At 72.4% G+C, this 43,571-nt stretch carries 32 protein-coding genes, 1 tRNA gene and 1 other RNA gene; 8 read left to right on the top strand and 26 right to left on the bottom strand.

The genetic code is table 11. From position 1 onward, the window contains the following. Positions 1–35: 35 nt before the first annotated feature. The 5 genes from ABD106_RS11845 to ffs form a co-directional block, all read right to left on the bottom strand. The gene (locus tag ABD106_RS11845) at positions 36–1,112 is read right to left on the bottom strand and encodes an aspartate-semialdehyde dehydrogenase (protein ID WP_343920590.1); all 1,077 of its coding nucleotides are present in this window, start codon (positions 1,110–1,112) and stop codon (positions 36–38) included. After that, positions 1,109–2,383, bottom strand: a complete 1,275-nt coding sequence (locus tag ABD106_RS11840; RefSeq protein WP_343920588.1) for an aspartate kinase — start codon at positions 2,381–2,383, stop codon at positions 1,109–1,111. The genes ABD106_RS11845 and ABD106_RS11840 overlap by 4 nt, the downstream gene beginning before the upstream one ends. Positions 2,384–2,450: 67 nt before the next feature. Continuing rightward, entirely contained in the window at positions 2,451–3,050 is a 600-nt protein-coding gene (recR, locus tag ABD106_RS11835; RefSeq protein WP_343920586.1) for a recombination mediator RecR, read from the bottom strand. Between the two features lie 4 nt (positions 3,051–3,054). Beyond that, the gene (locus ABD106_RS11830; protein WP_343920584.1) at positions 3,055–5,382 is read right to left on the bottom strand and encodes a DNA polymerase III subunit gamma and tau; all 2,328 of its coding nucleotides are present in this window, start codon (positions 5,380–5,382) and stop codon (positions 3,055–3,057) included. 147 nt (positions 5,383–5,529) lie between these two features. Continuing rightward, an RNA gene (gene ffs, locus ABD106_RS11825) (signal recognition particle sRNA small type) lies at positions 5,530–5,626 on the bottom strand. 58 nt (positions 5,627–5,684) lie between these two features. Between ffs and ABD106_RS11820 the strand changes: the two genes are divergently transcribed. Next, positions 5,685–6,482 carry a cytochrome b5 domain-containing protein gene (locus ABD106_RS11820; RefSeq protein WP_343920582.1) on the top strand — a complete coding sequence of 266 codons (798 nt, stop codon included), beginning with the start codon at positions 5,685–5,687 and terminating at the stop codon, positions 6,480–6,482. A gap of 3 nt (positions 6,483–6,485) precedes the next feature. On the opposite strand, the gene ABD106_RS11815 is transcribed toward ABD106_RS11820, so the two are convergent. Further along, the gene (locus tag ABD106_RS11815; protein WP_343920580.1) at positions 6,486–7,673 is read right to left on the bottom strand and encodes an acetate/propionate family kinase; all 1,188 of its coding nucleotides are present in this window, start codon (positions 7,671–7,673) and stop codon (positions 6,486–6,488) included. Further along, on the bottom strand, positions 7,670–9,781 hold the full coding sequence (gene pta, locus ABD106_RS11810; protein ID WP_343920578.1) for a phosphate acetyltransferase: 2,112 nt from the start codon (positions 9,779–9,781) through the stop codon (positions 7,670–7,672). The genes ABD106_RS11815 and pta overlap by 4 nt, the downstream gene beginning before the upstream one ends. A gap of 142 nt (positions 9,782–9,923) precedes the next feature. On the opposite strand from pta, the gene ABD106_RS11805 reads away from it, so the two are divergent. The 5 genes from ABD106_RS11805 (at position 9,924) to ABD106_RS11785 (ending at position 17,154) form a co-directional block, all read left to right on the top strand. Beyond that, positions 9,924–13,859, top strand: a complete 3,936-nt coding sequence (locus tag ABD106_RS11805; protein ID WP_343920576.1) for a cell wall-binding repeat-containing protein — start codon at positions 9,924–9,926, stop codon at positions 13,857–13,859. 92 nt (positions 13,860–13,951) lie between these two features. After that, a tRNA-Ser gene (locus ABD106_RS11800) sits at positions 13,952–14,039 on the top strand. A gap of 312 nt (positions 14,040–14,351) precedes the next feature. Then, positions 14,352–14,711 (top strand): response regulator transcription factor, encoded by a 360-nt coding sequence (locus ABD106_RS11795; protein WP_343920574.1) that lies wholly within the window; start codon positions 14,352–14,354, stop codon positions 14,709–14,711. After that, positions 14,708–15,676 (top strand): HEAT repeat domain-containing protein, encoded by a 969-nt coding sequence (locus ABD106_RS11790; RefSeq protein ID WP_343920572.1) that lies wholly within the window; start codon positions 14,708–14,710, stop codon positions 15,674–15,676. The genes ABD106_RS11795 and ABD106_RS11790 overlap by 4 nt, the downstream gene beginning before the upstream one ends. Then, positions 15,673–17,154 (top strand): glycosyltransferase family 2 protein, encoded by a 1,482-nt coding sequence (locus ABD106_RS11785; protein WP_343920570.1) that lies wholly within the window; start codon positions 15,673–15,675, stop codon positions 17,152–17,154. The genes ABD106_RS11790 and ABD106_RS11785 overlap by 4 nt, the downstream gene beginning before the upstream one ends. On the opposite strand, the gene ABD106_RS11780 is transcribed toward ABD106_RS11785, so the two are convergent. From ABD106_RS11780 to ABD106_RS11710, 15 genes are all read right to left on the bottom strand, one after another. Further along, positions 17,119–18,744, bottom strand: coding sequence for a sensor histidine kinase (locus tag ABD106_RS11780; protein ID WP_343920568.1), 1,626 nt, complete (start codon positions 18,742–18,744; stop codon positions 17,119–17,121). The genes ABD106_RS11785 and ABD106_RS11780 overlap by 36 nt on opposite strands. A gap of 17 nt (positions 18,745–18,761) precedes the next feature. After that, positions 18,762–20,609 carry a helicase HerA-like domain-containing protein gene (locus ABD106_RS11775; protein ID WP_343920566.1) on the bottom strand — a complete coding sequence of 616 codons (1,848 nt, stop codon included), beginning with the start codon at positions 20,607–20,609 and terminating at the stop codon, positions 18,762–18,764. Between the two features lie 64 nt (positions 20,610–20,673). Beyond that, on the bottom strand, positions 20,674–21,894 hold the full coding sequence (locus tag ABD106_RS11770) for a multidrug effflux MFS transporter (protein ID WP_343920564.1): 1,221 nt from the start codon (positions 21,892–21,894) through the stop codon (positions 20,674–20,676). After that, positions 21,891–23,108, bottom strand: coding sequence for an amidohydrolase (locus tag ABD106_RS11765; RefSeq protein WP_343920562.1), 1,218 nt, complete (start codon positions 23,106–23,108; stop codon positions 21,891–21,893). Before ABD106_RS11765 ends, ABD106_RS11770 begins: the two co-directional genes overlap by 4 nt. 108 nt (positions 23,109–23,216) lie before the next feature. Further along, entirely contained in the window at positions 23,217–24,842 is a 1,626-nt protein-coding gene (locus ABD106_RS11760; RefSeq protein WP_343920560.1) for a hypothetical protein, read from the bottom strand. Between the two features lie 180 nt (positions 24,843–25,022). Next, entirely contained in the window at positions 25,023–25,460 is a 438-nt protein-coding gene (locus tag ABD106_RS11755; protein WP_343920558.1) for an SRPBCC family protein, read from the bottom strand. Next, positions 25,457–25,801 (bottom strand): ArsR/SmtB family transcription factor, encoded by a 345-nt coding sequence (locus ABD106_RS11750; protein WP_343920556.1) that lies wholly within the window; start codon positions 25,799–25,801, stop codon positions 25,457–25,459. The genes ABD106_RS11755 and ABD106_RS11750 overlap by 4 nt, the downstream gene beginning before the upstream one ends. 83 nt (positions 25,802–25,884) lie before the next feature. Further along, positions 25,885–27,150: a multiple monosaccharide ABC transporter permease gene (gene mmsB / locus ABD106_RS11745; RefSeq protein ID WP_343920554.1), complete on the bottom strand. Its 1,266-nt coding sequence runs from the start codon at positions 27,148–27,150 to the stop codon at positions 25,885–25,887. Further along, positions 27,134–28,660 (bottom strand): multiple monosaccharide ABC transporter ATP-binding protein, encoded by a 1,527-nt coding sequence (gene mmsA, locus ABD106_RS11740; protein ID WP_343921072.1) that lies wholly within the window; start codon positions 28,658–28,660, stop codon positions 27,134–27,136. Before mmsA ends, mmsB begins: the two co-directional genes overlap by 17 nt. 90 nt (positions 28,661–28,750) lie before the next feature. Continuing rightward, positions 28,751–29,878 carry a multiple monosaccharide ABC transporter substrate-binding protein gene (gene chvE / locus ABD106_RS11735; RefSeq protein ID WP_343920552.1) on the bottom strand — a complete coding sequence of 376 codons (1,128 nt, stop codon included), beginning with the start codon at positions 29,876–29,878 and terminating at the stop codon, positions 28,751–28,753. Between the two features lie 73 nt (positions 29,879–29,951). Further along, the gene (araA, locus tag ABD106_RS11730) at positions 29,952–31,472 is read right to left on the bottom strand and encodes an L-arabinose isomerase (protein ID WP_343920550.1); all 1,521 of its coding nucleotides are present in this window, start codon (positions 31,470–31,472) and stop codon (positions 29,952–29,954) included. Beyond that, positions 31,469–32,164 (bottom strand): L-ribulose-5-phosphate 4-epimerase, encoded by a 696-nt coding sequence (locus tag ABD106_RS11725; protein ID WP_343920548.1) that lies wholly within the window; start codon positions 32,162–32,164, stop codon positions 31,469–31,471. Before ABD106_RS11725 ends, araA begins: the two co-directional genes overlap by 4 nt. A 120-nt stretch (positions 32,165–32,284) precedes the next feature. After that, on the bottom strand, positions 32,285–33,292 hold the full coding sequence (locus ABD106_RS11720) for a LacI family DNA-binding transcriptional regulator (protein WP_343920546.1): 1,008 nt from the start codon (positions 33,290–33,292) through the stop codon (positions 32,285–32,287). An 85-nt stretch (positions 33,293–33,377) separates the two neighbouring features. After that, a complete protein-coding gene (locus tag ABD106_RS11715; RefSeq protein ID WP_343920544.1) occupies positions 33,378–33,833 on the bottom strand; it encodes an SRPBCC family protein in 456 nt (151 codons plus the stop codon). Between the two features lie 40 nt (positions 33,834–33,873). Then, positions 33,874–35,043, bottom strand: a complete 1,170-nt coding sequence (locus ABD106_RS11710; protein ID WP_343920542.1) for an ROK family protein — start codon at positions 35,041–35,043, stop codon at positions 33,874–33,876. Positions 35,044–35,213: 170 nt separating this feature from the next. On the opposite strand from ABD106_RS11710, the gene xylA reads away from it, so the two are divergent. Both xylA and ABD106_RS11700 read left to right on the top strand, forming a co-directional pair. Further along, on the top strand, positions 35,214–36,404 hold the full coding sequence (gene xylA / locus ABD106_RS11705) for a xylose isomerase (protein ID WP_343920540.1): 1,191 nt from the start codon (positions 35,214–35,216) through the stop codon (positions 36,402–36,404). Positions 36,405–36,411: 7 nt separating this feature from the next. Further along, positions 36,412–37,851 (top strand): FGGY family carbohydrate kinase, encoded by a 1,440-nt coding sequence (locus tag ABD106_RS11700; protein WP_343920538.1) that lies wholly within the window; start codon positions 36,412–36,414, stop codon positions 37,849–37,851. Here the strand turns inward: ABD106_RS11700 and ABD106_RS11695 are convergent. The 4 genes from ABD106_RS11695 to ABD106_RS11680 all read right to left on the bottom strand — a co-directional run. Further along, a complete protein-coding gene (locus ABD106_RS11695; protein ID WP_343920536.1) occupies positions 37,794–39,353 on the bottom strand; it encodes a glycoside hydrolase family 43 protein in 1,560 nt (519 codons plus the stop codon). The two genes, ABD106_RS11700 and ABD106_RS11695, sit on opposite strands and share 58 nt — an antisense overlap. A gap of 3 nt (positions 39,354–39,356) precedes the next feature. Continuing rightward, complete coding sequence (locus ABD106_RS11690; RefSeq protein WP_343920534.1) at positions 39,357–41,762, bottom strand: beta-xylosidase/alpha-l-arabinosidase; 2,406 nt, start codon at positions 41,760–41,762, stop codon at positions 39,357–39,359. Further along, entirely contained in the window at positions 41,759–42,634 is an 876-nt protein-coding gene (locus ABD106_RS11685; protein WP_425545756.1) for a carbohydrate ABC transporter permease, read from the bottom strand. The genes ABD106_RS11690 and ABD106_RS11685 overlap by 4 nt, the downstream gene beginning before the upstream one ends. After that, a partial coding sequence (locus ABD106_RS11680) for a carbohydrate ABC transporter permease (RefSeq protein ID WP_343920532.1) occupies positions 42,628–43,571 on the bottom strand: 944 nt, incomplete at its 5' end. The genes ABD106_RS11680 and ABD106_RS11685, both read right to left, overlap by 7 nt.

Genomic DNA, 43,571 nt, shown 5'->3' with positions numbered 1-43,571 from the left:
GGTCCCGCCCTCTGCTGTCTGCGTCCTGTGCGTCGTCAGCCGAGCCGCTGCGCGACGAGCTCGGCAAGCTGCACGGCGTTGAGCGCCGCGCCCTTGCGCAGGTTGTCGTTCGAGACGAACAGCACGAGGCCCCTGCCCGGCTCGGCCGACTGGTCTGCGCGGATGCGTCCCACGAGCGACGCGTCGCTGCCTGCGGCCTGGAGCGGGGTGGGCACGTCGACGAGCTCGACGCCCGGCGCGCTCGCGAGCAGCTCGCGGGCCTGCTCGGGCGAGAGGTCGCGCTCGAACTCCGCGTGGATCGCGAGCGAGTGCCCCGTGAACACCGGCACGCGCACGCACGTGCCGGCGACGCGCAGCTCGGGGCGCTCGAGGATCTTGCGCGACTCGTTGCGCAGCTTCTGCTCCTCGTCGGTCTCGGCCGAGCCGTCGTCGACGATCGAGCCGGCGAGCGGGAGCACGTTGTGCGCGATGGGCGCGGTGTAGACGCCCGGCGTGCCGAGGTCGACGGCCGCGCCGTCGAGCGCGAGCCGCTCCGGCTGCTGGTCGGCGGCGGCCGCGAGCTGGTTGCGCAGCTCCTCGACGCCCGCGAGGCCCGAGCCCGAGACCGCCTGGTAGGTGGAGACGACGAGGCGCTCGAGACCGGCCTCGAGGTCGAGCGGCTTCAGCACCGGCATGGCAGCCATGGTCGTGCAGTTGGGGTTCGCGATGATGCCCTTGACGGCGCCGGCGATCGCGTGCGGGTTGACCTCGGAGACGACGAGCGGCACGTCGGGGTCCATCCGCCAGGCGGACGAGTTGTCGATGACGATGACGCCGGCGTCGGCGAAGCGGGGTGCGAGCCGGCGCGAGGTGGCGCCGCCCGCCGAGAAGATGGCGACGTCGAGGCCGTTCGGGTCTGCCGCGTCGGCATCCTCGACCACGATCTCGCGGCCCTGGAACTCGATCGTCGACCCGGCGGAGCGCGCGGATGCGAACAGTCGCAGCTCGTCGATCGGCAGTCCGCGGTCGGCGAGCAGCCGCAGCACGACGCCGCCGACCTGGCCGGTCGCGCCGACGACCCCGAGGCGCAGGGCGCGAGCCGCTCCGGGCTCCTCCGTCAGCCGGCGGATCATCGGCCGGTCCCGCCGTGCACGACGGCCTCCTGGTCGCCGTCAAGCTCGAACGCGGAGTGCACGACCTGCACCGCGTCGATGAGCTGGTCGGCGCGCGTGACGACCGAGATGCGGATCTCGGAGGTCGAGATCATCTCGATGTTGATGCCCGCATCCGACAGCGCCCGGAACAGTCGCGCCGAGACGCCCGCGTTCGTGCGCATACCGGCGCCGACGAGGGCGAGCTTGCCGATCTGGTCGTCGTGCTGGAGCGACTCGAACCCGACCGCGGCGCGCTGCGACTCGAGCGCCTGCAGCACGCCGCCCGCCTCCTGCTTCGGCAGCGTGAACGAGATGTCGGTGCGGCCCGTCGCCGCCTCCGACACGTTCTGCACGATCATGTCGACGTTCGCGCCCGCCTCGGCGACGATGGTGAAGATGCGCGCCGCGGTGCCCGGCACGTCGGGCACGCCGACGACGGTGACCTTGGCCTCCGACAGGTCGTGCGCGACGCCGACGATCATCGGCTCTTCCATGGTGGAGCCCGCTCTCTCTGGGTCGTAGACGATGGTGCCGTCGTCGTTCGTGAACGACGAGCGGACGTGGAGGGTCACGCCGTGCCTGCGGGCGTACTCGACGCTGCGGTTGTGCAGCACCTTCGCCCCGGCGGCGGCGAGCTCGAGCATCTCCTCGCTCGTGATCCGGGCGATGCGGCGAGCCTTGGGAACGACGCGCGGATCGGCGGAGAAGACGCCGTCCACGTCGGTGTAGATCTCGCACACGTCGGCCTCGAGCGCGGCGGCGAGCGCGACGGCGGAGGTGTCGGAACCGCCGCGGCCGAGGGTCGTGATGTCGCCGGTCACCTTGTTGAACCCGGCGAAGCCCTGCACGATCGCGATCTGGCCGTGGTCGAGCGCCTGCCGCACGCGGCCCGGCGTGACCGAGACGATGCGGGCCGCGCCGTGCTTGTCGTCGGTGAGCATGCCGGCCTGGCTGCCCGTGAACGACACCGCGTCGGCACCCTGCGACTTGATCGCCATCGCGAGCAGCGCCATCGAGATGCGCTCGCCGGCAGTGAGCAGCATGTCGAGCTCGCGGCCGACGGCGGGCAGTCCAGGGACGACCTGGTGCGCGAGGTCGAGCAGCTCGTCGGTCGTGTCGCCCATGGCCGAGACGACCACGACGACGTCGTCGCCGCGCTTGCGCGTCTCGACGATGCGCTTGGCGACGCGCTTGATGCTCTCGGCGTCGGCCACGCTCGACCCGCCGAACTTCTGCACGATGAGGCTCACGCCGCTCCTTGGAGTCCTGGAACTCTCAATCCTAGGCTCAGGCACGTGCCCGTCCCCGCCGCTGGGCCTACCGCTCGACGGTCCTGCGCCCCTCGAAGGCCCGGCCGAGGGTCATCTCGTCGGCGAACTCGAGGTCGCCGCCCACGGGCAGCCCGCTCGCGAGCCTTGAGACGCGCACGCCGAGCGGCAGCAGCGAGCGGATGAGGTAGGTCGCGGTGGCCTCGCCCTCGACGTTGGGATCGGTGGCGATGATGACCTCCTCAACCGTCGGGTCCTGCAGCCGGGTCATGAGCTGCGCGACGCGCAGCTGGTCGGGGCCGACGCCCTGCATGGGGTTCAGCGCTCCGCCGAGCACGTGGTAGAGCCCGCGGTACTCGCGCGTGCGCTCGATCGCGACGACGTCCTTCGCCTCCTCGACGACGCAGATGGCGGTCGGCACGCGGCGCGGGTCGCGGCAGATCGCGCACCGCTCCTGCTCGCCGATGTTGCCGCAGACCACGCAGAAGCGGACGCGCTCGCGCACCGTCTGCAGGATCGTCGCCAGCCGGTCGACGTCGAAGCTCTCGGTCTGGATGATGTGGAAGGCGATGCGCTGCGCCGACTTCGGACCGACGCCGGGCAGCCTGCCCAGCTCGTCGATCAGGTCCTGGACGATGCCGTCGTACACGCGCTCAGCGCTCCCCTCGCACCCGCGGGCGCTCCTCGATCAGCTCGGCTCCGAGCTCCTCCCGCACGACGGATTCGCCGTACCGGGCGGCCTGCGACGCCGACAGCGGCGGCTCGGGCGCGACCGGCTCGCGCGCCGCGGCGACGCGCGTCGGCGACGGGACAGCCGGCTGCGCAGACGGCTCGGGCGCGAGCGGCACGCCCTCGGGCGCATCCGGCGCCGAGACGAACGAGAACGGGTCGGGCTCGGGCTGGTCGGGCAGCGGCTGCTCGGGCAGGTCCTCGGGCGGCGCCTCGTCGTCGGTGGGGATGACGGCGACGGCCCAGCCCGTGACGGGCGCGGCGGCGGCCTTGGGGTCGGCCTTCGGTGCGGCCGTCGGCGACGCGCTCGTGGAGCCAGGCACAGCGGTCGCGCCGGAGGCGGGCGCGGTCTTCGCCGCCGCGGCTCTCCGCTCCGGCGCACGCTCGCTCGTCGTCGGCGTCGTCGCGCGGGCCTGCGGGGGCGCGGACGCCTGGGCGGGCGGGGCGGCCTGCGTCGACGAGGTCGACTGGGCGGGCGGGTCCGACGGTGCCGGCGCGGCGGCCGCCGGCGCCTGCTCGCGAGCGCCGCGAGCGGACGGCTCCGCCTTCGCGACGTACTTCACCTCGATGCCGAGCAGCGACTTGATGGCCGTGCGCAGCAGGTCGGCGATGCTCGGCTTGCCGGGCTGCGACTCGCGGAAGCGCTGCACGTCGGCGTCCGACTGGAAGCCCAGCACGAGCACGTCGCCGGGACGCAGCTCCTTCGGCGTGATCGTGGCCGCGACCATCCACGCGGTGCGATGGTGCTCGGCGAGCTGCTGCAGCACCTCGTCCCACGAGTCGCGCAGCTGCGCGAACGCGACGGGCTCGGACGGCGCGACGGGCGGCATCGGGGCGACGGCGGCCGGTCGGGGCTCCGCGGACCCGCTCGACCGAGCCGGACCCGGTGCACCGGGTCCGTTCCGGTCGACGGGGTCCGGATCGACGCGGGCGCGAGCGGCGGGCGTCGCGGATGCGGCGGCCGGGGCCGGCGCGGAGGTCGCGGGAGCCGGCGCAGCCGCTGCGCGATCGGCCGCGGCGGGAGCGGGCGCTGATGCGGGAGCCGGAGCCGCCGATGCGGGAGCCGCTGCCGCCGGGGCCGCCGCCGCGGGCGCACCGCCGTCGAGCCGCTGCTCGAGCCGCTCGACGCGCGCGAGCGTGCCGACCTCGGGGTCGCCGGTCTCGGGCACGAGCAGCCGAGCGGCCATGAGCTCGAGGTGCAGGCGAGGGCTCGTCGCACCCGCCATGTCGGTGAGCGCCTTCGCGACGATGTCGGCGGCACGGGAGAGCTCGGCGCTGCCGAACCCGGCCGCCTGCTCGACGAGGGTGGCGAGCTCGTCCTCGGGCACGCCGTGGAGGATCGCCGCCGGGTCGCTCGCGGCATGCGCGACGATGAGGTCGCGCAGGCGCTCGAGCAGGTCCTCGACGAAGCGGCGCGGGTCCTGGCCCGACTGCACGACGCGGTCGATCGACGAGAAGAGCCCCGGCGCATCCGCCGCGGACAGCGACACGATGATCTCGTCGAGCAGCTCGCCGTGCGTGAAGCCCAGCAGCGCGACGGCGTGCCCGTAGGTGACCTGCGCCTCGGAGCCGGCGATGAGCTGGTCGAGCAGGCTCAGCGTGTCGCGCGCGGAGCCGCCGCCGGCGCGCACGACGAGCGGCAGCACACCCGGCTCGACCTCGACGCCCTCCTGGGCGCACAGCTGCTGCACGTACTCGAGCATGGGTGCGGGCGCGATGAGGCGGAACGGGTAGTGGTGGGTGCGCGAGCGGATCGTGCCGATGACCTTCTCGGGCTCGGTCGTCGCGAAGATGAACTTGATGTGCTCCGGCGGCTCCTCGACGATCTTCAGCAGCGCGTTGAAGCCGCCGGAGGTCACCATGTGCGCCTCGTCGATGATGAAGACCTTGTAGCGGTCGCGGCTCGGCGCGAAGGTCGCGCGCTCGCGCAAGTCGCGGGCGTCGTCGACGCCACCGTGGCTCGCCGCGTCGATCTCGACGACGTCGAGCGAGCCGCCGCCGTCGCGACCGAGCTCGACGCACGAGTCGCACACGCCGCACGGGTCGGGCGTCGGACCCTGGGCGCAGTTGAGGCAGCGGGCGAGGATGCGCGCGCTCGTCGTCTTGCCGCAGCCGCGCGGCCCCGAGAACAGGTAGGCATGGTTGACCCGGTCGGCGCGCAGCGCGGTGCGGAGCGGATCGGTGACGTGCGACTGCCCGATGAGCTCGGTGAACGACTCCGGCCGATACCGGCGGTAGAGGGCAGCGACCATGCGCCCAGGCTACTTCCCGCCGCTGACGTGCGCCGACGCGTGCCCACATGCCGTGGCCGTCCCGGCACCGGACATGAAGGACTCCCCGCGCACCCGCGACGCATCGCGTCGCGGCGCAAGCCCATGGCGACCATCCGCAGGCCGGACATGAAGGACTCCCCGCGCACCCGCCAGAGCCCGGTTGCCCTTGCTTCGTCTCCGACCTGGGGGATTTGGCCTGGATGGCGCCACGCGGGGAGCCACAGCCATCGTACCGAATGCGAGAGGCGCGATGCGCCCCGCGCCGGCACTAGCGTTGGCGCATGCTCACGATCGCCGCATCCGGCAGCCCGTTCGATGCGGCCTTCGGTCTCCCGCTGCATCCCCTCGCCGTGCACGTGCCCGTCGTGCTGCTGCCGCTCGGCGCGCTCGCTGTGCTGCTGCTGCTGCTCGTGCCCCGCTGGCGCACCGCCCTCGCATGGCCCGCCGTCGCGGTGCTCGGCATCGCCGCGGTCGGCTCGCTCGTGGCGAAGCTCTCGGGCGAGGCGCTCGCCGAGCGGGTGGGCGACCCCGGCCAGCACGAGGAGCTCGGCAACTGGCTCGTCGCGATCGCGTGGGTGCTGTTCGCGAGCACGCTCGCGTGGTGGCTGTGGCAGCGGAGGCGCCGCACGCAGCGCCGCGCGACGGGCGTCGTCGGCCTCCTCGCGGGCGTGGTGCTCGCGACCGTGGCGGTCATCGCGCTCATCGTGGCGGTGCTGACCGGCCACTCGGGCGCGACCTCGGTGTGGGGCGGGCTCGTCGGCGACGGCGGCGCCACCGCGGCACCGACGCAGTCGCAGTCGCAGTCGGAGCCGGGCGACGATGACGACGACGAGCAGGGCAGCTCGGAGATCTCGATCGCCGACGTCGCCGAGCACGACGACTCCGCCTCGTGCTGGGCCGCCATCGAGGGCACGGTCTACGACCTCACCGACTGGATCACGGAGCACCCGGGCGGCCCCGAGCGCATCCTCGGCATCTGCGGCACGGATGCGTCCGACGAGTTCGGCGGGCAGCACGCCGGGCAGGCCGACCCGACCGAGCAGCTGAGCGAGTTCGCGATCGGCGCGCTCGCCGAGTAGCCCTCAGCCGACGAGGTCGGCGACCTGACGAGCGATCTCGAGCTCCTCGTTCGTCGGCACCACCCAGACCTCGATGGCCGAGCCGTCGGCCGAGATGCGTCGCTCCCCGCGACCGGCGTTGCGCTCGGGATCGAGCACGATGCCGAGCCCCTCGAGGCCCGCGAGCGCCACCTCGCGCACGCGCGCAGCGTTCTCGCCGATGCCGGCCGTGAACGCGATCGCGTCGGTGCGGCCGAGGTGCGCGAGGTAGGCGCCGACCGTGCCGCGCAACCGGTGCCCGACGATCTCGAGCGCCTCCACGGCCCGCTCGATCCCGGCATCCGCGGCTTGCAGCACGTCGCGCATGTCGCCGGTGCCGGTGAGGCCCAGCAGCCCCGAGCGCTTGTTGAGCAGCGTGTCGATCTCGTCGACCGAGAGGCCTGCCATGCGGTGCAGGTGGAAGATGACGCCGGGGTCGATGTCGCCGGAGCGCGAGCCCATGACGAGCCCCGCGAGCGGCGTCATGCCCATCGACGTCTCGATGCTGCGGCCGCCGCGCACCGCGGTGGCCGAGGCGCCGTTGCCGAGGTGCAGCACGATCGAGTTGACCTCGTCGAGCGGCCGGCCCAGCAGCTCCGCGAGGCGGCGGGAGACGAACTGGTGGCTCGTGCCGTGGAAGCCGTACTTGCGGATGCGGTGCTCGGCGGCGACGCGAGCGTCGATCGCGTAGCGGTGCGCCGCGGGCGGGATCGTCAGGTGGAACGCCGTGTCGAACACCGCGACGTGCGGGTAGCCGGGGAAGGTGGCGCGGGCCGAGCGGATGCCCTGGAGGTTCGCGGGGTTGTGGAGCGGGGCGAGCGGCGCGAGGTCCTCGATCTGCTGCTGCACGTCCTCGTCGATGCGCACCGCCCGGTCGAAGCGCGCGCCGCCCTGCACGACCCGATGGCCGACGCCGAGCAGCTGCGCGCCGTCGAGCGACGGCCCGTGCCGGTCGAACTGCTGCAGCAGCCACCCGAAGGCGTGCTCGTGGTCGGAGATCATGCGGCGCTCGACGACCGTCTCGATGCCGGGCGCCTCGTGCTTCGCCTCCCCCGTCGTCTCACCGATCCGCTCGATCAGGCCGCCCGCGAGGGCGCGCCCCGAGTCGACGTCGACGAGCTGGTACTTGAGGCTCGAGGAGCCGGCGTTGATGACGAAGACCGAGCGGGTCACGCGAGTGCCCCCGGGTGCGCGGCCTGAGCCTGCGCCTGGATCGCCGTGATCGCGACCGTGTTGACGATGTCGCTCACGAGCGCTCCGCGGGAGAGGTCGTTGACGGGCTTGTTCAGGCCCTGGAGCACGGGCCCGATCGCGAGCGCACCCGCGGAGCGCTGCACCGCCTTGTAGGTGTTGTTGCCCGTGTTGAGGTCGGGGAAGACGAACACCGTCGCCCGCCCCGCGACCTGGGAGTCCGGCATCTTCTTCTGCGCGACCGTCGCATCCGCCGCGGCGTCGTACTGCAGCGGGCCCTCGACGAGCAGCTCCGGGGCGCGCTCGCGCACGAGCGCGGTCGCCGCCCGCACGCGGTCGACCTCGGCCCCGGTGCCCGACTCGCCGGTCGAGTACGAGAGCATCGCGACGCGCGGCTCGATGCCGAAGTCGCGCGCCGTCTGCGCCGACGAGATGGCGATGTCGGCGAGCTCCTCGACGGTCGGCTCGGGGATGACGGCGCAGTCGCCGTAGACGAGCACGCGGTCGGCGAGCGCCATGAGGAACACGCTCGACACGACCGAGACGCCCGGCTTGGTCTTGATCGTCTCGAACGACGGCTTGATGGTGTGCGCCGTCGTGTGGGCGGCGCCAGAGACCATGCCATCGGCATCGCCGAGGTGCACCATGAGCGTGCCGAAGTACGAGACGTCGAGCAGCCGCTCCATGGCCTGCTCGATCGTGACGCCCTTGTGGGCTCGGAGGCGCTGGTACTCGGCCGCGTACCGCGGTCGGAGCTCGGCGTCGTCGGTCGCGACGATCCGCGCGTCGGCGATGTCGAGGCCGAGCGCCGCCGCGCGCTGGCGGATCGCGGCCTCGTCGCCGAGGATCGTGAGCTCCGCGATCCCGCGCGCGAGCACCGTGGAAGCGGCCTGGAGGATGCGGTCGTCGTCGCCCTCGGGCAGCACGATGTGCCGCACGTCCGAGCGCGCACGCTCGATGAGGCTGTGCTCGAAGATGAGCGGCGTCACGACGTCGCTCGTGGCGACCTCGAGGCGCTCGAGCAGGGCGTCCGAGTCGACGTGCTCGTCGAAGAGCGCGAGCGCGGCGTCGCGCTTGCGCTGCGTGCCGTCGATGAGCGAGCCGCGGGTGGTGGCGATGCGCCGCGCGGTCTCGTAGGTGCCGTGCGGGCTGCGGCCGATCGGCAGGTCGAGGGCGAGCCCGTCGAGCAGCCGCTGCACAGCGGGGTGCAGCTCGAAGCCGCCGTTCAGCACGATGCCGGCGATCGATGGGAACGTGTCGGACTGCTGCGAGAGCAGCGTGCCCACCACCACGTCGGAGCGGTCGCCGGGCATCACGAGGATGCCGCCCTCGATGAGCCGCTCGAGCACGTGCTCCATCGACATGCCTGCGACGACGGTGCCGAGCGACTCGCGCTGCAGCAGCTCGGGGTCGCCCTGCACGAGCTCGGCCTCGGTCGCGCGGAAGAGCGTCCCGACGCTCGGCGCGCTCAGCAGCGCATCCTCGGGGATCGACCAGACCGGCACGTCGGCGGGCACCGCTCCCGCGATCGCGGCAGGGATGCCGTCGATCGCGCCGGGGTCGGCGCGATTCACGATCACGCCGGCGATGGATGCGTGCGCCGCGGCGAGCTCGGCGGTCGTGACCTCGGCGAGCTGCCGCAGCTCGTCGGCGGTGCGCGGCACGTCGGTCTCGGGGTCGCGACCGCCCAGCACGAGCAGCACCGAGGCGCCGAGGTTCGCGGCGACCCGCGCGTTGAACCCGAGCTCGGTCGGGCTCCCGACGTCGGTGTAGTCGGAGCCGACGATGACGATCGCGTCGAAGCGCTCGTCGATGCGGTGATACCGATCGACGATCGTCGACAGCGCCGCCTCGGCGTCGTCGTGGACTGCGGCGTACGTCGTGCCGATCGCCTCGTCGTACGGCAGGTCGACCGCCGGGTGCGCGAGCAGCAGCTCGAGCACTCGGTCGCGCTCCTGCGACGACCTCGCGATGGGCCGGAAGACGCCCACCTTGCCGACGCGGCGGCTGAGCGCCTCGACGAGCCCGAGGGCGACGATCGACTTGCCTGCATGGCCTTCGGGGGACGCGATCACGATGCGGGTCGGCACGCGCCCAGGCTAGCGCCGAGTCGTTAGGTCACGAAACGGTAACGCTTCCCGTACCCCGTTCCATCGGCCACAGCGCCGCCATAGATTCAGACGCATCCGCCCCCAACCATTGGGGGCTTCGTCCTGAACGAAGGATCACCCTGTGAGCACACCCATCACGAAGCGTGTGCGCCTTCGCAGCGGCATCGCACTCACCACCGCCCTCGCGCTCAGCGCGGGGGCGTCGGTGCTTGGTGCAGCCGCGGCGAGCGCCGCGCCAGTACCACCATCGATCGATACGAGCGGCTTCGACAACGGCCGCTACATCGTCGTCCTCGACGAGGACCCGATGGCCACCTACCGCGGCCACCTGCCGAACCTCGCGCGCACCGCGCCTGTGGGGACGAACGACATCGATGTCAACTCCGCCGCAGCGAACGCGTACGCCGCGCACCTCGAGACGCAGCAGTCCGAGGTCGCAGCCGAGATCGGCGCAGAGATCGAGTCGAGCCTGACCGTCGCGCTGAACGGCTTCATCGCCGACCTCACGGCGGAGCAGGCGATCGAGCTGACGCGCGACTCGCGCGTCGCGCACGTCTTCCCGGACGAGATCCGGCAGATCCAGGCGAGCCCCGCGAACGAGTTCCTCGACCTCGAGGGCCTCTGGGCGCAGGTCGGCGGCGTCGACGAGGCAGGCCAGGGCGTCGTCGTCGGCGTGCTCGACACGGGCATCGCGCCCGAGAACCCGCTCTTCGCGGGCGACCCGCTCGGCACGACCCCCGGCGCGGAGCCGTACCTCGCGGGCGGCGAGATCGTCTACACGAAGGGCGACGGCAACACCTTCACCGGTGTCTGCGAAGAGGGCGTCCAGTTCACCGCGGCCGACTGCAGCACCAAGATCGTCGGTGCCCGCTACTACGTCGACGGCTTCACCGCGGCCCGCATCGGCGGCACCGACGTCGGCGAGTACCTCTCGCCGCGCGACGGCGACGGCCACGGCTCGCACACCGCGTCCACCGCAGCAGGCAACGCCGAGGTGCCCGTCACCTCCGCAGCCGGCGCCGACCTCGGCACCATGTCGGGCGTCGCGCCCGAGGCGCGCATCGCCGCATACAAGGTGTGCTGGACCGGACCCGACCCCTCGGTGACGACGGACGACGGCTGCTCCTCGAGCGACCTCGTCAACGCCATCAACCAGGCCACGATCGACGGCGTCGACGTGATCAACTACTCGATCGGTGGCGGCGCAGCGACGACGGTCTGGACGGCGGAGGACATCGCGTTCCTCGGCGCCGCCTCGGCCGGCGTCTTCGTCTCCGCATCGGCGGGCAACTCCGGCCCTGGCGCATCGACGCTCGACCACGCAGCGCCCTGGTACACCACGGTGGCCGCGGCGAGCGTGCCGAACTACGAGGCGACGGTCCTGCTCGACAACGGCGACCGCCTCCCCGGCGGCTCGGTCACGGTGCCGCTCGGCGAGGGCGCCGAGGTCATCTCGGGCCCGTTCGTCTACGCAGGCGACATCCCGGCAGCCGGACGGACCGCGGCTGACGCAGCGCTGTGCCTCCCCGGCTCGCTCGCTCCCGTCGTGGAGACCATCGTGCTCTGCGACCGCGGCAGCAACGCGCGCGCCGAGAAGTCGGAAGTCGTCCAGGCAGCTGGCGGCATCGGCATGGTGCTCGGCAACCCGACGCCGAACTCGATCGACCTCGACGACCACGTGATCCCGACGATCCACATCGACGCCGAGCACTACCCCGCCGCACTCGCCGCTGCCCGCACGCCGGGCGCGACGGTGACGTTCGAGCAGGGCAACACCTCGGGCGAGGAGACGATCGCGCCGGTCGTGGCCGGCTTCTCGTCGCGCGGTCCGGTGCAGGCTGAGGGCAGCGACATCCTCAAGCCCGACATCGCGGCTCCCGGCGTCGGCGTCATCGCCGCGAGCGCCAACCCCGAGGGCGGAGACCCGACCTACGCGCTGCTCTCGGGCACGTCGATGGCCGCGCCGCACGTCGCGGGTCTCGCCGCGATCTACCTCGGCGAGCGCCCGATGGCGTCGCCGGCGGAGATCAAGTCCGCGCTCATGACGACGGCGACCGACACCTTCAACCTCGACGGATCCGTCTCGACGGACCCGTGGGCGCAGGGTGCAGGCTTCGTCAACACGCAGTCGATGCTCGACGCGGGCCTCATCTACCAGAACGGCATGCCCGACTGGCTCGGCTACCTGCGTGGCCTCGGCCACCCGGTTCCCGACGGCTGGGGCGAGGGCAGCGCGATCGATGCCAGCGACGTGAACATCGCGTCGATCGGCATCGGCTCGCTCGCCGGCACCCAGACGGTCACGCGCACGGTCACCGCACTCGAGCCCGGCGTGTACACGCCGACGGTCGAGGGCGTCGAGGGCGTCGACGTCGAGGTCTCCCCCTTCACGATGACGTTCACCGAGGCCGGCCAGACGGCCGACTACACGGTGACCTTCACCACCGCGGGCGCTGCCCTCGGCGAGTGGTCGACGGGCTTCCTCACCTGGTCCAGCACCGAGCACGACGTCCGGTCACCCATCGCGGTGCAGCCGGTCGCCGTCGCGGCTCCGGAGTGGGTCGAGGGCATGGGCACGGTCGGCGAGACGCCCATCACGGGCATCTCGGGCCTCGACGGCGAGATCGCGCTCGAGGCGAACGGCCTCGCGCCGTTCTCCGAGCTGGGCGCCGACGGCGGAGACGCCGGCGAGTCCTTCGCGTTCCAGTTCACGATCCCGGCTGGCGAGCTCGTGCACTACTTCTCGCTCGACGCAGCGGACGACACGGCCGATCTCGATCTGTTCGTGTACCGACTCAACGCGCAGAACCAGCTCGTCGAGGAGTGGGTCGCCGGCACCGGTGCCGCTGACGAGCAGCTGCTGCTCGAGGCACCGCAGGCCGCGAACTACGTCGCGTTCGTCGACGTGTACTCGACCGGTGAGGCCGGGGCTCCCTCGACCTTCACCCTCGACCACGTCGGTGTCAGCGAGGGCCAGCAGGAGGGCAACTTCCGCACGGAGCCGACGTCGGTGACGGGCAGCATCGCTGAGCCCTTCACGTACACGGCGAAGTGGAACGGCCTCGACACGAACGCCGAGTACCTCGGCGTCGTGGGCTACGGCGGCACGGACGTGCGCACCATCGTGCACGTGACGACCGGCGACGCCACGATGCCGGTGCCCGAGCGACTCGCAGGCGACGACCGCTACGAGACCGCGGTCGACGTGTCGCAGCAGGGCTACCCGGACGGCGCTGACGTCGTCTACGTGGCCAGCGGCGAGAACTTCCCCGACGGCCTTGCGGCAGCTCCTGCTGCGGCGCACGAGGGCGGCCCGCTGCTCCTCACGTCGCGCGCAGCGCTGAACGACGTGGTCATGGAGGAGATCGAGCGGCTCGCCCCCGAGCGCATCGTCATCGTGGGTGGAGAGCCCACGCTGACGGCTGCGGTCGAGGACGCGCTCGAGCCCCTCGCCACGACCGTCGACCGAGTCGCGGGTGCAGACCGGTACGAGACCAGCCGTCTCATCGCCGCCTACGCCTTCGACGCATCCGAGTCGGCCTTCATGGCGACCGGTCGCGCGTTCCCTGACGCCCTGACGGCCGGCTCTGCTGCCGGCTCGATCGGTGCTCCGGTGATCCTCGTCGACGGCACGGCTGCCGGCCTGGATGCGGCGACCGTGGCCGAGCTCGACCGGCTCGGTGCGCAGAACGCGTACCTGATGGGCGACCAGGCGTCGATGTCGAACGGCATCGAGCTCCAGCTCGACAACGCCGGCGTCAACGTGACGCGCTTCGGCGGCTCGGACCGGTTCGACACCGCGGTGCTCGTCAACCGGGCCATGTTCGGTGCTCCGGTGCCGGCGATGTACATCGCCAGCGGCCTGAAGTTCCCGGACGCCATGGCCGCTTCGGCGCTCGCGGCGGCGCAGGGTGCACCGCTCTACCTGACCCGCGCGACGTGCATGGACTCGTCGGTGGTCACGGAGAGCCTGCGTCTCGGCCAGCCCCCGGTGTACCTGCTCGGTGACGAGCAGACGCTGTCGGCTGAGGTCGCGGCGTACGCGATCTGCCCGTAGTGCAGCACTGACGTGAGGGGGCGGGGACGCAGCGTCCCCGCCCCCTTCCGTCACCCGGTAGGATCGCAGGGTTGGCCTTTCGAGGCCGGCCAGGAGGATTCGCCTAGTGGCCTATGGCGCACGCTTGGAAAGCGTGTTGGGTGCAAGCCCTCGGGGGTTCGAATCCCCCATCCTCCGCCAATGTGATGAGCCGCGAGACGAGTCACGAAGCGAGAGCCCTCGGCCATCGGCCGGGGGCTCTGCTCGTGCAGCGCGCGTGCCCACGCGCGGCCCCTCCCCGCTCCGCGGACCCCGGTTCGGCAGCCGGCCCCGAGATCGCGGGCCGCGTGTCGAGCGCGGGTCCGCTTCGAGCAGCACGCCGTTCGGCGAGCCGGGGGACGTCCATGCGGCCCGGTGTAGCGTTAGGGCACCGGTCCGCTGACTCGTCACGTTGGAGCTCCCCATGCGCCCAAGCAGTCCTCGGCCGCTCGACGGGTGCGCCGGAGCGCGTCCGTGAGCGGTCGCATCCTCGTCGTCGACGACGACCGCGACATCCGCGATCTCGTCGCGATCAAGCTCACGGCAGCGGGGCTCGACGTCGAGACCCGCGCCGACGGCTCGCAGGCGCTCGAGGCCGCGGCCGAGGGCGGCTGGTCGGTCATCGTGCTCGACGTCATGATGCCCGGCATGTCGGGCATCGACGTGCTGCGCGCCATGCGCGCGCGCGGGGACCGGACACCGGTGATCCTGCTGACCGCACGCGGCCAGGAGAAGGACATCGAGGCGGGATTCGCGGCCGGTGCCGATCACTACGTGACCAAGCCGTTCAGCCCCAGGGCGCTGCTGGCTCGTGTGACCGCAGCGCTGGGATGATTCCGACGCTGACGCCCGCGCTGCTGCAGGTGATGCTGCTCGTCGCGGTAGCCGCCGTGGTGGGCATGCTCATCGCGCTCGTCGCGCAGCGAGCGGTGCGGCACCGCCGCGCGCGCCGCCGCCAGGAGCTGGACCGCCGCCTCCGCCCGCTCGTGCTCGAGGCGACCGTGGCGGATGACGACGAGATCGACGGGCTGCTCGCCGACGTGCGCACGCTCAGCCGGGACGAGCGCACGCACGTCGGCCGCAGTGCCTTCCTGATGCTGCGCGGCATCACCGGCGAGGCCGCGGATCGACTGCGCGCGGTCGCGGACGCGAGCGGCCTCGTGCCGATCGTGCTGCGGTCCGCACGGCACCGCGACGCCGTCGCCCGCGCCGATGCGGCGGAGGCGCTCGGGCTGCTCCAGCCTGCCGGCGCGCTCGAGCTGCTGCTCGAGCTCGCCGACGACCCGTCCCCCGAGGTGCGGACGGTCGCGATCCGTGCCCTCGGCGCGTTCGACGACGCAGCCTCGACGGATCGCGTCATCGCGGCGCTCGCGCAGGACAGCGGCATCCCCACGTCGGTGGCGGCGTCGTCGCTGCTGCAGCAGGGCGGGGCGGTCGGCGACCGCGTGCGGCATGCGCTCGACGACGACGACCCCGGCGTGCGCCGAGGCGCCGCGCGCGTCGCCGGCCTGCTCCAGACGCCCGGCTCTGGGGAGGCGCTCGTGCGGCTCGTCGACGACGAGCACGAGTCGGTGCGGCTCGCGGCGATGCGCTCGCTCGAGCGGATGCCCGTGCGCGACGCCGTGCCGGCGCTGCGCGCCGCAGCGCTCGACGGCGGGACGGTCGGCGAGGCCGCGGCGCGCGTGCTCGTCGCCATGCCGGGCAGCTGGACGGCAGACGCGCTCGCGCACATCGCGGAGGCCGCGGAGCGCGGCGTGCGGCGCGCTGCCGGCATCCCTCGCGCGGAGACGCTCGCATGACCTGGCTGCACGACGTCATCGAGGCGATCTTCACCGCGGTCGCGTGGCCCGCTGCCGTCTACTTCGTGCTCGCGAACACGTCGATGCTGCTCCTCGTGCTGCTCGCCGCCCGGCACTTCGCGCGCTACCTGAGCCGCAGCGAGCACCGCGGCGAGGACGCGATGGCGGCGTCGCCGCTGAGCCTGGGCGTCAGCGTCATCGTGCCGGCGTACAACGAGGCTGCCGTCATCCTGACGAGCGTGCGGTCGGTGCTCGACCTGCGCTACCCGGATCACGAGGTGATCGTCGTCAACGACGGCAGCTCGGACGACACGATGGACAAGCTGAAGGCGTCGTTCGGCCTCGTGCCGGACCTACGCGACCTCCCCGGCCGCATCCCTGCTCGCGGTGCGCTGCGCGGCGTCTGGCGGTCGCCCGACCCGGCCGTGCCGCTGCTCGTGGTCGACAAGGAGAACTCCGGCCGCTCCGACTCGGTGAACCTCGGCCTCGACCTCGCGAGCAAGGAGCTCGTGGTGATGGTGGATGCCGACTCGATCCTCGAGCCGGACGCGCTGCTCTCGGTCTCGAAGCCGTTCGCCGACGACCCGGAGCGCGTCGTGGCGACCGGCGGCGTGGTCCGCATCGTGAACAACAGCCGCGTGCAGGGCGGCCGCATCGTCGACATCCGGATGCCGAAGGAGCTCATCACCCGCATCCAGGTCGTCGAGTACCTGCGTGCGTTCCTGCTGGGCCGCACGGCATGGTCGGACCTGAACGCGCTCATCCTCATCTCCGGGGCGTTCGGCATGTTCCGCCGTGACGTGCTCATCGACGTCGGCGGGCTCGACCCCGACTCGATCGGCGAGGACTTCGAGCTCGTCATGCGCATCCAGCGGTGGATCCGCAGCGGTCACCGCGACGCGCGCGTCGAGTTCGTCGCGGAACCGGTCAGCTGGACGGAGGCGCCCTCGACGCTCAAGGTGCTCGCGCGGCAGCGCCGACGCTGGCACCGCGGGCTGTGGGAGGTGCTGTGGAAGTACCGCTCCATGCTCCTCAACCCGCGCTACGGCCGAGTCGGCATGCTCGCGCTCCCCTACTACTGGCTGTTCGAGCTCTTCGCGCCGCTCATCGAGCTCGTCGGCATCGTCCTCGTCGTGGTCGGGCTGCTCGTCGGTGCCGTCGACCCCGCGATGGCCCTGCTGCTGACGCTCGTCGCCTACGGCTACGGCACGATCGTCACGCTCGCGGCCGTCGTCGTGGAGGAGGCGAGCTTCCACCGCTACGAGCGCTGGCGCGACATGGCCGCGACCCTCTGGGCAGTCGTCGCCGAGAGCCTCGGCTACCGCCAGCTGACGGCGATCTGGCGCATGCAGGGCTGGTGGGCGGGGCTCACGAACACGCAGCAGGTGTGGGGCGAGATGACCCGCACGGGCTTCGTGGGCGCAGCCGACGAGCCGGTGGTGTCAGGGAGCGAGCGGCACGCGGACGGTCGCGACTGACCCCTCGCCGACGACGCTGTCGAAGGCGATGGAGCCGCCGTGCGCCTGCACGATCATGCGGCAGATCCAGAGGCCCAGCCCCGCGCCCTGCACGCCGGATGCGCGCGCCGCCGACGACCGGTAGAAGCGCTCGAAGACGCGCGCCGACTCCTCGGCCGCCACGCCCGGCCCGTCGTCGGCGACCTGCAGCCGCGCATCCTCACCGTCGACGTCGACCCGCACCTCGACGAAGCCGGCGTCGCTCGTGTACTTGATGCCGTTGGAGATGAGGTTCTCGAGCACCTGGCTCATGCGACGCGCGTCGGCGACGATGGGCGCGGCGGGACCGTCGACGAGCCGCAGCTCGACGCCACGACGGACGGCGCGATGCGCGAGGGTCGCGACGGCATCCCGCGCGACGTCCCGCAGGTCGACCTCGGCGGGCTGCAGGTGCAGCTCGCCGCGGCTCATCTCGCCGACGATGAGCAGGTCCTCGACGAGCGTGCGCAGCCGGTCGCTGTTGCGGCGCACGACGTTGAGCCAGCCGTGCACCTCGGCGGGCATCTCCTCGTCGAGCGCGAGCTCGAGGTAGCCGGAGATCGACGTGAGCGGGGTGCGCAGCTCGTGGGAGATGAGGGCGACGAAGTCGTCGCGGTCGTCGAGCATCCGCATGTACGTCGTCACGTCGTCGATCGACGTGATCGAGCCGCGGAACTCGCCGGCGACCATGAGCGGTCGCGACGAGACGGTGACCGCGAACATGTCGTGACCCGGTCGCGCGATCCAGAACGCGAGGTTGTCGAAGGACTCGCCGCGCGCGGCTCGCGCGAACGGCGTCTCCTCGTTCGGCATCGGCTGGCGCGACTCGAGGTCGAGGTAGGTCGCGCCCCCGAGCGCGTCGCGGATGCGCGCGCCAGCGAGCGCCGGATGCTCGCTGAGGGTCGGGTTGACCCGCACGATGGCGCCGGACGGGTCGAGGAGCATGAGCCCGATGCGGGCGGTCTCGAAGATCGCGTCGAGCAGCGCCCCGTCGGCGGCGAGCTGTTGGGCGAGCGCCGTCTTCTCGCGCTCGCGCTCCAGGAGGATGACCTGCTGACGGTCGAACCTGCCGGTGTAGGTGTCGGCGAAGAACGCGGCAGCGATGAGCGCGAGCGGCACGAGCACCGCACCGACCGCGTTCGCGGCCATGGTCGTCCCCGTCGTATCGGCGATCTTCAGCGCCATCTGGACGCCCGCGGCGGTGCCGCCGACCGCCGCGATGACGACGCCCCGCCGGCGCCCGACGAAGCCGAGCCAGAACGCCGGCACGACCGCGAGCATGGCGACGATGCGCGGCACGTCCGTCTCGCCGAGGATGAGCATGATGACGAGGAGGTCCATCGCCGGCACGAGCACCGGCAGCCAGTTCGCCTCGTAGAGCGGGCCCTGCCCGAGCAGCGCCAGCCCGGTCGCCGCCGCGACGACCACGACGCTCGCCCACAGCCACGGGCCGTCCCAGACCGCCGGGGCGACGATCGTCAGCACGAGGAGCACGAGCGCGAGCACCCCGAGCGAGAGGAGCTGGCCACCGAGGGTCTCGGTCAGGGCGCGGCGCGGTCGCTCCTGCGCCACGGAGCTCTCGGTGACGGTCACCGGCGCCGGTTGCCGAAGACGCCGCGCACGATCTCGCGGATGATCGACTGGCCCGTGCGCGATCCGATGAAGTCGGTCACGACGCTGCCGCCCGAGCGCTCGCGGCTCGACCGCCCGCTCGGGCGGTCGCGCGCGGCCTCCTTCTCGAGCCGCGCGGCCTCCTGCTCGAGCCGTGCGGCCTCCTGCTCTGCCGCCTTGCGGGCCGCCTCGTCCTGCTCGGCGCGCTCGGCGACCGCGAGCCTCGCCTGCAGCAGCTCGTAGGCGGATTCGCGGTCGACGGCCGTGCCGTAGGTCGCGAGCAGCGGCGACGACGAGACGCTCTGGCGCATCGCCGGCTCGGGCGTCGGGTCCATCGAGCCCTGGGGCGCGCGCAGCCGCGTCCAGGCGACGGGCGTGGGCGCGCCGCGCTCGTCCATGACGGTGACGATCGCCTCACCGATGCCGAGGCTCGTCAGCACCTGCTCGAGGTCGTAGCCGCTCCTCGGATACGTCCGCACGGTCTGCCGCAGCGCGGTCGCGTCGTCGGGAGTGTGCGCGCGCAGCTGGTGCTGCACCCGCGAGCCGAGCTGGGCGAGCACGTCCGACGGGACATCCTTGGGCGTCTGGGTGACGAAGAAGATGCCGACGCCCTTCGAGCGGATGAGCCGCACGGTCTGGGTGATGGCGGTCAGGAAGTCCTTCGACGCGTCCTTGAAGAGCAAGTGGGCCTCGTCGAAGAAGAACACGAGCTTCGGCTTGTCGATGTCCCCGACCTCTGGCAGGTCCTCGAACAGATCGGCGAGGAGCCACATGAGGAACGTCGAGAACAGCGCGGGCTGGCTCGCGACCTCGGGCACCTCGAGCAGGCTGATGACGCCGCGGCCGTCCTGGGTCGTGCGCATGAGCTCGCGCGTGTCGATCTCGGGCTCGCCGAAGAAGACGTCGGCGCCCTGCTCCGCGAACGCCGTGATCTCGCGCAGGATGACGCCGGCCGTCTGCGTCGAGATGCCGCCGAGCCGCTTGAGCTCGGCCTTGCCCTCGCCGGTGAGCCACAGCAGCAGCTCGCGCAGGTCCTTGAGGTCGACGAGCGGCAGCCGCTGCTCGTCGGCGTACGCGAAGACGATGCCGAGGCTCGACTCCTGGGTGTCGTTCAGGCCGAGCACCTTGGCGAGCAGCGTCGGGCCGAACGAGAGCACGGTGGCGCGCACCGGCACGCCGATCCCCTTGCCGCCGAGCGCGAAGTACTCGACCGGGAACGCCCGGCCCTCCCACGCCTGGCCGATGCCGGCGGTGCGCGCGAGCAGCCGGTCGTCCGACTCCCCAGCCGTCGCGACGCCCGACAGGTCGCCCTTGATGTCGGCGGCGAAGACCGGGACGCCCGCAGCGGAGAGCTGCTCGGCGAGCACCTGCAGGGTCTTCGTCTTGCCGGTGCCGGTCGCGCCGGCGATGAGGCCGTGGCGATTGACCATCGCGAGCGGGATGCGCACGGGCGTGTCGGGATCGGCTTCGCCGTTCACGAGCGCGCCCATCTCGAGCGCAGGCCCGTCGAAGGCGTAGCCGGCGCGCACGGCGTCGACCTCGTCGATGCCGAGCGGACCGTCGGTCGCGGCAGGCTCGATCGACTCGCCGGGCTCAGCCGGCTGCTCAGGGTCGGCCGGCACCGAGTCGGCCATCGGGGCCTCGTCGTACGACTCGGCGACGGGCGGCGCGCCCTCGGGCGTCGCGTCATCGGCCGGGGAGGGCGGGAGGTCGGCCCTCGCTCGCGCGTCCTTCGCCTGCAGCTGCGCGAGTCGCGCCTCCGCAGCCGCCTGCGCCTGCCTGGCCGCCTCGAGTTCCGCCTGCACCTGCGCCAGCTCGTCGGTCATGTCGCCATCCTAGGTCGGGGCCGGGCGCAGCGATGACGCGCGCTCGACCCACCTGGCGCATCCGTCACTCGATCGGCGGCACGTGCTTGGGGCGCACGACGAGCCAGAGCGAGCAGGTCGCGAGCACGCCGCACAGCAGCATGACCGTGCCCATCGGGATGGCGTTCTCGATGCGGAAGAGGCCGACGATCGGGCTCACGAGCCCTGCGATCGACATGTTGAGCGCGCCGAGCAGCGAGGCCGCGGTGCCGGCCTCCTCGCCGTGGTTGGCGAGCGCGAGCGACTGCACGCACGGCATCGAGAGGCCGAACGCGAAGGCGAACAGCGCGAGCGGCGGCACGAGCCCCGCGACGCCGAGGCCAGCGAGGTCGAGCGCGATGATGCCCGTGGCGCCCACGATGAGGAGCGAGGTCGAGACGGCGAGCACCCACTGCGCGCCCCACCGGTTCGCGGCTCGGCCCGCCGTCTGCGTGCCGGCGAGCACCGCGACGGAGCAGATCGCGAAGATGAGCCCGAACTCCCCCGGGGTGAAGCCGTAGACCTCCTGCAGCAGGAGCGAAGCGGTCGAGAGGTACGCGAACATGCCGCCGAAGATGCTCGCGCCGATCACGGCGACGCCGACGAAGACGCGGTCGCTCAGCACCGAGCGGTAGCGCTGCCGCAGCGTCGAGTGGCCGGGCGAGTGGCGCAGGTGCGGCGGCAGCGTCTCTCGCAGGAAGAGCAGCTGCAGCACGATCACGAGCACGGCGTAGCCGGCGAGCACCCAGAACAGGCCGCGCCAGTGGAGCACGCCGAGCAGCCAGGATCCGAGCACGGGCGCCGCGATCGGCGCGATGCCGATGACGAGCGCGAGGCGGGAGAGCGCGGTGACGAGCCTCGAGCCGCTGAAGAGGTCGCGCACCATCGCCATCGCGACGACCGTGCCGGCCGCGGCGCCGAAGCCCTGCAGGATGCGCAGGAGCAGGAGCGAGGCGATGTCGGGCGCGACCGCCACGCCGACGCTCGCGATCACGTGCACCGTCGTGGCGATGAGCAGCGGCCTGCGGCGACCGATGCGGTCGGAGAGCGGCCCGACGACGAGCTGGCCGAGCGCGAACCCGATCGTGGTGGCCGACAGGGTGAGCTGCACGACCGCATCCGTCGTCGCGAACTCGTCCTTGACCGCCGGGAACGCGGGCAGGTAGAGGTCGATCGTGAACGGCCCGAGCCCGGCCAGCAGGCCGAGCACGAGCAGGGTCGTGAACCGACGGCTGGGGCTCAGCGCGTCGCCGGGGTGCGCCGTCACTCGGCGGAGAGCCGCAGCGGCACCTCGTCGCGCGACGCGACGCGCTCCTCGCCGGTCGCGACGTCGTGCTCGAACACGACCTGGCCGTCGATGAGCACGGTGCGCGGGCGCGCCATGGGGTCCATCCAGTCGCCGCCCCACACGACGATGTCGGCGCGCTTGCCGACCTCGAGCGAGCCGACCTCGGCCGCGACGCCGAGCGCCCTCGCGGGGTTGATCGTGATCGCGCGCAGCGCCGTCTCGCGGTCGAGCCCCTCCCGGACGGCGAAGGATGCCTGGTGCACGAGGAACGAGATCGGGATCACCGGGTGGTCGGTGATGATCGAGATCTCGACGCCGGCCTGCGCGAGCTTGCCGGGGTTCGCGATCGAGCGCTTGCGCAGCTCCATCTTCGACTTCGTCGTGAACAGCGGGCCGATGAGCACGGGCACGCCGCGCTCGGCGAGGAGGTCGGCGACGACGTGCGCCTCGGTGCCGTGGTCGATGATGAGCTCGTAGCCGAACTCGGCCTGGAGCCGCAGCGCCGTGACGATGTCGTCGGCGCGGTGCGCGTGCTGGCGCCACGGGATCTCGCGCCGGAGCACCTTCACGAGCGCCTCCATCGTGAGGTCGACGTCGTGCGTGCGGTCGTTCTCGGGGTCGGCGAGGCGGCGCTGGTAGTTCTGCGCCGCGACGAACGCGTCGCGCAGGATCTTCGCCGTGCCCATGCGCGTCGAGGGCGTCACCTTCTTGTCGCCGTAGACGCGCTTCGGGTTCTCGCCCAGGGCGCTCTTGAGGCCGGCGGGCTCGCGCAGCACCATGTGGTCGACGATGCGGCCGTGCGTGTGGAGGGTCGTCGCCTGGCCGCCGATCGGGTTGCCGGAGCCGGGGTTGACGTTCACCGTGGTGACGCCGCCCGCGAGGGCGAGGTCGAAGCCCTCGTCGAAGGGGTCGATCGCGTCGATCGTGCGCACCCCCGCGGTGTTGGGGTTCGTCATCTCGTTCGTGTCGTTCGCCGCCTGGCCGTCGCCCTCGGGGTGCACGCCGAGGTGCACGTGCGCGTCGACGAGGCCGGGCGTCACCTGCGCCCCCGCGACGTCGAGCACCTCGGCGCCGTCGGGGACCGCGACGTCGGCGCCGAGCTCGGCGATCCTCCCGTCGCGCACGACGATGGTGCCCTCGAACTCCTCGCCCTCGACGGGCACGACGTGGGCGTTGACGATGGCGAGCAGCATGCGGTTCCTCTTCGTGTCAGATGTCTCCGTCAGGGTACATCCTTAGCCCGACGAACGACCTGTGCTCGTGCCGACCGTCGCCCTGCGATCCGGCATGCGCCCGCAGGGTCAGCTGTGCGCCCCGACCACGGCGATGAGCTGGCGCGCCTGCGCGACGATCGCGTCGCGCCACGCCTCGAACGTCGCATCCGTCACGGCGAACTCGGTGTCGAAGCGCTGCATGTCGGGGGTGTGGATGTGCCCGGCCGGGATGTCGAGCCCGGCTCGATCGCGCAGCAGCGCGTTGCGGTAGGCCGACTCGTTCGAGAGGTAGGCGCCGCCTCCGCCGCTGCGGGAGCAGGAGTCCTGGGGCGGGGGCGTCGGCTCGACGGCGGGCGGGTACGCATCCTCGCGCTGGAAGGCGTCCTCGAGGCCATCGGCTTCGCAATCGGGGAAGTACGTGTAGTTCGTGTTCCAGAGCACGCCGAACGCGACCGACGCGTCCTGCCAGTCGTCGCCCGGCGGACGGGGCACGTCCGAACCCGTGCGCGCCGCGATCATCTGCTCGATCGGGAGCGTCGACGCGGTCCACTGCGGCGGATCGGTCAGTGTGTCGCCGCCGCCCCAGCGCTCCGGCACCTGGATGCTGCAGCCGTGGTTGTCCGTCGCGAGCTGCGGGGCGCCCGTCAGCCCGGCAGGCGGGCACGGCGCGAAGCCGTCGTTGCCGGCGACATCGCCGTGGTAGCGGGCGTTCCACTGCTCGAGCGCGAACCGCGAGCCGCCCGCCTGGCTGATCGTGATGGACGCGTCCACGCGGCCGTCGCCCGCCTCCATGAGCGGCCCCACGGCGTCCTCGAGGTAGCCGCGCTCGAACTCCGGGTAGTTCACCGGCAGCGTGTAGGCCTCGTAGCGCACCGCGGTGCCGTCGGGAGCCGTCGTCGTCGTGCCGTCGATCGCCAGCGCGATCGCGCCGGACGGGTTGCCGTGGCGGATGTGGTTGCCGACGGTGCCCGACGCGCGGCCCGTGGCGCCGCCGTCGAGCGTGAACGGGTCGAACCCGCTCACGAGCACTCGCGTCACCTCGTCGCCCGCGGGCAGGTCGATGTCGCGCATGCCGCGCGCCGCCCGGTCGAAGGCGTCGACGAGCATCGCCCGCTCCTCGGTCGCGAGCGCGAAGCCCGGGCGCCACTGGTGCAGCACCGACATGGCCTCGAGCCGCGTCCAGTACAGCGGGCGGTCGTCGCTCGCCGGCAGCTCCCCGGTGCCGTGCTCCGCGGCGTCGCGCGTCGATTGCGCTCGGGCGACGGCGTCCTGCCACAGCTCGGTGCCGAGGCGCTCGACGGCGGCGGTCGCTTCGGCGAGTGACGCCTGCTCGCAGAGCTCGTCGGCGAGGGCTGCGGTGAACCCGTCGAAGCCGGCACCCGCGACCATCGCACGCGCGAACGTGCGGTCCGCGGGCTGCGATGGGTCGGCCTCGTCCGGCAGCACGGCCGTGAGGCGCTCCTCCTCGACGGTGACGGGCAGCGAGGCGTCGACGCAGCCCTCGGGCGCGAGGCCGGCGACGATCGCGCTGAGCTCGTCGGATGCCGGGCGCAGCGCGGTGGTCGACCGCTCCTCTGGGGTCGCTGCAGCGGGCGAGCATCCCACCAGCAGCGCCGCGCCGAGCGTGAGCGCGAGCCCGGCGGCGACGGGCGCCGCGCGACGTGGTCGCGCGACCGGTCGAGGCTGTCGAGCAGCGGCGGAGGTGGGATGCATGCGGGATTCCTTCCGAGCGGCGCGGGGCGGCATCGATGGCCGAGGACGTCTCGGACGAGGGCGCTGCGCTCCGCGTCGACCGCGGCCGCACCGGCCGGCCCCGATCGGCGACCCGTGCGCCGGCGATGGCGGGCGGCGAGCGGATCCCCGTCGCGTCCGATGTGTCGTCAGGCTACATGCTCAGTCGGACGGACGACCTGTGCGCCGAGCGACGATCGGCAGCTCGCCGAGCGTCTCGCGCCAGCCGATCTCGTAGTCCGGCGCCCCCGTCGCATCCGTCTCGTGCACCACCGTCACGAGCGTGCCGTCGCCGTCGTCGGCGAATCGCACGGTCACGGTGTCGACCGCGTCGCCCTCGACGCCGTCGTCGATCCACTGCCACGAGAGGACCAGCAGCTCGAGCGGCTCGAGCGCGAGGTACTCCCCCGTGACGCCGAAGCCGGCGTCTCGGCTCTCGAACCGATAGCGTCCGCCGACCCGGGCATCCGCCGCGATGGTCGTGCCGGGGATGCGGTGCCACCACCACCGCGCGATCGCGTCGGGATCCGTCCACGCGGTCCACGCCTCGGCGCGCGACGCCGCCACCGCTTGCGACAGCTCGATCCGCGTCTCGGTCATGGCTCCTCCTCGGTTCGGCGCTGCGGCGCTCCGTCGACGTGCGCCGCGAAGTCGACGAGTCGTGCTCGCCACATCGCGCGCATCCCGGTCGCCCAGTCGGCGAGCAGGTCGAGCCCGCCCGGCTCGAGCGACACGATCGCGTGGCGGCCGACGCGGCGCTTCCGCGCGAGCCCGGCCGCCTCGAGCACGCGCACGTGCTTGTCGATCGCCGGCAGCGTGACCTCGATGACCGCGGCGAGCTCGCTCATGCTCGCAGGCCCCTCGGCGAGCCGCCCGACGAGCAGGCGACGCGGGGCCGACGCGATCGCGTGCGCGACGCCGTCGACCGTGGACTTCACCATGTGGTGAACCATACGCGCGCTCGCGGCGCCCCGCAACGGCAGACGGCCCCGAGCATCGCCCGGGGCCGTCCAGTCGTCGCTCGTCAGCCGAGGGAGCGCGCGCGCCGCTTGTTGTAGACGTCGAACGCGACGGCCAGCAGCAGGACCATGCCCTTGATGAACTGCTGGTAGTCGGTCGAGACGCCCATGAGCGACATGCCGTTGTTGAGCACGCCCATGATGAGACCACCGGTGATCGCACCGACGACCGTGCCGATGCCGCCCTGCACCGCCGCGCCGCCGATGAAGGCCGCCGCGATCGCGTCGAGCTCGAAGAGGTTGCCCGCGCCCGGTCCCGCCGAGTTCAAGCGGCCCGTGAAGACGATGCCCGCGAGCGCCGCGAGCATGCCCATGTTCACGAACAGCATGAAGTCGATGCGCTTCGAGCGGATGCCCGAGAGGTCTGCGGCGTGCCGGTTGCCGCCCACCGCATAGATGTGCCGGCCGAAGCGGGTGCGCTGCATGACGATCGAGTACGTGACGACGAGGATGCCGAGCACGATGAGCACGATCGGGGTGCCGCGCGAGCCCTCGGCGATGCCGAGCAGGTAGGTGAGCAGCACGATGAGCAGCGCGCCGAAGCCCGTGCGGGTCCAGAACCACCAGGCGGGCTCGCCCTCGACGCCCAGCTTGATGCGCTTGCCGCGGCCGCGCAGCTGCGAGCCGAGGAACAGCACGAGGGTCAGCAGGCCGAGGCCCACGGTGATCCACTCGGCCGGGCTCGTCGAGGCTGGGAACAGCTCGGGGAAGAGGTAGCCGCCGCCCAGCTGCCGGTACTCGGTCGGGAAGGGCGTGATCTGCGTGTTGCCGAGCGTGATCTGCGTGAGGCCGCGGAAGATGAGCATGCCCGCGAGCGTCACGATGAACGCCGGGATGCCGACCACCGCCACCCAGAAGCCCTGCCACGCGCCGACCACCGCACCGAGCACGATGCCGACCACGATGGCGAGCCACCACGGCCATCCCCACTGCACGACCATCACGCCGGTGGCGGCGCCGACGAATGCGGCGACGGAGCCGACCGAGAGGTCGATGTGCCCGGCGATGATGACCATCACCATGCCGATGGCGAGGATGAGGATGTAGCTGTTCTGGACGATGATGTTCGCGACGTTGCCAGCGGTCAGCAGTCGACCGCCGGTGAGGCCCTGGAACAGCAGCACGATGACCACCAGGGCGATGAAGATGCCGATCTGCTGCACGCGCGACACCAGGAACGATCCTGCGGTGCGGAACGCCGACGGGCCGGGCGCTCCGCCCTGCGGCGCGCGGGTCGCTGCGCCGGTCGACGGGTCACTGGGCGAGGACATGGTCCGCCTCCTTCTCCTGGGTCATGCGCTGCATGAGCGCCTCTGGGGTCGCCTCGGCGATGGGGAACTCACCGGTGATCCGGCCCTCCGACAGCGTGTAGATGCGGTCGCAGATGCCGAGCAGCTCGGGGAGCTCCGAGGAGATGACGATGACCGCCTTCCCCGCCGCCGCGAGCTGGTTGATGATCGTGTAGATCTCGTACTTCGCGCCGACGTCGATGCCGCGCGTCGGCTCGTCGAGGATGAGCACCTCGGGGTCGGTGAACAGCCACTTCGACAGCACGACCTTCTGCTGGTTGCCGCCCGAGAGCTTGCCCACGACCGCGTTGACCGTGGGCGTCTTGATGCGCATGCTCTTGCGGTAGCCCTCGGCGACGAGGATCTCCTCCTCGCCGTCGACGAGCACGCGTCGCACGAGCTTGTCGAGCGCCGCGGCCGAGATGTTGCGCTTGATGTCCTCGATGAGGTTGAGGCCGTAGCGCTTGCGGTCCTCGGTGGCGTAGGCGAGGCCCGCGCGGATCGCGGCCGGCACCGTCCGCACGTCGATCGGCTCGCCGTGCAGGTAGGCGGTGCCGGTGATGTGCGAGCCGTAGGAGCGGCCGAAGACGCTCATGGCCAGCTCGGTCCGGCCCGCGCCCATCAGCCCGGCGATGCCGACGACCTCGCCGGCGCGGACCGAGAGGTTCGCGTCGTGGATGATCACGCGCCCGGACTCGGTCGGGTGGTGCACCCGCCAGTCCTCGATGCGGAACACCTCGTCGCCGATCGTCGCGTCGCGCTCGGGGTATCGCGACTCGAGGTCGCGGCCGACCATCGCCTTGATGATGCGGTCCTCGGTGACGTCGTCGGTCACGAGGGTCTCGATGGTGCGCCCGTCGCGGATGACCGTGACCTTGTCGGCGATCGCCTTGATCTCGTTGAGCTTGTGGCTGATGATGATCGACGTGATCCCCTGCCCCTTGAGGTGGCGGATCAGGTCGAGCAGGTGGGCGGAGTCCTCGTCGTTGAGGGCCGCGGTCGGCTCGTCGAGGATGAGCAACTTCACGTCCTTCGAGAGCGCCTTCGCGATCTCGACGAGCTGCTGCTTGCCGACGCCGACCTCGTTGGCGCGCACGGCGGGGTTGTCGCCGAGGCCGACGCGAGCGAGCAGCTTCTGCGCCTCGGTGTTCGTCGCGTGCCAGTCGATCAGGCCGCCGCGGCCGACGAGCTCGTTGCCGAGGAAGATGTTCTCGGCGAGCGACAGGTGCGGGCTGAGCGCGAGCTCCTGGTGGATGATCACGATGCCCTTGTGCTCGGAGTCGCCGATCGAGCGGAACTGCACCGGCTCGGCCTCGAAGACGATCTCGCCGTCGTACGTGCCGTGCGGGTAGACGCCGGAGAGCACCTTCATGAGCGTGGACTTGCCCGCGCCGTTCTCGCCGCAGATGGCGTGCACCTCGCCGCGCTCGACGGTGAGGTTGACGTCGGAGAGCGCCTTGACGCCCGGGAACTCCTTGGTGATGCTGCGCATCTCGAGGATCGCCGTCACAGCGAGCCTCCTTCCTGATCCGTGCCGCGGGTGGCGGTGCGGGGCGGGGGCTCGCGCCCCCGCCCCAGACCGTCAGGAGAGGTCGGACTCCTCGTAGTACTCGGAGTCGATGAGCACTTCCTCGTAGTTGTCGACCGTCACGATCGTCGACTCGAGCAGGTACGACGGCACGATGTGGTCGCCGTTGTCGTACGTCTCGGTGTCGTTGACCTCCGGCTCCTCGCCGTTCAGGATCGAGTCGACCATGGCCACGGCCTGCTCGGCGAGCAGTCGCGTGTCCTTGAAGATCGTCGAGTACTGCTCGCCGGCGATGATCGACTGCACCGAGCCGACCTCCGCGTCCTGACCGGTGATGACCGGCAGGGCGTCGGTCGAGTAGCCACCCGAGGTGAGCGCCGAGATGATGCCGATCGAGAGGCCGTCGTAGGGCGACAGCACGCCGTCGAGCTCGGTGTCGCCGATCACGGTGAGGATGTTCTCCATGCGCTCCTGCGCCGTCTCGGGCAGCCAGCGGAGGATCGCCGCCTGCTCGAACTCGGTCTGGCCGCTCGGCACCTCGAGGACGCCCTCCTCGATGAGGGGCTCCAGGACGCTCATGGCGCCGTCCCAGAAGAACGTCGCGTTGTTGTCGTCCGGGCTGCCGGCGAAGAGCTCGACGTTGAGCGGCCCTGCCTCGTCGGTGCGCTCGCCGTTCTCGTCGACGACGCCCATGCCGGTCAGCAGGCTCGTCGCCTGCTGCACGCCGACCTGGAAGTTGTCGAACGTCGTGTAGTAGTCGACGTTCGGGCTGCCGTTGATGAGGCGGTCGTAGGCGATGACGGGGATGCCCGCGTCGCCTGCCTGCGCGAGCACGTCGGTGAGCGTGGTGCCGTCGATCGAGGCGATGATCAGGGCCTCAGCGCCCGACGAGATCATGTTCTCGATCTGCGAGACCTGGGTGGGGATGTCGTCGTTCGCGTACTGCAGGTCGACGGAGTAGCCCAGCGCCTCCAGCTGCGAGCGGACGTTGTCGCCGTCGGCGATCCAGCGCTCGGACTGCTGCGTCGGCATGGCCACGCCCACGATCTGGCCCGAGCCGCCGGGCTCCTGCGCCCCGTCGCTCGCAGCCGGTTCGGCGGTGCCGCCACGGCCGCAGCCGGTCGCGAGGAGCGCGACCACGCCTGCAGCAGCGACAGCGCCGAGGATGCGGTGCTTCTTCACTGTGGTTCCTTTCATGGGTGCCGCGATGCGGCGGGGTAGGTGCGACCGTTCGGTCGCGGGAAGGGATCGGGCGTCAGCCCAGTCCCTGTGCAAGTCGGTGGTAGGCGGCGTTCCAGCGCACCTCGCGCTCGAACCCGTCCGTCGTGGTGGCCTCGTCGATCGCGAGGAACTCGATGCCCGACTGGCGGGCGAGCTCGCGGAACGCGTCGATGCCGACCTGCGTCGACATGACGGTGTGGTGCGCCGCGCCGGCCGTGAGCCAGGCCGTGGCCGAGGTCGCGAGGTCTGGCGCGGGCCGCCACACGGCGTGCCCGACCGGGAGCTTCGGCATGGGCTCGGGCAGCGCGACGTTCTCGACCGCGTTCGCCGTCATGCGGAAGCGCTCCCGCATGTCGCTGAGCGCGACGACGACCGCGGGGCCGGGGTCGGCGGTGAAGACGAGCCGCACCGGGTCGTCCTTGCCGCCGATGCCGAGCGGGTGCACCTCGAGGCGCGCGCGCGACGCCGTGAGGCTCGGGCTCACCTCGAGCATGTGCGCCCCCAGGATGACCTCCTCGCCGTCGACGAGGTGGTACGTGTAGTCCTCCATGAGGCTCGCGCCACCCGGGAGCCCGGCGCCCATGTGGGCGGCGGCGTGCACGAGGATCGCGGTCTTCCAGTCGCCCTCGGCGCCGAAGCCGTAGCCGTCGGCCATGAGCCGCTGCACCGCGAGCCCGGGGAGCTGCGGCAGCGAGCCGAGGTCCTCGAAGCTTGTGGTGAAGGCGCCGAAGCCGCCGTCGACGAGGAAGCCGCGCAGGCCGACCTCGATGCGGGCGCCGTCGACGAGCGACTGGTGGCGGGCCCCGCCGGGCAGCAGCTCGTCGGCGACGTCGTAGCTCGCGATGTACTCGTCCACGAGCGCGGCGACGGCCGCGTCGTCGGCCGCAGCCACCGCATCCGCGAGCTCGGTGACGCCCCACGTGTTGATCTGCGTGCCGAGCCGGATCTCGGCCTCGGTCTTGTCGCCCTCGGTGACGGCGACGAAGCGCATGTTGTCGCCGAAGCGCGCGACCTTGAGGCTGCGCATCGCGGCGGTGCCGAGCGCGGCGCGGCACCACGTGCCGACCTGCGCGCGCACGCGCGGCGTCGACGCGTGGCCGACGACGATCGTGCGCGGCACCCCGAGCCGAGCGGCGAGGTAGCCGAACTCCCGGTCGCCGTGCGCCGCCTGGTTGAGGTTCATGAAGTCGAAGTCGATCTCGGCCCACGGCAGCGCCTCGTTGTGCTGCGTGTGCAGGTGGAGCATCGGCTTCGCGAGCGCCTCGAGGCCCGCGATCCACATCTTGGCGGGGCTGAACGTGTGCATCCAGGCGATCACGCCGATGACGGAGTCGTCGGCGTTCGCCTCGAGCGCGGCGCGACGGATGCCGTCCTGCGACGTGAGCACCGGTCGCCACTCGATCGTCACGGGGATCTCGTCGGCGCCGGCGAGCAGCGCCGCGACCTCCTTCGACTGCGCCGCGACCTGCGCGAGCGTGTCCTCGCCGTAGAGCCCCTGGCTGCCGGTGAGGAACCACACCGTGCGGGTCTTCGGGTCGGGGATGATGCTGCTCACTCGCTTGCCTCCTGCTGGCCGTAGACGTGCTGGTAGCGATCGAAGAGCGCGTCGATCGCCGCCGGGTCGATGGGGATCGTCGCGCCGCCCTGGCGCGCGATGTGCATCGTGCGGGCGACGTCCTCGCACATGACCGCGGCCTTCACGGCGTCGCGCGCGTCGCTCCCGATCGTGAACGGGCCGTGGTTCTGCATGAGCACCGCGCGCGAGCGGTGGCCCGCGAGGGTCTCGACGATGCCGCGGCCGATCGAGTCGTCGCCGATGATGGCGAAGGGGCCGACCGGGATCTCGCCGCCGAACTCATCGGCCATGGCCGTGATGTCGCACGGGATCGCCTCGCCGCGCGCGGCCCACGCGGTCGCGTAGGTCGAGTGCGTGTGCACGACGCCGCCGACCTCGGCCATGTGCCGGTATACGTAGGCGTGCGCGGCGGTGTCGCTCGAGGGCGAGCGCTCCGACCCGGCGCTGCCCGGGACGACGACGCCGTCGAGATCGCACAGGATCATCGACTCGGGGCTGAGGTCGTCGTAGTCGACGCCGGAGGGCTTGATGACGAACAGGTCCTCGCCCGGCACGCGACCGGAGACGTTGCCGCCCGTCCACACGACGAGCCCGTAGCGCATCAGCTCGCTGTGCAGCGCAGCGACCTGCGCGCGCACGGCCGCGATGGCCTCGTCTCGGCGCTCTTCCATGGGACTCCGTCGTCTCGAGCGGCAGGCGCCGCGGTGCAGTGGGAGACACTGTATGCGAAACGGTCACATTCGTGCCACCTCCGTGGCCGAACCGTGACATTCGATCGCTCGTGCCCTTCGTCAGCCGACCCTGGCGACGGACTCCCGCTCCACGAGCACCGGCGGGATGCGCAGGTGCACGAGCCCCGCGCGGCCGGCCAGGTCGTCGAGCAGCACGCGCATCGCGGCCGCGCCGACCTGCTCGAACTCCTGGCGCACGGTCGTGAGCGGGGTCGGGTAGTGCGGCGCCTCCGGCACGTCGTCGAAGCCGACGATCGAGACGTCGCCCGGCACCGAGCGTCCGGCATCGCGGCACGCGTGCATGAGCCCGAGCGCCATCTGGTCGTTGCCGACCACGATCCCGGTGGCGCCGAGCGCGAGCACCTCGGGCCCGACCGCATGGCCGGAGCCCGGCGTCCAGTCGCCCTCGACGGTGCCGACGAGCTCGAGCCCCAGCTCAGCGACGCGCTCCTCGACGCCCGACGATCGCGCGCTCGCATCGATCGATCCGCTCGGGCCGCGCAGCTGCGCGAGCCGGCGGTGCCCCGCGTCGGCGAGCGCGTCGACCGCCATGCGCGCGCCGAGCCGCTGGTCGATCGCGACGCTGTGCCCCGACGCGAGCCCGGTCGGCTCGAGCGTGACGTACGGCACCTCGACGCGCAGCTGCGCGAGCGCGTCGAGCATCGCCGTCTCGGCGACCGAGACCACGAGCGCGTCGATGTTCGTCTCGCGCAGGAACGTGACGCCCGCCGCGAGGTCGTCGACGCTGCCGGACGAGGCGTTCGTGAGCGCGATGCGGTAGCCGGCGTCGCGCGCGGCGGTCTCGATCGCGATCTGCTGCGCCTGCGGCCCGTAGTCGGTCGTCGGGAGCGTCAGCAGCCCGATCGTCCGCGAGCTGCGGCGCACGAGGGCGCGCGCTGCGGCGTTCGGCCGGTAGCCGAGCTGCACGATCGCGGCCTCGACGCGCGCGAGCGTCTCGGGGCGGATGCTCGGGTGCTGGTTGAGCGCTCGCGAGACGGTCTGGTAGCTGACCCCGGCGACCGCCGCGACGTCGCGGATGTTGGGCCGCCTGGTGGCTTCGTTGGCCATCGCGCCTCCGTCGGTCTGCGGGTCGTCCGCCCAGCATCCCACGCATGTGACCGTTTCGCGTCCCGCCGCTGCGGCCGGCTCGCCATCACCACTCGTCGTCGATGAGCTCCTCGAGCCTCGTGAGCGTGTCCTGCCAGCCCTCGCGGATGGCGTCGACCTCGTCGAGCGGCACCGTCTGGGCGACGCGGATGAGCGTGCCGCCCTCCTGCTCGGAGAAGTCGATCGTGACGACCTGCTCGTACTGCCGAGCGTCGTGGTCGCCGCCGAGCCACAGCCACGTCTGCACGATGCGTCGGCCCTCGTCGAGCTCGAGGTACCGGCCCTGCACGCCGAAGCCTCCAGTCGAGGTGCTGATGCGGTACCAGCCGTCCTCGCGTGCGTCGACCTCATAGCGGGCGTCGTCGAACTGCGGCCACCACCACCGCTCGAGACCGGCTGCCGTCGTCCACAGCGGCCACACGGCATCCGCCGTCGTCGTGACGAACGCGTCGACCTCTGCCCGCTCGACGCCCGGTCGGTCCTGCTCGCTGTCGAGTGCCATGCCGCAACGCTAGCCGCACCGACGGCCGCGTCGACCCGGATCAGCCGCCCAGCGGATCGTCGAGGAGGTCGCGCAGCGCGAGCTCCGCCGCGCCGATGAGCAGCCGGTCCTCGCCGAGCGCGCCGCGCACGACGACGAGCGACTCGGCGAGCGGCGGCATGAGCTGCGCGCGCAGGGCGTCGAGCAGGGTCTCGGGCTGCTCCTCGAAGAGCGCGCCGAGGAACCCGCCGAGCACGATCGCCTCGGGGTCGAACGCGTTCACCGCGTTGCGCAGCCCCACGGCGAGGCGCCGCAGCTGCTCGGCGACGAACGCGTCGACGGCGGGGCTCGCCGCTCGCCGCAGCGACGCGCTCACGTCGCGCAGGTCGAGGCGCTCTTGCCCGAGCACGTCGAGCAGCAGGTCGAAGCGCACCTCGGTCTCGAGGCAGCCCGTCGCACCGCACCGGCACGCCTCGCCGCGCGGGTCGACGAGCGTGTGCCCGAGCTCGGCGGCGAAGCCGTTCGCGCTCGTCGGCGCTCGACCGCCGAGGCGCACGCCCGAGCCGATGCCCGACGGACCGCCGTGCAGGTAGACGAGGCTTGCGAGGCCGCGGCCCGCGCCGAAGGTCGACTCCGCCGCCGCACCGAGGTTGGCGTCGTTGTCGGCGAACGCGGGCAGTCCCGTGCGCGCCGCGAGGAGCTGCGCGATCGGCTCGTCGACCCAGCCCGCGTGCGGCGCCATCCGCACGAGCCCGTCGGCGGTGCTGACGAGTCCCGGCACGGCGGCACCGATGCCGAGCACCCGTGAGCCCGACAGCGCGCGCTCGAGCCCGTCGACGAGCCGACCGACGATCTCGACGGTCGCCGCCGCCGACGGCTCGCGCTCGTACTCGTGGCGGATGCGGTGCTCGACCGCGCCGCCCAGGCCGACGACGGCGAGCGTCACGGCGTCGAGCTCGACCCCCACGCCGATCGCGACGACGTCTGCCGAGGGGTGCACGACCGGCGAGGGCCGCCCGACGCCGCCAGCCGCGGCCGGGTCGCCCTCGACGACGAGGCCGGCCGCCTCGAGCGACCCCACGAGGTCGGCGATCGTCGAGCGGCTGAGCCCGGTGCGCCGCGTGAGCTCGGCGCGCGACGCGGGACCGTCCTCATGGACGTGCCGCAGCACGCGCGACAGGTTCGCGCGACGGATCTCGCGCGAACCGGTGCGCTCCGGCCTCGGGTCCATGGGTCGGCTCCTCGCCTCATCGTCCGCCGCTCGCATGCTACGGGCGGTCAGGCAGGGGGTGCATTGAGGCCCGCCGCCTGATATGTTCTCGACCAGAACATTCTAGTCGTCGGCGCTGACGGGTTCCGCTCGCCGCGCGACACCGCGAAGCAGCACGAAAGGCACCGCTCATGGCCACGACCCCCACCCCGGACGACCGCTTCTCCTTCGGCCTGTGGACGGTCGGCTGGACGGGCAACGACCCCTTCGGCCCGCCCACGCGGCCCGACCTCGACGTCGTCGAGGCGGTCGAGCGGCTCGCCGGCCTCGGCGCGTGGGGGCTCACCTTCCACGACGACGACCTGTTCCCCTTCGGCTCGAGCGCCGACGCCCGGCAGACCCAGATCGACCGGCTGCGCGGCGCGCTCGCCGACACGGGGCTCGTCGTGCCGATGGTGACGACGAACCTCTTCTCGCACCCGGTCTTCAAGGACGGCGGGTTCACGAGCAACGACCGCGCGGTGCGGCGCTTCGCGCTGCGCAAGGTGCTGCGCAACATCGACCTCGCCGCCGAGCTCGGCGCGCAGACCTTCGTCATGTGGGGCGGCCGCGAGGGCGCCGAGTACGACTCCGCGAAGGACGTCCAGGCCGCGCTCGCGCGCTACCGGGAGGCCGTCGACCTGCTCACCGAGCACGTCGTCGAGCGCGGTTACGACATGCGCTTCGCCATCGAGCCGAAGCCCAACGAGCCGCGTGGCGACATCCTGCTGCCGACGCTCGGGCACGCGCTCGCGTTCATCGCGACGCTCGAGCGGCCCGAGATGGTCGGCGTGAACCCCGAGGTCGGGCACGAGCAGATGGCGGGGCTCAACTTCACCGCCGGCATCGCGCAGGCGCTCGAGCACGGCAAGCTGTTCCACATCGACCTGAACGGCCAGCGCGGCATCAAGTACGACCAGGACCTCGTCTTCGGCCACGGCGACCTGTTCAACGCCTTCTCGCTCGTCGACCTGCTCGAGCACGGCTCGCCGAGCGGCGGGCAGGCCTACGACGGCCCGCGCCACTTCGACTACAAGCCCTCGCGCACCGAGGACTACGACGGCGTCTGGGCCTCCGCCGCGGCGAACATGCGCAATTACCTGCTGCTCAAGGAGCGCGCGCAGGCCTTCCGCGCCGACCCCGACGTGCAGGCGGCGCTCGCGGCCGCGAAGGTCGACGAGCTGCGCACGCCCACGCTGGACGAGGGCGAGTCGATCGCCGACCTCGTCGCCGATCGCAGCGCCTTCGAGGACTTCGACGCCGACGCCTACTTCGGCGGCAAGGGCGCGGGCTTCGTGCACCTGCAGCAGCTCGCGACCGAGCACCTGCTCGGCGCGCGCTGACCCGCGCGTGACCCTCGTCGCGGGCGTCGACTCCTCGACGCAGTCGTGCAAGGTCGTCGTCCGCGACCTCGAGACCGGGGCGACGGTGCGGGTCGGCCGCGCTCGGCATCCCGACGGCACCGCCGTCGACCCGGAGCGGTGGTGGGATGCGCTGCTCGCGGCCGTCGCCGACGCCGGCGGTCTCGACGACGTCGCCGCGATCTCGGTCGGCGCGCAGCAGCACGGCATGGTGGCGCTCGACGAGCTCGGCCAGCCGGTGCACGACGCCCTGCTGTGGAACGACGTGCGCTCGGCGGCGGCCGCCTCGGCGCTCGTCGACGAGCTCGGCGCCGAGGCGCTCGCGCGCCGCACGGGCGTCGTGCCGGTCGCGTCGTTCACGATCGCGAAGGTGCGGTGGCTCGCGGATGCGCATCCCGAGCTCGCGGCGCGCGTCGCCGCGATCGCGCTCCCCCACGACTGGCTCACCTGGCGGCTGCGGGGCTTCGGCCCCGCAGCGCCCGAGCTCTCGACGCTCACGACCGACGCCTCCGACGCATCCGGCACCGGTTGGACGACCGTCGACGGCGAGCACGACCGCGCGCTGCTCGGCGCGGCGCTCCGCCGCGACGCGAGCGGCGTCGTGCTGCCGCGCGTGCTGCCCGCCGGCGCGACCGCCGGCGTCACCGCGGCGCATCCGGGCATCCCGGCGGGCCTGCCGATCGGTGTCGGCTGCGGCGACAACGCCGGTGCCGCGCTCGGCCTCGGCGCGGCGGAGGGCGACGTGATCGTCTCGCTCGGCACCTCCGGCGTCGTGACGGCCGTGACGAGCGCCTTCGCGCCCGACGCGACCGGCACGGTCGCGGGCTTCGCCGACGCCTCGGGCCTGCGGCTGCCGCTCGTCGCGACGCTCAACGCCGCGCGCGTGCTCGACGCCGCGGCCGCCCTGCTCGGGGTCGACCACGCCGCGCTCGGCGAGCTCGCGCTCGCGGCGCCGGCGGGGGCCGGCGGGCTCGTGCTGCGGCCCTACTTCGAGGGCGAGCGCACCCCCAACCTGCCGACGGCGACCGCGACCCTCTACGGCATGACGAACCGCTCGCTCACGCGCGAAGGGTTCGCGCGCGCGTCGATCGAGGGCATGGTGTGCGGGCTCGCCGACGGGCTCGACGCGCTCGAGCGCCTCGGCGTCGAGCCGCGGCGCGTGCTGCTCATCGGCGGGGCGGCGCAGTCGCCGGCGGTGCAGCGCATCGCCGCTGAGGTGCTCGGCCGCCCGATCGCCGTGCCGACGCCCGGCGAGTACGTCGCCGCGGGCGCGGCGGTGCAGGCGGCGTGGGCGCTCACGGGCGCGCGGCCGTCGTGGCCCGTCGAGGCGACGACGCTGGTCGCGGAGCCGCGGCCAGACGTGCGGTCGGCCTACGCCGCCACGCCGGCCGACCCGCTGGCAGCCGCGCGCGCATCCGCCGGCCGGTAGTCGAGCGCCCCGAAGCGGGCCTCGGCGCCGGCCGCGCCGACCGCGGCGATGCCGATCCAGACGCCGAGGAAGCCGCCGCTCGCCGCCGTGTCGAGCGAGCGCGCGTCGACGGTGGCGAGCGCCGTGCCGTCGACGAGCAGCCGGTAGTCGTCGCCGCGCGCCGCGACGCCCAGTCGGGTCGGACCGGCCGGGACCGCGACGGTTCCGAGCTCCGACTCCGCGCCGGCGCTGCGGTGCACCGCGCGCACGAGCGACCCGTCGCCGTGCCGCTCGACGAGCAGCGCGACGTGGTCGTCCTCCGACTGGCGGATCACGAGACCGGATGCCGCACCGTCGTCGACGCGCTCGACCACCACCTCGACGTCGAGCTCGCGATGCTGCTGCCGGACGCCGAGGAACGCGGGCGTGCCGGCGTCGGTGAGCGCGTCGCCCGTCGTTCGCAGCGTCCAGCCGTCGTCGAGCGGCGTCGCGAACGCCGAGGCGAAGCCGCGGACCGCAGTCCAGCGTGGATCGCCGGGGGCGACGACGCCCGCCGAGCGCGAATCCGGCTGCCAGACGCCCGGCACCGGCTCCACGCCGAGGTCGACGGTCGCCGGCACGCGGCCGACGCCGGGCGCGAAGACGGGCCAGCCGTCCTGCCACTCGACGGGGCACAGGAACGTCTCGCGGCCGAGCGGATGCCGGCGGCCGTCGTAGGGGCGTGTGCCGAGCAGCACCGCCCACCAGCGCCCGTCGGGTGCCTGCACGAGGTCGGCGTGACCGACCGCCTGCACGTCGGCACCGTGGCCGAGGTGCCGGTGCGTCAGCACGGGGTTGGCCGGCGAGCCGACGAACGGGCCCGTCGGGTGCTCGGCGCGCGCGATGCACACCGCGTGCTCGAAGGCCGTGCCGCCCTCCGCCGCGAGCAGGTAGCACGTGCCGTCGATCCGCAGCAGGTGCGGGCCCTCGGCCCAGACCGCGCCGCGCACGGCACCGGTCCAGACGACGTGCTCGTCGCCGACGAGCCGGCCCGACTCGGGCTCGAGCTCGCGCACCCAGACCTCGGTCTGGTGGTGCCACTCGGGCTCCGCGACGAGCCGCGTGCCGTGCATCCACACGCGTCCGTCGTCGTCGAACAGGAGCGAGGGGTCGATGCCCGCGACGTCGATCCAGACGGGATCGCTCCACGGGCCGGCCGCGTCGTCGGCGGTCACGACGAACGTGCCGCCGCGCTCGGCGTCATCGGGGTCGACGAGCGTCGTGACGATCCAGAAGCGCTCGCCGTCGTGGCGGATGGTGGGCGCGAAGATGCCGCCGGAGGATCGGATGCCGGTCAGGTCGACCATCCCCGGCCGATCCAGCACGTGGCCGATCGTCTCCCACGTCGCGAGGTCGCGCGACCGCATCACGGGCATCCCGGGCAGCAGCTCGAACGTCGAGGTGACGAGGTAGTGCCACGCCCCCACGCGGCAGACGGAGGGGTCGGGGAAGCAGCCTGGCAGGATCGGGTTCGGGACCGCCACGCCTCAGCCGATCGCCACGTCGACGATCCGCCGGTCGTCCGGGCGCACGTCGTGCACGGGCCCTGTGAGCGCGAGCCGCGCGCGCCGGGTCGCGGTGCCGGGGATCTCAACGGCCTCGCTGCGGCGAGCGTTCGAGATGACGCCCTGGGAGGGGTCGTCGCCATCGGAGCGCGGCGCCGACGCCGCGGCGTGCGAGGCGATCCACACCTCGACCTCGCCGGGCTCGACGATGCGCACCAAGCGCCGGTCGGTGAACGAGAACCTGCGCGTCGGCACCGTGAGCTCGACCCGAGTCGACGCGCCCGGCTCGAGCGAGACGCGCGCGTAGCCGAGCAGCTGCACGAGCGGGCGCGGGATCGAGCCGACGACGTCGCGGCCGTAGAGCTGGACGACGTCGTCGCCCGCTCGCGCACCGGTGTTCGTGACGGTGACCGATGCGCGGAACGCCCCGTCGGTCGGCGCGCTCGCGTCGACCTCGAGGTCGGTGTACGAGAAGGATGCGTAGGAGAGGCCGAAGCCGAACGGTCGCAGCGGCGTCGGGTCGGCGGTCGTGACGTCCGACGGCCCGCCGAGCCGCGGGTGCGCGTAGGTGTACGGCTGCGCGCCCGTCGTCCGCGGCAGCGAGACGGGCAGTCGGCCCGACGGCGAGACCGCGCCGGTGAGCACGTCGGCGATCGCCTCGCCGCCCGCCTCTCCGGGGAAGAACGCCTGCAGCACGGCTGCGGGGGCGGCGTCGCCCTCGAGCGCCCACGGCACGGCGTACGGCCGGCCCGTGAGCAGCACGAGCACGACGGGCGTGCCGGTCGCGACGACCGCCTCGACGAGCTCGCGCTGCCGCCCGGGCAGCTCGAGCGAGGCGACGTCGTTGCCCTCGCCGACCGTGCCGCGGCCGAAGAGCCCGGCGTCGTCGCCGACGACGACGATCGCGACGTCGGCGCGCTCGGCGGCCGCGGACGCATCCGCGATGCCGCTCGCGTCGCCGTCCTCGACGCCGACACCCTCGACGAGCTCGATCGAGCTGTCGGGCAGGAGGTCCTCGAGCGCCTCGCGCACGGTCGGGATCGCGAAGCCGGGCTCGACGCCCGGGTGGTGGGCGAGCACGTGGTTCGCGAACGAGTAGCAGCCCTGCAGCGCCTCGGACCGATCGGCGTTGGGGCCGATGACCGCGATGCGCGCGGGCGCTGCGAGCGGCAACGTGCCGTCGTTCGAGAGCAGCACGAGCGACTCCGCCGCGAGCCGGCGCGCGATGTCGCGGTGCCGGGGCGAGTCGAGGTCGAGGCTCTCTGGCGCGTCGTCGGCGAAGGCGTCGGGCTCGAGCAGGCCGAGCTCCTCCTTCTGCGCGAGCACGCGCAGCACGGCTCGGTCGACGTAGGCCTCGTCGAGCTCGCCCGAGCGGACGCGCTCGGCGAGCGGGGCGAGGTACGCGTCGCCGGTCGGCAGCTCGACATCGATGCCGGCGATGAGGGACTGCGCCGCGGCTTCGCCGCGGTCGGCGGCGACGCCGTGCATGACGTCGAGGAACGCGACCGAGAAGTAGTCGGAGACGACGACGCCGTCGAAGCCGAGCTCGCCGCGCAGCACGCCCGTGAGCAGCCGCTCGTCGGAGGCGACCGGGATGCCGTCGACGTCGGTGTAGCTGTTCATGACCGAGCGCGCGCCGCCGTCGCGGATCGCCATCTCGAACGGCGGCAGGTACGTGTCGGCGATCTCGCGCGGTCCCGCGGAGACGGGCGCGTGGTTGCGCCCGGCGTTCGAGGCGCTGTAGCCGACGAAGTGCTTGAGCGTCGCGTGCACGCCGGCGGACTGCAGCCCGCGGACGTAGGCGCTGCCGACGGTGCCGACGAGATAGGGGTCCTCGCCGATGCACTCGTCGACGCGGCCCCAGCGCGGGTCGCGGATCACGTCGAGCACGGGCGCGAGGCCCTGGTGGATGCCGAGGCTGCGCATCGAGTCGCCGATCGCGCGCCCCATCTCCTCGACGAGCGCCGGGTCGAACGCGGCGCCCCACGCGAGCGGGGTCGGGAACGTCGCCGCCTTCCACGCGGCCAGGCCCGTGAGGCACTCCTCGTGCACGATCGCCGGTATGCCGAGGCGCGTCTCGGTCTGCAACCGGCGCTGCTCGGCGACGAGCCAGGCGGCGCGCTCGGCGGGCTCGACGGGCCGCGTGCCGTAGACGCGCGTGTAGTGGCCGATGCCGTGCTCGGTGATCGACGCGAGCGACTCGCCGCCCGCCGCCGTCGCCATCTCGCCCTGCATGGGCGCGACGACGCTGCCGCCCTGGTCGAGCCAGTAGCCGACGAGCTGCGCGAGCCGCTCCTCGAGCGTCATCCGCGCGTGCAGGGCGCGCACGCGCTCCGACACCGTCGGGGTCGCGGGCAGCGGGTTCGCCTGGCGCATGGTGGTGGTCATCCCTTGATCGCTCCCGTCAGGCCGCCGACGATGCGGCGCTCGAAGATGCTGAAGAACACGAGTGCCGGCACCGTCGAGAGGGCCGTGAAGGCCATCACCCGCGCGGTGTCGACGGAGTACTGCGACGAGAAGTTCTGCACGCCGAGCGGCAGCGTGAAGATGTTCGGGTCGTTGAGGATGAACAGCGGCAGCATGTAGCCGTTCCACGAGCCGACGAACGCGAGGATGCCCGTCGTGATGACGCCCGGCATGCTCAGCGGCACGACCATGCGGAAGAAGAAGCCGAGCCGGCTCGCGCCGTCGATCGCCGCCGCCTCCTCGAGCTCCGCTGGGATCGCGCGCAGGAAGGGCACGAGGATGATGATCGTCACCGGCAGCGCGAAGGCGATCTGCGGCAGGATCACGCCCGCGAGGGTGTTCGTGAGGCCGAGGTTGCGCACGAGCAGGTAGAGCGGGGTGATGGCGACGGTGACCGGGAACATGAGGCCGGCGGCGAAGAGCGAGTACATCGCGCCCCTGCCGACGAAGCTGTACCTGGCCAGCACGAAGCTCGCCATGAGGCCGAGCGCGACGACTCCGACGGAGGTCGCGACGCCGACGATGGCAGAGTTGCCCATCGTCTGCCAGAAGCTGCCGCTCGAGAGCACGTCGGCGTAGTTCTCGAAGACCCACGGGCTCGGGAAGCCGGACGGGCTCACCGTGATCTGCGAGTTCGTGCGGAAGCCGCCGAGGATGATGTAGATCACGGGCCCCATGCACACCGCGACGAGCACGATGGAGCAGAGGTACACGACCGGGCTGCCCCAGGCAGCGACGCGCCGGTTCGGGCGCCGCAGCGCGGGCGCCGCAGGGAGGATGGAGGTGGTCACGATCGCGGCTCCTTCGTACGGGATCCGGACATGCCGGTGAGTGCGCCCTCGGTGTCGCGGCGCAGGACGAAGCGCTGGTAGCCGAGCGCGATCGCGAGGGAGATGATGAAGAGCACGACCGCGACGGCGTTGCCGTAGCCGTAGCTGCCGGCCATGTGGCCGTTGAGGTACATGTACGTCGCCATCGTCGAGGTGCCGGCGGTCGAGGAGATGTACTGGCCCCAGATGATGTTCACGAGGTCGAACAGCTGCAGCGAGCCGATGATCGACAGGAACGCCCAGATGCGGATCGTCGGGCCGAGCAGCGGCAGCGTGATGCTCCACTGCATCTGCCAGAACGACGCGCCGTCGATCGCCGCAGCCTCGTAGAGCTCCTCGGGGATCGACTGCAGCCCGGCGAGCATGAGGATGACGGCGAAGCCGATGTACTTCCAGGTGATGATCACCATGAGCGACCAGATGGCGATCTGCGGGTCGGCGATCCACGAGTTGCGGAGCGCGTCGAGGCCGACGCTCGACAGCAGGTCGTTGATGGCGCCGCGGTCCTGGAGCATGAGGCTCCAGCCCGTGCCGACGACGACCTCCGAGATCACGTACGGCACGAAGATCAGCACGCGGATGATCGAGCGGCCGCGGATGCGCTGGTTGAGCAGGAGCGCGAAGAGGATCGCGAGCGGTCCCTGCAGCGCGAGCGAGGCGACGACGATGAGGAGGTTGTGGGCGACCGCGTCGCGGAAGGTCGAGTCGCCGAGGATCGTGATGTAGTTCTGCAGCCCGACGAACTCGGTCGGCGCGCCGAAGCCGTTCCATCGGTAGAAGCCGTAGAAGGCCGCCATGATCACCGGCACGATGACGAAGAAGACGAAGATGCCGATGGCGGGTCCCGCGAGCAGCAGGATCTCCGCGCGCTTCCGCCAGTCGACCCGGCGCTTGCGGCGGG

This window comes from Agrococcus citreus (assembly GCF_039527715.1).
GTDB classification, from domain to species: Bacteria; Actinomycetota; Actinomycetes; order Actinomycetales; family Microbacteriaceae; genus Agrococcus; species Agrococcus citreus.
The sequence above is the reverse complement of the archived record's forward strand: the minus strand, read 5'-3'. Positions and strand labels throughout refer to the sequence as shown.

Bases quoted from the DNA above. Each gene is read 5' to 3' on its own strand.
- ABD106_RS11845 (WP_343920590.1), bottom strand. From the start codon at position 1,112: ATGATCCGCCGGCTGACGGAGGAGCCCGGAGCGGCTCGCGCCCTGCGC.
- ABD106_RS11830 (WP_343920584.1), bottom strand. From the start codon at position 5,382: ATGGTCGCTGCCCTCTACCGCCGGTATCGGCCGGAGTCGTTCACCGAG.
- ABD106_RS11820 (WP_343920582.1), top strand. From the start codon at position 5,685: ATGCTCACGATCGCCGCATCCGGCAGCCCGTTCGATGCGGCCTTCGGT.
- ABD106_RS11790 (WP_343920572.1), top strand. From the start codon at position 14,708: ATGATTCCGACGCTGACGCCCGCGCTGCTGCAGGTGATGCTGCTCGTC.
- ABD106_RS11785 (WP_343920570.1), top strand. From the start codon at position 15,673: ATGACCTGGCTGCACGACGTCATCGAGGCGATCTTCACCGCGGTCGCG.
- ABD106_RS11775 (WP_343920566.1), bottom strand. From the start codon at position 20,609: ATGACCGACGAGCTGGCGCAGGTGCAGGCGGAACTCGAGGCGGCCAGG.
- ABD106_RS11765 (WP_343920562.1), bottom strand. From the start codon at position 23,108: ATGCTGCTCGCCATCGTCAACGCCCACGTCGTGCCCGTCGAGGGCGAG.
- ABD106_RS11760 (WP_343920560.1), bottom strand. From the start codon at position 24,842: ATGCATCCCACCTCCGCCGCTGCTCGACAGCCTCGACCGGTCGCGCGA.
- ABD106_RS11755 (WP_343920558.1), bottom strand. From the start codon at position 25,460: ATGACCGAGACGCGGATCGAGCTGTCGCAAGCGGTGGCGGCGTCGCGC.
- ABD106_RS11750 (WP_343920556.1), bottom strand. From the start codon at position 25,801: ATGGTGAAGTCCACGGTCGACGGCGTCGCGCACGCGATCGCGTCGGCC.
- mmsB (WP_343920554.1), bottom strand. From the start codon at position 27,150: ATGTCCTCGCCCAGTGACCCGTCGACCGGCGCAGCGACCCGCGCGCCG.
- mmsA (WP_343921072.1), bottom strand. From the start codon at position 28,660: ATGCGCAGCATCACCAAGGAGTTCCCGGGCGTCAAGGCGCTCTCCGAC.
- ABD106_RS11725 (WP_343920548.1), bottom strand. From the start codon at position 32,164: ATGGAAGAGCGCCGAGACGAGGCCATCGCGGCCGTGCGCGCGCAGGTC.
- ABD106_RS11720 (WP_343920546.1), bottom strand. From the start codon at position 33,292: ATGGCCAACGAAGCCACCAGGCGGCCCAACATCCGCGACGTCGCGGCG.
- ABD106_RS11715 (WP_343920544.1), bottom strand. From the start codon at position 33,833: ATGGCACTCGACAGCGAGCAGGACCGACCGGGCGTCGAGCGGGCAGAG.
- ABD106_RS11710 (WP_343920542.1), bottom strand. From the start codon at position 35,043: ATGGACCCGAGGCCGGAGCGCACCGGTTCGCGCGAGATCCGTCGCGCG.
- xylA (WP_343920540.1), top strand. From the start codon at position 35,214: ATGGCCACGACCCCCACCCCGGACGACCGCTTCTCCTTCGGCCTGTGG.
- ABD106_RS11690 (WP_343920534.1), bottom strand. From the start codon at position 41,762: ATGACCACCACCATGCGCCAGGCGAACCCGCTGCCCGCGACCCCGACG.